The sequence below is a fragment of the Pseudomonas sp. BN515 genome (genome assembly GCF_029873155.1).
GTDB lineage: Bacteria > Pseudomonadota > Gammaproteobacteria > Pseudomonadales > Pseudomonadaceae > Metapseudomonas.
In genome coordinates this window covers 1-43742 of sequence record NZ_SSOH01000040.1, presented here as the reverse complement: position 1 = coordinate 43742, position 43742 = coordinate 1, and the positions used below count along the sequence as shown (strand labels likewise).

The 43742-nt window shown below is 63.1% G+C and carries 37 protein-coding genes; 21 read left to right on the top strand and 16 right to left on the bottom strand.

Annotated elements, in window-relative coordinates:
* The 10 genes from E8E91_RS10515 to E8E91_RS10470 form a co-directional block, all read right to left on the bottom strand.
* The coding region (locus tag E8E91_RS10515; RefSeq protein WP_280375704.1) for a YbdD/YjiX family protein at positions 1–176 on the bottom strand (176 nt) is incomplete at its 3' end.
* A 10-nt stretch (positions 177–186) separates the two neighbouring features.
* A complete protein-coding gene (locus tag E8E91_RS10510) occupies positions 187–2244 on the bottom strand; it encodes a carbon starvation CstA family protein (RefSeq protein WP_280375702.1) in 2058 nt (685 codons plus the stop codon).
* A 428-nt stretch (positions 2245–2672) separates the two neighbouring features.
* Positions 2673–3290 carry a LysE family transporter gene (locus E8E91_RS10505; RefSeq protein ID WP_280375701.1) on the bottom strand — a complete coding sequence of 206 codons (618 nt, stop codon included), beginning with the start codon at positions 3288–3290 and terminating at the stop codon, positions 2673–2675.
* 173 nt (positions 3291–3463) lie between these two features.
* The gene (locus tag E8E91_RS10500) at positions 3464–4135 is read right to left on the bottom strand and encodes a hypothetical protein (RefSeq protein WP_280375700.1); all 672 of its coding nucleotides are present in this window, start codon (positions 4133–4135) and stop codon (positions 3464–3466) included.
* A gap of 447 nt (positions 4136–4582) precedes the next feature.
* A complete protein-coding gene (locus tag E8E91_RS10495; protein ID WP_280375699.1) occupies positions 4583–6709 on the bottom strand; it encodes a TonB-dependent copper receptor in 2127 nt (708 codons plus the stop codon).
* A gap of 54 nt (positions 6710–6763) precedes the next feature.
* The gene (locus E8E91_RS10490; protein WP_280375698.1) at positions 6764–7183 is read right to left on the bottom strand and encodes a DUF2946 domain-containing protein; all 420 of its coding nucleotides are present in this window, start codon (positions 7181–7183) and stop codon (positions 6764–6766) included.
* Positions 7184–7283: 100 nt separating this feature from the next.
* Positions 7284–7667, bottom strand: a complete 384-nt coding sequence (locus E8E91_RS10485; protein WP_280375697.1) for a DUF2946 family protein — start codon at positions 7665–7667, stop codon at positions 7284–7286.
* A gap of 143 nt (positions 7668–7810) precedes the next feature.
* Positions 7811–8674, bottom strand: coding sequence for an MBL fold metallo-hydrolase (locus E8E91_RS10480; protein WP_280375696.1), 864 nt, complete (start codon positions 8672–8674; stop codon positions 7811–7813).
* Positions 8675–8822: 148 nt separating this feature from the next.
* Positions 8823–10892 carry an EAL domain-containing protein gene (locus E8E91_RS10475; protein ID WP_280375695.1) on the bottom strand — a complete coding sequence of 690 codons (2070 nt, stop codon included), beginning with the start codon at positions 10890–10892 and terminating at the stop codon, positions 8823–8825.
* Positions 10893–11274: 382 nt separating this feature from the next.
* On the bottom strand, positions 11275–11721 hold the full coding sequence (locus tag E8E91_RS10470) for an Lrp/AsnC family transcriptional regulator (protein ID WP_179059408.1): 447 nt from the start codon (positions 11719–11721) through the stop codon (positions 11275–11277).
* Between the two features lie 133 nt (positions 11722–11854).
* Between E8E91_RS10470 and E8E91_RS10465 the strand changes: the two genes are divergently transcribed.
* From E8E91_RS10465 to E8E91_RS10435, 7 genes are all read left to right on the top strand, one after another.
* Positions 11855–12475, top strand: a complete 621-nt coding sequence (locus E8E91_RS10465; protein WP_280375694.1) for a LysE family translocator — start codon at positions 11855–11857, stop codon at positions 12473–12475.
* Positions 12476–12767: 292 nt separating this feature from the next.
* The gene (locus tag E8E91_RS10460; RefSeq protein WP_280375703.1) at positions 12768–13841 is read left to right on the top strand and encodes a polyamine ABC transporter substrate-binding protein; all 1074 of its coding nucleotides are present in this window, start codon (positions 12768–12770) and stop codon (positions 13839–13841) included.
* Positions 13842–14207: 366 nt separating this feature from the next.
* Positions 14208–15362, top strand: a complete 1155-nt coding sequence (locus tag E8E91_RS10455) for an amine dehydrogenase large subunit (protein WP_280371956.1) — start codon at positions 14208–14210, stop codon at positions 15360–15362.
* A 12-nt stretch (positions 15363–15374) separates the two neighbouring features.
* On the top strand, positions 15375–15914 hold the full coding sequence (locus E8E91_RS10450; RefSeq protein ID WP_280375693.1) for a MauE/DoxX family redox-associated membrane protein: 540 nt from the start codon (positions 15375–15377) through the stop codon (positions 15912–15914).
* 3 nt (positions 15915–15917) lie between these two features.
* Positions 15918–16529 (top strand): methylamine dehydrogenase accessory protein MauD, encoded by a 612-nt coding sequence (gene mauD, locus E8E91_RS10445; RefSeq protein WP_077524622.1) that lies wholly within the window; start codon positions 15918–15920, stop codon positions 16527–16529.
* A 15-nt stretch (positions 16530–16544) separates the two neighbouring features.
* On the top strand, positions 16545–17066 hold the full coding sequence (locus tag E8E91_RS10440; protein ID WP_190832086.1) for a methylamine dehydrogenase light chain: 522 nt from the start codon (positions 16545–16547) through the stop codon (positions 17064–17066).
* A 17-nt stretch (positions 17067–17083) separates the two neighbouring features.
* Positions 17084–17611, top strand: a complete 528-nt coding sequence (locus E8E91_RS10435) for a cytochrome C (protein WP_280375692.1) — start codon at positions 17084–17086, stop codon at positions 17609–17611.
* 164 nt (positions 17612–17775) lie between these two features.
* Here the strand turns inward: E8E91_RS10435 and E8E91_RS10430 are convergent, their stop codons facing one another.
* Positions 17776–18669 carry a serine hydrolase domain-containing protein gene (locus E8E91_RS10430; protein WP_280375691.1) on the bottom strand — a complete coding sequence of 298 codons (894 nt, stop codon included), beginning with the start codon at positions 18667–18669 and terminating at the stop codon, positions 17776–17778.
* A 918-nt stretch (positions 18670–19587) separates the two neighbouring features.
* On the opposite strand from E8E91_RS10430, the gene E8E91_RS10425 reads away from it, so the two are divergent.
* Positions 19588–25110, top strand: coding sequence for a peroxidase family protein (locus E8E91_RS10425; RefSeq protein ID WP_280375690.1), 5523 nt, complete (start codon positions 19588–19590; stop codon positions 25108–25110).
* A gap of 279 nt (positions 25111–25389) precedes the next feature.
* Here the strand turns inward: E8E91_RS10425 and E8E91_RS10420 are convergent, their stop codons facing one another.
* Complete coding sequence (locus E8E91_RS10420) at positions 25390–26298, bottom strand: LysR family transcriptional regulator (protein WP_280375688.1); 909 nt, start codon at positions 26296–26298, stop codon at positions 25390–25392.
* Between the two features lie 324 nt (positions 26299–26622).
* On the opposite strand from E8E91_RS10420, the gene E8E91_RS10415 reads away from it, so the two are divergent.
* From E8E91_RS10415 to E8E91_RS10405, 3 genes are all read left to right on the top strand, one after another.
* A complete protein-coding gene (locus tag E8E91_RS10415) occupies positions 26623–28068 on the top strand; it encodes a cytosine permease (protein ID WP_280375687.1) in 1446 nt (481 codons plus the stop codon).
* A gap of 70 nt (positions 28069–28138) precedes the next feature.
* Positions 28139–29116: a carbon-nitrogen hydrolase family protein gene (locus tag E8E91_RS10410; protein ID WP_280375686.1), complete on the top strand. Its 978-nt coding sequence runs from the start codon at positions 28139–28141 to the stop codon at positions 29114–29116.
* A gap of 67 nt (positions 29117–29183) precedes the next feature.
* Positions 29184–29567 (top strand): hypothetical protein, encoded by a 384-nt coding sequence (locus E8E91_RS10405; protein WP_280375685.1) that lies wholly within the window; start codon positions 29184–29186, stop codon positions 29565–29567.
* Positions 29568–29636: 69 nt separating this feature from the next.
* Here E8E91_RS10405 and E8E91_RS10400 read toward each other — a convergent pair whose 3' ends face one another.
* Genes E8E91_RS10400 through E8E91_RS10390 form a run of 3 tightly spaced genes read right to left on the bottom strand, consistent with a single transcriptional unit; the run spans position 29637 to position 32680 of the window.
* Positions 29637–29984: a RidA family protein gene (locus E8E91_RS10400; protein WP_280375684.1), complete on the bottom strand. Its 348-nt coding sequence runs from the start codon at positions 29982–29984 to the stop codon at positions 29637–29639.
* A gap of 28 nt (positions 29985–30012) precedes the next feature.
* Positions 30013–31257 carry an FAD-binding oxidoreductase gene (locus E8E91_RS10395; protein WP_280375683.1) on the bottom strand — a complete coding sequence of 415 codons (1245 nt, stop codon included), beginning with the start codon at positions 31255–31257 and terminating at the stop codon, positions 30013–30015.
* A gap of 4 nt (positions 31258–31261) precedes the next feature.
* Positions 31262–32680, bottom strand: a complete 1419-nt coding sequence (locus tag E8E91_RS10390; RefSeq protein WP_280375682.1) for a PLP-dependent aminotransferase family protein — start codon at positions 32678–32680, stop codon at positions 31262–31264.
* A gap of 337 nt (positions 32681–33017) precedes the next feature.
* On the opposite strand from E8E91_RS10390, the gene E8E91_RS10385 reads away from it, so the two are divergent.
* The 8 genes from E8E91_RS10385 to E8E91_RS10350 all read left to right on the top strand — a co-directional run bounded on the left by E8E91_RS10385 (position 33018) and on the right by E8E91_RS10350 (position 41970).
* Positions 33018–34451: an amino acid permease gene (locus tag E8E91_RS10385; protein ID WP_280375680.1), complete on the top strand. Its 1434-nt coding sequence runs from the start codon at positions 33018–33020 to the stop codon at positions 34449–34451.
* A gap of 82 nt (positions 34452–34533) precedes the next feature.
* Positions 34534–35499 carry a transporter substrate-binding domain-containing protein gene (locus E8E91_RS10380; protein WP_280375679.1) on the top strand — a complete coding sequence of 322 codons (966 nt, stop codon included), beginning with the start codon at positions 34534–34536 and terminating at the stop codon, positions 35497–35499.
* Between the two features lie 47 nt (positions 35500–35546).
* Entirely contained in the window at positions 35547–36323 is a 777-nt protein-coding gene (locus E8E91_RS10375) for an amino acid ABC transporter ATP-binding protein (protein WP_280375678.1), read from the top strand.
* 3 nt (positions 36324–36326) lie between these two features.
* Positions 36327–37007 (top strand): amino acid ABC transporter permease, encoded by a 681-nt coding sequence (locus E8E91_RS10370; protein ID WP_280375677.1) that lies wholly within the window; start codon positions 36327–36329, stop codon positions 37005–37007.
* 1 nt (position 37008) lies between these two features.
* Positions 37009–37656: an amino acid ABC transporter permease gene (locus tag E8E91_RS10365; RefSeq protein WP_280375676.1), complete on the top strand. Its 648-nt coding sequence runs from the start codon at positions 37009–37011 to the stop codon at positions 37654–37656.
* 519 nt (positions 37657–38175) lie between these two features.
* Positions 38176–39534 carry a glutamine synthetase family protein gene (locus E8E91_RS10360; RefSeq protein ID WP_280375675.1) on the top strand — a complete coding sequence of 453 codons (1359 nt, stop codon included), beginning with the start codon at positions 38176–38178 and terminating at the stop codon, positions 39532–39534.
* A gap of 40 nt (positions 39535–39574) precedes the next feature.
* Positions 39575–40660 carry a polyamine ABC transporter substrate-binding protein gene (locus E8E91_RS10355; RefSeq protein WP_280375674.1) on the top strand — a complete coding sequence of 362 codons (1086 nt, stop codon included), beginning with the start codon at positions 39575–39577 and terminating at the stop codon, positions 40658–40660.
* A gap of 14 nt (positions 40661–40674) precedes the next feature.
* Positions 40675–41970 (top strand): FAD-binding oxidoreductase, encoded by a 1296-nt coding sequence (locus E8E91_RS10350; protein ID WP_280375673.1) that lies wholly within the window; start codon positions 40675–40677, stop codon positions 41968–41970.
* Between the two features lie 109 nt (positions 41971–42079).
* Here E8E91_RS10350 and E8E91_RS10345 read toward each other — a convergent pair whose 3' ends face one another.
* Positions 42080–42808 (bottom strand): helix-turn-helix domain-containing protein, encoded by a 729-nt coding sequence (locus tag E8E91_RS10345; RefSeq protein WP_280375672.1) that lies wholly within the window; start codon positions 42806–42808, stop codon positions 42080–42082.
* Here E8E91_RS10345 and E8E91_RS10340 point away from each other — a divergent pair.
* Together E8E91_RS10340 and E8E91_RS10335 are read left to right on the top strand one after the other, a co-directional pair.
* Positions 42779–43246, top strand: coding sequence for a hypothetical protein (locus E8E91_RS10340; RefSeq protein ID WP_280375671.1), 468 nt, complete (start codon positions 42779–42781; stop codon positions 43244–43246). The genes E8E91_RS10345 and E8E91_RS10340 overlap by 30 nt on opposite strands.
* A gap of 274 nt (positions 43247–43520) precedes the next feature.
* On the top strand, positions 43521–43742 hold a 222-nt coding region (locus tag E8E91_RS10335), incomplete at its 3' end, for a leucine zipper domain-containing protein (RefSeq protein WP_280375670.1).

Genomic DNA, 43742 nt, shown 5'->3' with positions numbered 1-43742 from the left:
CCGCCGCCATAACGCGCCTCCTGGCGCTCGCGGAAGAATTCCTCGTAACTCATCACCGGCTTGTCCGGATGCTTGCGCTGCATGTGCTCGACGTAATTGTCGTAGTCGGGCATGCCCACGAGCATGCGTGCGGCCTGCCCGAGGTACTTACCCATGCGGCTGAGGTCATTGAACATGGTGCCCTCCTCAGGCTTCCGGGATCGGCTGGAACGGCGATTCCTTGTCGGTGCGCTCCGGTTTCATCCAGGCATTGCGGCCCACCTTGATGGCGTAGAACAGCACACTCAGCACCACGAAGAGGAACAGCGCGGTCAGGGTCGCATTGGTGTAGGCGTTGAAGATCACGTTCTGCATCTGGCCGATGTCCTTGGCCGGCGCCAGCACCTGCCCCGCAGCCAGGGCGTCGCTGTATTTCTTGGCCAGGGCCAGGAAGCCGACGGCGGGGTTCGGATCGATGAGTTTGATCACTCCGGCGGTGGTGGTGCAGATCAGCAGCCAGGTGGCCGGGATCAGGGTCACCCACACATAGCGTTGGCGCTTCATCTTGATCAGCACCACGCAACCCAGCATCAGGGCGATACCGGCCAGCATCTGGTTGGAGATGCCGAACAGCGGCCACAGCGTGTTGATGCCACCCAGCGGGTCGATCACGCCCTGGTACAGCAGCCAGCCCCACAGGGCCACGCAACCGGCGGTGGCGATGACGTTGGCGGTCCAGGACTCGGTCTTCTTCAGGGCCGGGACGAAGTTGCCCAAGAGGTCCTGCAGCATGAAGCGACCGGCGCGGGTACCGGCATCCACGGCAGTGAGGATGAACAGCGCCTCGAAAAGGATCGCGAAGTGGTACCAGAAGGCCATGGTGTTCTCACCCGGCAGCACCTGGTGGAGGATCTGCGCGATACCCACGGCCAGGGTCGGCGCACCGCCGGCACGGGCCAGGATGGTGTGTTCGCCAATGTCCCTGGCGGTCGCCTCCAGTTGCTCGGGGGTGATGGCGAAGCCCCAGTTGCTCACCGCTGCCGCCACACTGGCGACATCCGCGCCGACCACGGCCGGCGGGCTGTTCATGGCGAAGTACACGCCCGGCTCGATCACCGAGGCGGCGACCATGGCCATGATGGCGACGAAGGATTCCATCAGCATGCCGCCGTAGCCGATGTAGCGGGCATGGGTTTCGTTGGCCAGCAGTTTCGGCGTGGTGCCGGAGCTGATCAGCGCGTGGAAGCCGGAGACCGCGCCACAGGCGATGGTGATGAACAGGAACGGGAACAGGGTGCCCTTCCACACCGGGCCAGTGCCGTCGACGAACTGGGTCAGCGCCGGCATTTTCAGCTCGGGGGCGATGATCAGGATGCCAATGGCGAGGCCAACGATGGTGCCGATCTTGAGGAATGTGGACAGGTAGTCACGGGGAGCGAGGATCAGCCACACCGGCAGCACGGCAGCGACGAAGCCATAGCCGATCAGCATCCAGGTGATCTGCACGCCGGTGAAGGTGAAGGCCGGGCCCCAGACGGGGTCGGCCGCCACGATGCCGCCGAGCCAGATGGAGGCCAGCAGCAGGATCACGCCGATAAGGGAAATCTCACCGATGCGGCCCGGGCGGATGTAGCGCATGTACACGCCCATGAACACCGCAATCGGGATGGTCGCCATCACGGTGAACATGCCCCACGGGCTTTCGGCCAGGGCTTTCACCACGATCAGCGCCAGCACCGCGAGGATGATGATCATGATCAGGAAGCAGCCGAACAGGGCGATGGTGCCCGGAATCCGGCCCATCTCTTCACGGACCATGTCGCCCAGCGAGCGGCCGTTACGACGGGTGGAGAGGAACAGCACCATGAAGTCCTGCACCGCACCGGCCAGTACCACGCCGGCGATCAGCCAGAGCGTGCCGGGCAGGTAGCCCATCTGTGCAGCGAGTACCGGGCCCACCAGCGGGCCGGCGCCGGCGATGGCGGCGAAGTGGTGACCGAAGAGGATGTGCTTGTTGGTCGGAACGTAGTCCAGACCGTCGTTGTTCAACACCGCAGGCGTTGCACGGGAGGGGTCCAGCTGCATCACCTTGTTGGCGATGAACAGGCTGTAGTAACGGTAGGCAATCAGGTAGATCGCGGTTGCAGCAGTAACGATCCAGAGGGCGTTGATCGCTTCGCCCCGACGCAGTGCCACGGTGCCCAGCGCAAATGCGCCCAGCAGGGCAACGGCGAACCAGGCAATTCGGGAAGCCAGTTGGGTCATGGAATGGTCTCCTGCCGCGTGGGGTCACCTGCGGCGGCTTTTGTTGTTGTTTATGCCCGGATAGGGGCAGCCGACACTATCGGCGCGTGGCGGCTACGGAGAAATTCGCACAACTACGAAGCACGGCTACGTAGTAATACGTAGCCAGCATGCCTCGTTCCAGGGCAAGCACATGCCTTAGGGGGAAGCTTCGCCGCCCATAGCGAATGAATTCGCCCCCACAAAAAGAAAGCTGCCCAACCGCCAAAGGTCGGCCTTGGGATTCACCTGTAGGGGCGATTTCAATCGCCAAGCGGGCCGCAGGTCCGCCCTTCGATCGATGATGGGTATCGCTCCGCTCCACCGCATCCTACGGAACCGTTCGATGCAGCGATGCAGGTGTGGGAGCGATTTCAATCGCGAAAGGATTTGCCCCCGCAGCATGAATTTCAGCGGCTGAGCAGCAGCCTGCCGCCCATGCCCAGCAGAAACACCCCCATCAGGGTCTCGAACACCGCCTTGAAGCGCATGAAGCCACCGCGCACGGCGGGGCTGGAGAAGAGCACCGCCATCCCGCAATACCAGAGGCAGGAGACGCTGGCGCCGATACTGACGATGGCCGCGTAGAACCAGGCGGGCGCATGGGCCGGGACCATCACGGCGAAGATGCTGCCGTAGAAGGCCAGCGCCTTGGGGTTGGTCATGCTCACCAGGTAGCCCTTGCGGGCCGCGGCGAAGACGCCCGATTCAAGCGTGTCGGGCGCGGTGGCCAGCGGCTTGCGTGCGCCGAGAATCATCCGCACGCCGATCCAGATGAGATACAGGGCACCGACCAGTTTGATGCCGAGGTAGAGCCATTCCACCTGCGTGACGATCAGGCCAAGCCCTGCCACGGCCAGCAGCGCCCAGGTGGCGGAAGCGGCGGCCAGGCCCAATCCGGTTGCCACACCAGCACGTCGGGAGCGCAGGGTCGCGGTGGAGGTGACGATGGCGAAGTTGGGGCCGGGGCTGACGACGCTCAGCATCAGGACACCGGAAATGGCCAGCAATGCACCGAGGTAATCCACGGCACCCTCCAGTCGTATGGGTCAGGGGAGATGCCGGCGAGTATATCCGGGAGCCGGGCCAGCCGGGATAGGCCGGTGACCAGGATTCAGACTGCGGTGACGGATTGGCGAAATCGGCGCCCCTCCCTCCGGAGAGAGAGGGAGCCATCAGTGGAAAGAGAAAGACCAGGACTTCAAGGCATGGCCGGAGGTTCGGCTGGCGGCGGGTTGTCCACTGGCGGTGGGTTATCAATCGGAGGTTCTTCGTCCGGCTGGACGATCCTGGCCCGCGGGATACCCGCTGCGAACCAGCTCTGATTGGCCGCATTGCGAATCAGCAGCACGGGGCTGTCGCATGGGGTTGGTGGTGCGGGGGTGAACACGTCACGGATCACGAAGTCACCTTCGTCGGTCAGCGGCACGCCGGCCAGGTTGGTGCTGTGCTCCGTGAACGGTGCCACTGCGCCACAGAACAGCGTGGCGAACACCGACTGCCCAGTAGCCCTGCCGATGCTGTTGCCCCCACCCAGGACCAGGCCACGGCCGAGTGCCACAAGGTCACCGGTCGCGCTCACCTGCGCATTTAAATTGCGGATCACCCAGATCTGCCCGGCTGGCTGCACACCGCGCACCAGGTTTCGGTTGACCACAGTGGCGATAGCCTCCAAACCCTGTCCGCTGGAAACCGGAATCACGCCAATGCCGCCCCTGAAGCGCAGCACTGCGTTGACGGCGGCCGGGTCAGCGGCCAACGGATCATCGGCAGCCAAGCCACTGGCCGCCGGGTCAGTGGCAGCCAGAACACTGGCCGCCAGCGCTCCGGCGAGCAGCAGGACAGGAATGGTGAGGGCTGTGGGTCTTTTCATGTCGATACCTCCTCGCAGGCGCCCACTGGGGTGTCCGGCGGGCCGCCGCAATACAAAAAGAGAGGGGGTACTCCATGAACCCTTGTGGCAAGGGCAAGCTGGCCTCGTAACCCGAGGGCCTCCGAAAAGGAAAAAGTCGCTGCAGGGTCGCTGGCCGTGATGGGTGGACCGGGCGAACCGCCTCTCTCTTCCGGTTGGTGCATGGGCCTTGCGCCGCGTCAGAAAAACGCTGGGCCCCACCTTCCGTCAGAGTCGGCACGAACACGATCAACAAGATGGCGAGGGTGCATAACTCTGGTAGTACTGCGTTGCCATTATATGCCCGTGCTGCCAGCCCCCCGGTCCGCCTGTCCCGTGATGGCGTCCTGGCACTACCCTTCGTCGGGAAAAGCGCCCTGCCCGTCCCGCCAATGACTGCCGACCGCAAGGGCCGGCAGCTGCACTTCATTAGAAGCTGAAATCCACCTTGGTCCAGAGCGTACGCCCCGGCTCGTTGATGGCCACCGGATCGGCCGGGAAGCCGAACCCGGCGTCCCCCGCACGGTTCAGGTGTTCCGCGTAGGCCTTGTCGAAGAGGTTGTCGACGCCCGTGCTGACCTTGAGCTCTGGGCTCAGACGGTAAGCGGCGTTGAGGGAGAACACGCCGAAACCGGCGCTCTTGCCGAAGTCCTGCCCCACCACGTTGCCCTTGCCTTCGGCCACACGGTTCTGCGCCGCCACCACGCGCCACAGGCCGCCGGCGCTCCAGTTGTCCTGCTCATAGGTGAGGCCGAGGCGCGCTTCCAGCGGTGGCATCTGCGGCAGGGCCTCGTCGTCCGAGCTGTTCTTGCCCCAGGCGTAGGCCAGGGTGGCGTCGCTCTTCCAGTGGCGATCCAGGCGCCAAGCCGCTCCCAGCTCACCGCCCATGATGCGGGCGTCGATGTTCTCGGCGCGGGAGGTGGGGCCCATCATCCCCGGCGTGTAGGTGAACAGGATGTAGTCGCGCACCTGGCCCACGTAGCCGGACGCCCAGGCTTCCAGGTCGCCGCTCTGGTACTGCACGCCGAAGTCGAGTTGGGTGGTCTTCTCCGGCTTCACCCCGTCGAAGGCATTGGCCGAACCGGCCGGGCCGCGTCCCGGCGAGAACAGCTCCCAGTAATCGGGGAAGCGCTGCACGTGTCCCAGCCCGGCGTAGAGGGTGGTGGGCGAATCGGCCAGGTCGTGCTCGTAGCGCGCGAAACCGCTGGGCAAGGTATCGGCACGGGTTTCGCCGAAGGTAGGGTTGGCCCGGCCCATCATGCCGCTGGTGGCACGAAAGTCTTCGGCGGAGGCGCGGTCCAGGCGGCCGCCCGCCACCAGGCGATTGCGCGGCGCGACGTTCCAGGTGGCCTCGGAGAACAGGCCGTAGTTGTGGAACAGCGCGTCCTTGCTCCAGGGGAACTGATCGGCGTCGGTGAAGCGGCCACTCATCATGTCGAAACGCGAACTGCGCTTGCGGTGTTCGCTGCGCATCAGGTCCAGACCGGCTACCCATTCCACGTCGGTCCACCTGAAGGTCGCGGCGAAACGCCCGCCCACCGTGCGGCGGTCGACGTTCGAAGCCATCGGCATGGGCATCGAGCTGGCGGGATCGGGGCTGCGCAGGCGGAAGTTGTCCATCACGTGGTCGGCGTAGTTGTAGTAGAGCTGCGCTTCCAACTTGTCCAACACACCGCCGAGGTTGCTGCGCTCGAATCGCAGGCCGAGGCTTTCCCGCAGGAACTGGCTGCCGTCCATGCCGCGTCCAGCGTAGCGTGCTTCGCCGTCGCCCTTGCCTGCCGTGAGTTCCACCAGGGTGTCGGCGTCCGGCGTCCAGCCCAGTGCTACGTCACCGTTCCACTTGCTCCAGCGCGACGGCACGGTATCGCCGCTGCCATCTTCGTAGTCGTCCGCCTGGGCCTGGTTGCCCACCACGCGCAGGTAACCAAGTTCACTGCCCAGGGCGCCGTCCAGCACCTTGTCGAAGCGTCCGTTGGAACCGGCCAGTACGCTGCCACGCAGGCGGCTTCCGAGTTCGCCGAAGCGCTCCGGTTCACGGTCGAAGCGCACGGTGCCGGCAGAAGCGCCGGGGCCCCAGAGCACTGTCTGCGGCCCCTTGATCACGGTGAGCCGGTCGAAGGTTTCCGGGGAGATATAGGAGCTCGGTGCGTCCATACGGCCCGGGCAGGCGCCGATCATCAGGCCGCCGTTGGTGAGCAGGTTGAGCCGCGAGCCGAACATGCCGCGCAGCACCGGGTCGCCATTGGTGCCGCCGTTGCGGATGACGGAGAAGCCGGGAATGGTCTTCAGGTAGTCGGCCGCGTCGCTGGCGGGAACGGGCTGGCGGGGGTCCCTCGGGTCCGTCACGACGGTCAGGGGCGAACTCTGCTGCACGGCGGTGACGACCGTGGGCTCGATCTCCTCCGGCAGTCGCTCCTCCGCCACGCCGACTCCGCACAGGGAGAATCCGAGGAACAGGGCGAAACCCTGCTGCCAGCGCAGGCGGGCAGTGGTCGGGATGAAAGGACGGGTGCAGTGGCGCGCTGCAGCGCGGCCTGATTGGTTGGGCTGTTTCATGAGTCTTCCAGAATCGATGGTCAGGCTGCCCCTCCGGGGCAGTGCGTCGGCGAATCAGGAAGAACGGGGTGGCGCGCGCGGCCGGGCGCCGGGGAACAACGGCGCCTGCGCGGGCGGGCCAATGAACCGGGGCCGTCTCGGAGCACCTTCGACGGGCACCGCCAGGGCGGCAGCCGGCAGCGTGTTGCCCAGGGCCGGGCTCGCCGCCAGCAGGTTGCAATAGCCGCAGGCATCCAGAGGTGATGCCGACCCATGGTGGCTGGGCATCGGAGACGGCTGTTCGCCGTGGTCGCAGGCCAGCTCCGTGAGCCAGCCGGGCAGCTCCGCTTGCGCCACGCGAACCTGGGATGCCAGGGCACCGAAGTAGATCGCCAGCATCGCGAACAGCCCCAGCCACAGGCCCACGCGCATCCGCACGGGCAAGGCCGTGGAATGGGCGTGACGATGGCGGATGCGTGGAGCAGCCATGGGCATCGGCGAATCCGGTTACGTGGACGACGGGGCAGCGGCGGCATCCCGAAAAAGGGATGCCGGCAGCAGGGTTCAGACGGAAGAATCCGGGGCTGGAGCGATGTCAGGCGAGCGGGGAAGCCCGAGGATTGGCCGAAGGCCAGGCATGGCGCGGCGGATGTTGGTCACCCCCGGAGCGGGGAAGCAAAGGCGCCCTGCCCACACCGAGCAGCCAGGACAGCAGCACCACGGCAACGGCGCCGAGAATGACGCCAGCGCAGAGCGGACATTTGAAGAGGCTGGACAAACTACTGGCGGCGCTGCCGCCGAAGTCACCGTCCAGGGCCGGACCGCTGGCGGAATCTCCAGAGCAGAACTGCCCGCCGATGCCGCTCAGTTCCAGCCCCATCGCCTGGCCGTGGTGCAGGCCGCACGCGAACAGATTGAACAGGACGCAGGCGTACAGCATCCAGGCAATCAGCGAGCGGTCTTGGCGGGCGAATTTCATGGGCGGGGACTCTAGCACCGGCGTTCCAGGGCCGGAAGCGGCAATGCCGTGTGGTGGATTGCCGCATGGAGATCGACACGATCCGCTGCTCCGACCGGCGCCAGACTGGGAACATTGCCGAAAGGCCGGGTGGCGTCCGGATATCAAAAGGTGTCGATGGGAATCTTCAGGTAGCGGATACCGTTGGCTTCGGCGGGCGGCAGCTGGCCGGCACGCATGTTCACCTGCACCGCCGGCAGGATCAGGGCGGGCATGTTCAGGGTGGCGTCCCGCGCGGTGCGCATGGCGACGAAGGTCTCTTCATCGATCCCCTCGCGGGCGTGGACATTGTTCGCGCGCTGCTCGGCCACCGTGGTCTCGAAGCAGAACTCATCGCGCCCCGGCGCCTTGTAGTCGTGGCAGAGAAACAGGCGGGTTTCGCCCGGCATGCCGAACAGGCGCCGGATGGAACGGTACAGGGCACGAGCGTCACCACCGGGGAAATCGCAGCGAGCGGTGCCGTAGTCGGGCATGAACAGGGTGTCGCCGATAAAGGCGGCATCCCCGACCAGGTAGGTCATGCACGCCGGCGTGTGGCCCGGCGTATGGATGGCGAACAACTCCAGGTTACCGATGGCAAGGCGATCGCCGTCCTGCAGCAGAATGTCGAACTGGCGGCCGTCGATGGGGAACTCCTCTCCGGCATTGAACAGCGCACCGAAGCGCTGCTGCACCTGGGTGATATGTCCGCCGATGGCCAGCGCTCCGCCCAGTTCGTGCTTGAGCCAGGCGGCGGCGGACAGGTGATCGGCGTGCACGTGGGTTTCCAGCAGCCAGTCAACCGTCAGCCCCTGCTCGCGCACGTAGGCGGCAATCCGCTCGGCCCCCACATGGGAGATGCGCCCGCTGGCGGCGCAGTAGTCCAGCACCGGGTCGACGATAGCGCAGCGGCCACTGGCCGGGTCGCTGACCACATAGCTGTAGGAACAGGTGGCCTCATCGAAGAAGGCCCGCACCCGTGGACTCATGGAGGTCGTTCCCTGTAATTGGATTCGACCTGAAGTATGGACCGCGATTGACGGTGGGGCAGCGGCGCTGCCCTTGGCGATTGAAATCGCCCCTACTGGGTTTGCATGCGCCCTGGGATTGAGGCGTGCCATTGGGAATCGCTCCCGGTCAGGCCATCGCCTCGACACCGACCATGAACTGATCCGCCGGCACCGGCTTGCCGAACAGGAAGCCCTGAAGCGAGTCGCAACCCAGCCCCGTCAGGAAGGCCTGCTGGGATTCGGTCTCCACCCCTTCGGCGACAATCCGCAGGTCCAGTGCCTGGCCGAGGGCGACGATGGCGGAAATGATGGCCGCGTCATCGCTGTCGCGCTCCAGGTCACGAACGAAGCCACGGTCGATCTTCAGTTCGTTGGCGGGCAGGCGCTTGAGGTACAGCAGGCTGGAGTAGCCGGTGCCGAAGTCATCGATGGACAGGTCGACACCCATCTCGGCCAGCTTGCGGAGGATCGCCAGGCTGGCGTCGGCGTCCTGCATGGCAGTGGTTTCGGTGATTTCCAGGGTCAGGCAGTTGGCCGGCAGCGCGTGGCGCTCCAGGGCGTTGCGCACGCTGTCGATCAGTCCGGCATGGCAGAACTGAAGGGCCGAGAGGTTCACCGCCACACGCCAGTCGTGGCGGCCTTCGGCGTACCACCGGCTCATCTGCCGGCAGGCTTCGTTCAGCACCCAGTTGCCAATGGGGATGATCAGGCCGGTCTTCTCTGCCAGCGCAATGAACTGGTCAGGCATCAGCAGGCCACGGCGCGGGTGCTGCCAGCGCAGCAACGCCTCGGCGCCGATCACCCGCTGGGCGTCAGCGGCGGCGAACTTGGGCTGGTAATGCAGCTCCAGCTCCCGGGCGTCCAGCGCCTGGCGCAGGTCGTGGAGCAACTGCAGCTGATTGCGCGCGTTGGTGTTCATCGATTGTTCGAAGAAGCTGTAGCCGTTCTTGCCTGCACCCTTGGCGTGGTACATGGCAGCGTCGGCATTCATCAGCAGCTCTTCACGGGTAGCGCCATCGCCGGGGTACAGGGCAATGCCGACACTGGTAGAAACCCGCAGCTCCTGACCGCCCACCATGAAGGCATTGCCCACCAGGGCGACCAACTGGCTGGCAAGGGTCACGGCATCGTCGGGCTCGCCAAGGTTGGCCAGCAGGACGAACTCGTCGCCACCGATGCGCGCCAAGGTGTCTTCGGTGCGCAGATGGCTGCTCAGCCGCTGGGCCACCGCCCGCAGCAGAAGGTCGCCCACGTGGTGGCCGAAGGCGTCGTTCACCGGCTTGAAGCCGTCCAGGTCCATGAACAGCAGGCCGAAGCAGCCGCCGTTGCGGTCCACCCTGTGGATCGCCTGGTCGATGCGGTCTTCCAGCAAGGTGCGGTTGGGCAGCTTGGTGAGGTTGTCGTGCAGGGCCAGGTGAGTCAGCTCCTGGTTGGCCCGCTCCAGCGAGGTGGTGAGCTGGGCGGTACGCGCTTCCAGGCGGGCATCCAGCACAGAAGTGAGCAGCGCGATGGCGAGGATCGCCAGGGTGACTGCGATTACCAGACTGGCCAGCCAGCGGCTATCGAGCCCGGCGATGGCGGCGCCGCAGACGCTGCCCAAGGGGAAATTGGCCGCTGCCATGCCGGTGTAATGCATGCCGACGATGGCCACACCCATCACCAGGGCCGCGCCGATCCGCGCCAGGCGCACATAGGGGGTGTCCCGGCGCAGGCGGAAGGCAATCCACAGCGCCGCGCCGGAGGCGGCCACCGCAATGGCCAGGGAGAGTGAGAACAGGCCGGGGTCATAGTCGATGCCAGGCAGCATGCGCATGGCGTGCATGCCCATGTAGTGCATGGAGCTGATGCCGGCGCCCATGGTCAGTGCGCCGCAGAGGAGCTGCAACCAGGGCTGCTCAGGCTGGCTCACCAGCCACAGGGCGAAGCCGGATACCAGCACCGCGATCAGCAGCGACAGCAAGGTCAGCGGCAGGTCGTAGCCCAACGGAATGGGCAGGCTGAAGGCGAGCATGCCGATGAAGTGCATGGACCAGATGCCGATGCCCATCGCAACGGCACCGCCGCCGATCCAAAGCACCGCGCCACGTCCCTGGCTGCTGGTCACCCGCCCGGCCAGGTCCAGCGCCGTATAGGACGCGAGGATGGCCACCAGCAGGGAAATGAGAACAAGGGAATAGTCGTAGCTGCCCGTGAGCATGAAAAACCTATCAAGCGGAAAGCCAACCCGGAACGGGCGGCTGAAAACGGGTCGCATTCTAAACAAAGTCAACCGGGGCCGTGACACCGTATGGCAGATTGCCGCCATATGACAGAAACGAGCAGCGCAGCTCGCTAATTACCTGTAGGGGCGATTTCAATCGCCAAGGGCGGCGCAGCTGCCCCCTGCAGATTCAAAGGCCGAACCCTGCGGTCCGGTAAGCGAATGAATTCGCCCCCACAAGTATCCACCGGCAATACCGTGACCTGTGGGAGCGATTTCAATCGCGAATGAATTCGCTCCCACAAAAGAACTTCCAGGACACACCCTGTGGGGGCGATTTCAATCGCCATGGGCGGCGCAGCTGCCCTATATCGAGCGGTCAATCGCGCGGCGGCTCCACGCCACGCAGGGGAATGGGCGCGGACATGACGATGGACGTCCGCGTCTCGCCAAAGTGGTTGATGCTGCCGACAAAGCGTTCCAGGTGGCGGATGTCGCGGGTCACCACCCGCAGGATGAAGGAGTCCTGCCCGGTGACATGCAGGCACTCCAGCACCTCGGGCATCTGCTGCAACTGGGCGATCAGTCGCGCCTTGTCCGGCTGCGGGGTGGTCATGCCGATCAGCGCCATCACCCCGTAACCGGCCTTCTCCGGCGAGACGGTGGCGCAATAGGCCTCGATCACCCCAGCCTCCTCCAGGCGCTTGAGCCGCTCGGAGGTGGCCGGCAAGGACAGCGCCACTCGTGAGGCGAGATCCGTCAGGGAAATGCGCCCTTCCCGCTGCACCACTTGCAGGATTTTCCAGGACTTGGCATCGAGCTCCATTTTTCTCAGGCCTCCCAGGCCAATTTCGTAAATTATTCAGGCGATCAGCAAAAACTTCCGTAATCCCTGCATTCAGACTCAATGCAGTGCAACGCAAAATATTGCCCACGTCCACTGTCTCCGGAGCCTGATCATGGCGGCCCTGCTGTTTCTCAAATCCGTCCTGATCGGCCTGTCCATCGCCGCGCCGGTGGGCCCCATCGGCCTACTGTGCATCCAGCGCACCCTGGGCCATGGCGCACGCATCGGTTTCATCAGCGGTCTGGGCGCCGCGGCGGCGGATGCCTGCTACGGGGCCCTGGGAGCCTTCGGTATCGGCGCCATCACCCGCGCTTTCGTGGCGCTGGCCACCCCGCTCGCCATAGTCGGCGCCCTGTTCCTGGCCTGGATGGGCCTGAAGATGCTGCGTGCCACCCCGCCCGAGCACGCGGCCAGTGCCAACGACCCGGTGCATGTGCTGCCGGCATTCGTCTCGGTGTTCCTGCTGACCCTGAGCAACCCGCTGACCATCCTGTCCTTCATCGCCATCTTCGCCACCCTGTCCGGCGGCGAGGCCCTGGGCGGGGTGGACGGCCTGGTGATGGTGCTGGGCGTGTTTTGCGGCTCAGCCCTCTGGTGGCTGGCACTGAGCCTGGGCGTGTCCACCGTTCGCCACCGTCTGGGTGTGGGCGCCATGCAGTGGATCGACCGTACTGCCGGCGTGTTCCTGCTGGGTTTCGCTGCCTGGCAACTGGTGCGGGTGATTGCTATCTGAATCCAGCCGGCAGACCGGGTTCTTGTAGGGGCGAATGAATTCGCCCCTACAACGGATTCGTAGCCCCTGAGAACTGGGTAGCCCGGTGCCACTGCTCGTTACGCCCGGTAATCCCCACGCGCCACAATCCTCGCTCCCTCGACCAATTAACCGATCTATATCGGCCTTTCCATTTATATGGCGCGGCATTTGCTTTCATATTTGCGACCTAAACAGATAGATATCGATTTAGGCCCCACTCAAGCCCACCCAAAGGTTGCCGCAATTGATCAAGCACAGACTCCCCCGCCTCCTGGGCGCCGCTTTGTGCGGCCTGCTCGCCACCCAGGCCCTGGCCGAAGAACGCACCCTGCGCGTCTACAACTGGTTCGACTACATCACCCCGCAGACGCTGGACAACTTCAAGAAGGAGAACGGCGCCAAGCTGATCTACGACATCTTCGACACCAACGAAGCGCTGGAAGCCAAGCTGCTCACCGGCAACTCCGGCTATGACGTGGTGGTGCCGTCCAACGTCTTCCTCGCCAAGCAGATCCAGGCCGACGTGTTCCAGCCGCTCGACCGCAGCAAGCTGCCCAACTGGAACCACCTGGACCCGCAGCTGATGAAGCTGATCGAGGCCAACGATCCGGGCAACCGCTTCGCCGTGCCCTACATGTACGGAACGGTGCTGATCGGCTTCAACCCGGCCAAGGTCAAGGCGGCCCTGGGCGAGAACGCCCCGGTGGACAGCTGGGACCTGATCTTCAAGGAAGAGAACATCGCCAAGCTCAAGCAATGCGGCGTGGCGCTGCTGGATTCGCCGTCGGAAATCCTGCCCATTGCGCTGCATTACCTGGGTCTTCCGCCCAACAGCAACCAGCCCAGGGACTACGACAAGGCCGCCGAGCTGCTGCAAAAAATCCGTCCCAACATCGCCTACTTCCACTCTTCCAAGTACATGGCCGACATCGCCAACGGTGACATCTGCGTGGCCGTCGGCTACTCGGGCAGCTTCTCCCAGGCGGCCAACCGTGCCAAGGAAGCGGGCAACGGCGTGGTGGTGGACATGCGCCTGCCCAAGGAAGGTGCACCGGTGTGGTTCGACATGCTCGCCATCCCCAAAGGCGCGAAGAACCCAGAGGACGCCCATGCCTTCATCAACTACCTGCTGCAGCCCCAGGTGATCGCCCCGGTCAGTGACTTCGTCGGCTACCCGAACCCGAACAAGGACGCCACCGCCCTGGTCAACCCGCAAATCCGCAACAACCCCAACCTCTATCCCACCGCCGAGGCCCAGGCCACCCTCTTCACCCTGCTGCCGCTGGAGCGCAATGCCGAGCGTGCCCGCACCCGTGCCTGGACGAAGCTGAAGTCGGGGACCTGACAGCCTGGCAGGGTTTCCCCTGCGACACCGAAACCTGTGGGAGCGATTTCAATCGCGAATGAATTCGCTCCCACAAGAGAGAACCCCAAGCCACATACCTTGTAGGGGCGATTTCAATCGCCAAGGGCAGCGCCGCTGCCCCCGATTCACTCCCGCAATCAGCCCCTCCCCCATCACATCCCGCACCGGGTCTATGCTTTCTGGCGCGTTCTCCAAAGCGTTGGCAGCCTGCCAAAAGAAGTGGCACAGGCACACAAGGGGTTGGCACGGACAACAAGCTCCACGCCGACCGCCAGGGGCAGACTAGGACTGCAGATTTCTGCCCTGCACCCGCAACAAAGTCCAATAATTCAGGGAGCCGCCCCAATGCGAATAACCAGGATCCTCGCCCAATCAACGCTGGCCCTGGGCGTCTCGCTCATCGGCCTCGGCAATGCCAGTGCCGAGCTGCCGGCCGATACAGGCATCGGCCAGACCACCTTGCCCTTCCCGCCGGAACCGCACCGCGCGTACATCGTCGACGTCGAGTTCGAGAGCTTCGTCGCCGGTCGCGTGACTGTGGTCGACCCCGAGAAGAAGAAAATGCTCGGCATGGTGCCCACCGGCTTCGCCGCGCCCTCTACCCTGAGCCGCGACGGCAAGACGCTGTTCACCGCCGACCTGTTCTACTCCCGTGGAACCCGTGGCACCCGCACCGACGTGCTGACCGCGTGGGACACCAGCACCCTGTCCCCCTCCTATGAAGTGCTGATCCCCACCAAGCGCGCCGAGGCCCTGACCCAGCGCTACTCCCTGGGCACCAGCTCGGATGACCGCTTCGTCTACGTCTACAACTTCACCCCGTCCACTTCGGTGACCGTGGTCGACGTCAAGGCCAAGGCCGTAGCCGGCGAAATCGCCATCCCCGGTTGCGTGCTGAACTACCCGGTGGGCAAGCGTTCCTTCGCCTCCCTGTGCGGTGACGGCAGTCTGCAACTGCTGACGCTGAACGACGAAGGCAAGGAAGTCTCCCGCACTCACACCGCCTTCTTCGACCCCAACGCCGAGAAGCTGGTTGAGCGCGCCTACGCCGTGGGCGACATCTACTACTTCGTCACCACCACCGGCACCGTGCGCGGCGTGGACTTCTCCGGCAAGCAGCCGAAGGTCCTGGAAGCCTGGGAGCTGGTGACTGACGCCGCCGAGAAGAAGGCTGGCTGGGCGCCTGGCGGCTGGCAGCTGATCACCGTCGCACCCAAGCTGAATCGTCTATATGTGCTGATGCATGACGCCCATGAGGCGATGAAGTGGGAAGACCCGAGCCCAATCGTCTGGGTTTACGACCTCAAGACGCACAAGCGCATCGGCACCCTGGAAGCACCGAACCCGATCTGGAGCCTGCAAGCCACCAGCGACGAGAACCCCCTGCTGCTGGGCACCAACATCGCCGGCGGTCTGGAAGTATTCGACCTGAAGAGCGGCAAGCACACCGGCACCATGGAACGGATCCAGAAGACCGCGACCCAGATCCTCAGCCACTGACGAGGTGCAGCCATGCAACTTGATCCCATATTCATCATCGCCGCCGCCCTCGCGGTCGCGGTGATCCTGGCCAGCGCGGCGACCCACAAGCTGCGTGCGCCAGCGCGCTTCGCCAACCAGGTGGAGGATTACCAGTTGCTGCCGCGCGGTCTGGTACGCCCGGTGTCGCGTCTCGTGCCCTTCGTCGAAGTGGCCGTGGCCTTCGCCCTGCTGGTGCCCGCCAGCCGTCACGCTGCAGCACTGGCCGCCGCCGCGCTGTTGGCCGGCTACGCAGGGGCCATCGCCATCAACCTGTGGCGCGGCCGCCGCGACATTGACTGCGGTTGCGCGGGCCCTGAACAGGCCCAGCCGATCCGCCCGGTGCTGCTGGCGCGTAACGCCGTACTGGTAGGCCTGGCGCTGGTCGCCAGCGTCGCCCCCCACAGCCGCGAGCTGGGTGCATTCGACATCTTCGTCGTGATCGCCTCCAGCGCCGCGTCCCTGCTCCTGTATGCCGCTGCGGATGGCCTGATGGCCAACGCTCCCCGTCTGCTCAAACTCATTGGAAGGTGAAATATGGAAGCCCTTATCGTTTCCAACGTCCTGCTCTGGTGCCTCTTGATCGCTCTGGCCTTCGCCGTCATGGGCCTGGTGCGTCAAATTGGTGTACTCCACGGCCGTCTGGCCCCGGCCGGCGCGCTGATGGTCGACAAAGGCGTGGCCGTCAACGAACCCGCCCCGAAAGTCACCGCTGCCGACCGTAACGGCCGTCCGGTGAACTTCGGCTACGCCGGCGAGAAAGCCCAACTGCTGTTCTTCCTCTCGCCCACCTGCCCGATCTGCAAATCCCTGCTGCCGGCCATCAAGTCCATCGCCAAGGACCAGGCCGACCGCCTCGAAGTGATCTACGTCAGCGACGGCGACATGGACGCCCAGCAAGCACTGATCGCCGAGCACAAGCTCGAAGACGCCACCTACGTGGTCGGCCCGGAAGTGGGCATGACCTACCAGATCGGCAAGCTCCCCTACGCCGCCCTGGTCGACAAGGCCGGTGTGCTGCGCTCCAAAGGCCTGGTGAACTCCCGCGAGCACCTGGACAGCCTGTTCGAGGCTGAACACCTGGGCAGCGCCACCCTGCAGCATTACCTGCACAACCACGCGCACGACCACGGCGCGCACAACCACTAAGGAAGGGAGCCCTCCATGAAACTGCTAGACCGCCTTTTCGAGCGCTCCACGCGCCATGTCGCCGACACCACCTCCCGGCGCAAACTCCTCGGCCGCATCGGTTCCCTGATGGTTGCCGGCGCCGCCCTGCCGGTGCTGCTGCCCATCGACCGCACCGGCAAGGCCCTGGCCGCCGACAAGCCGATGGCCGGCGACCCGGGTGATCCCAACAGCTGCGACTACTGGCGCTACTGCTCCGTCGACGGTTTCCTGTGCAGCTGCTGCGGCGGCTCGGTGACCTCCTGCCCGCCCGGCACCGAGGCCTCCCAGGTGACCTGGATCGGCACTTGCCGCAACCCGGCCGACAACAAGGACTACATCATTTCCTACAACGACTGCTGCGGTAAGCACAGTTGCGCCCAGTGCGCCTGTACCCGCAACGACAGCGAGGAACCGGCGTACCGTCCGTTCAACAACAACGACGTCAACTGGTGCCTGGCGGCCAAGTCGCACATTTACCACTGCACCGTTTCCATCATCCGCGGCGTCGCGATCTGACCCGCCGGAGGGCTGCCATGCGTTACCTGTTGATTGCCGGACTGATGTGCGCAATGGCGGCCCCGCTGGCCATGGCCCGCGCCATTCCGGACCCGAACCAGAAGCACGCGCCGGGCAACGAAGCACCGCAAAAGCCGATCTCCCAGGCCGGCTACAGCACCCCGGTGAATTACCAGCTGCAATGCGCTGGCTGCCACCTGGGCGACGGTACCGGCTCCAAGGCCAACGACACGCCGAAGATGAAAGGCTTCGTCGGCAACTTCCTCAAAGTGGAAGGCGGTCGTGAGTTCCTGGTGCGTGTGCCGGGCATGTCCCAGTCGGCGCTGAACAACGCCCAGCTGGCCGAACTGATCAACTGGATGATGCGCAAGGACGGCATTGCCGGCAGCAGCGTGCCTGACGACTACAAGCCCTACACCGAGGCTGAAGTCGCCAAGATTCGCAGCGTCACCCTGCTCAACCTGCCGGACACCCGCGCAGGCCTGATCAAGCAGATGCGCGAAAAAGGCATCGCCATCGACGATGGCATGGACAACGCCTACTGAGTTTTAAGCTGGACGGCTTGTAGCCCGCCTCTATGGCGGGCTTTTTTTGCCTGCGGGAAAAGCCGAGCGGACGTTGTAGGTTGGTGCGGGCGGCGTTCCGCTAGAGCGAAGCGAAACCCGACGATCGAGGCCCGAAGCCGCGATCAATCCTTCGACCTCGTGGCTCAGCTACCTGGCCTAATGACTAGGACATCCAAAAGATGACTCAAGACGGCCGCTTCCACGGCCCCCTGGTCATCGCCCTCGCTGAAAACAGCGCAGCTTGCAGAGTTGCCTGCGTGAGCACAGCGATAGACCGCGACTGTGCTGCCCGGTCCGCTACCCGTGTGTCCGCAAAGTGTCAGACCGTCGCTCACTGCGCCGATCATCAAGCCGAGGCCATATCCGGGAGCGGTCCAGGGTCTACCAGGCATTGGTCCCCCAAGGACGAGCGCCGTCTGCATCTCCTGAAGCAACGAACGAGGGAGCAGTTGCCCACTCAACAGCCCTTCCAGCAGTAAGGCCGCGTCCGAAAGCGTGCCGAGCAGCAAGCCGTGATAAACCCAGCCCGGATCGTAGCCGGGCATTACTCCCCGACAGATACCACCCAGTTGCTCGCCTGGCCTTGCGAGCGACACATGCGGCACGGCGAGAGGCGCCAAGACTCGTTGCTTCAATGCCTCCTCCAGCGAAAGGCCGGTCAGGCGCTCAAGCAGTTGCGCCACGTATAGGTAGCCCACATTGGAATATCGCCATTGGGTTCCGGGCGGATAACGCAACCTGGAGGCCTCAAGCCGATTCAACATCTCCTCAGTCGTCCAGGCCGTATCACCACGAGCAACGGCTGCATGGTATTCAGCCAGCTCACCGTAGTCCGCCAACCCCGCCTGATGGCGCAGCAACTGACGCAAAGTGAACGAGCTTTCCGGGAGAACTTCATCAAGCTCAATCAGGCCGTCACGCACTAATGACAAGGCAGCAGCAGACAACACGGTCTTGGTAAAGCTCCACCAGGGCACCACTGCATCAGGCTGCGTGGGCGCTAGCAGATCACCGTTCGATACAACGGAAAAAAGCATTGGATAAATGTCCTTATCTGGTAGGCAAAGCCGAGCTTCCAGATGCCTACGGCAAGTCGTTTCACCAGGCAGCGGGAGATTACGCGGGATTGATCAGCGATCAAGGGGGGCCGCTTGCTTTAGCGCGCCGCTGAATTGAGGAGGATTGTTCGTGCCTGTGAGCAGCCTTTTGCGAGCGGCTGCTTTCGGCTGGTGATTGCGGAGAATCGCCACCAGCGTCTCCGGACTTTTTTAGCCTTTGTCGTGCCCGGCTTGAAGCCATTTCCCAAGCAGCTCAATCTCACATTTCCCTGCCGAACTACATAGCTTGATACAAACCTCCGCGCTTCTGGATGAACGGTCTGCCAGACATACTTTCAGTCGATCAGATGCCCAACTTCGGGGCCGCGTTGGGGAACAAGAAGTGACATGCCATCTCCGCTACCGAGATGAGTGGGGATTTTTTCACCCAGCTTTGGGGATTGTCCGGACGCACTTATCGAAAAACCAGGATGCTCATGGTTTTCTTTTGTTTTCATGGAGATAGATGAACAGCTTAAGTTTCGCACCACTTGCGACAGTCTCTTGACCACGTCCCCCATCAATATTTAATTGAGCACGACGCCAAGTCCCAGTCCTTAAAACAGCCGTCGTTCAAATTCTTTCAGGGAAAAAGGCGTCCGGGAGGCGTCTTGGATTGGCCTTATTCGGGTGCTCTGCGAATAGCGATGCGCTATCGACGGCACCGTCACAAATTGATTCATGGGCCACCTGCTGGCGCAGATTGAATCGGCCCACTCAAAACCTCGTAGACAACGCGCAGTCCGCTTTGCTGTGTGCGGACGTCGTCTGCCAGAAAAACGTTGAAGCCTGAGAAGCAGGCCCTTCGCCTCTTCAAGCGAATGGCCAATGGGGGCGCTTTGCCCCAAGGAAAGCAAAATGGTCACTCTGATCAAGCAAGACCTGGCCTTCATCCTCGACCAGATCGTCATCGCCGAACGTCACGCTGCCGGCGAGTCGCTCTATGACCTGGTGGGTAATCCCCTGCTGCCCATCGGCCTGCGCACTGTTAACGGCACCTGGAACAACCTGATTCCCGGTCGTGAGAACTACGGCTCGGCGGACCAGACCATGCCCCGCATGCTTGCGCCCGAGTTTCGCGACGCGGAGTTCGGTATCGATGGTCCCGGCGCCCCGCCCGGATTCCCCGGCAGTTCCACCCAGACTTCCTACGAACAAACCACTGGCTACGTGGTGGACTCCACGCCGCGTACCATCAGCAACCTGATCTCGGATCAGTCCGCCGCCAACCCGGCCGCAGTGGCTGCCGCCAATGCCACCGAGGGCAGTTTCGCCTTCGACCACGATGGCAACCCGGATACCCCCGACCTGTTGTTCATTCCCAACGTTGCACCGGATGAAGGCATCTCCGCCCCCTACAACGCCTGGATGGCTATCTTCGGCCAGTTCTTCGACCATGGCCTGGACCTGGTGAACAAGGGCGGCAGCGGCACCGTGTACATTCCGCTGCAACCCGACGACCCGCTCTACGCCCCCACCTCGCACACCAACTTCATGGTGCTTACCCGTGCCACCAACCAGCCCGGAGCGGACGGCGTACTGGGCACCGCGGACGACATTCGCGAGCACATCAACCAGACCACACCCTTCGTCGATCAGAACCAGACCTACACCTCGCATCCGTCCCACCAGGTGTTCCTGCGCGAGTACGAGATGGTGCCGAAGCTGGATGCCAATGGTCAGCCAATCCTGGATGGCAATGGTCAACCGCTGCTGATTCCCGTTGCCACAGGACGCATGCTGGATGGCGCAGGCGGCGGCCTGGCCACCTGGGCGGACATCAAGCAACAGGCTCGGGAAAAGCTGGGAATCGACCTCGGCGATGCCGACGTCACGAACCTTCCGCTGCTGGCGACCGACGAGTACGGCCAGTTCGAACGGGGTGCCAACGGCTTTGCCCAGATCGTCACCGCCGGTGGGTTGGTGGAAGGTAATTCCGTTGCCCCCATCAGCACCGCGAATGCGATTCGCACCGGTCACGCATTCCTTGACGACATCGCCCACGACGCGGCGCCACGCAACAGCGACGGCAGTATGAAGGTCGCCGACAGCGATGACGCGCTCGGCCTCGGTGGTGCCCCCATCCCCAACCCGAACTTCAACCCTGCTTTGCCGATTGGCCCCGGCAACCTGCCGACCCTGACCAGCTACGACAACGAGCTGCTCGATGCCCACTACATCACCGGCGATGGGCGAGGTAACGAGAACATCGGCCTGACCGCCGTGCATCACGTCTTCCACTCGGAACACAATCGCCTGATCGAACAGATCAAGTCGACCCTGCTGGAGGACGGCGACCTCGCATTCCTCAATCAGTGGCTACGGGTAGACGTCGCCGCTTGGCCCGCCAACCAGACCGAAATCGATGCCTTGGCCTGGGACGGTGAGCGGCTGTTCCAGGCAGCGCGTTTCACCAACGAAATGCAGTACCAGCACCTGGTGTTCGAGGAATTCGTGCGCAAGATCCAGCCCTTCACCGACGTGTTCATGGTGCAGCCGAACGTGGAACTGGACCCGGCGATAGTGGCCGAGTTCGCCCATGTGGTTTACCGCTTCGGCCACTCCATGCTGAACGAGACGGTGGATCGCCTCGACATCAACATGCAGAACAGCGAACTCGGTCTGATACAGGCGTTCCTCAACCCGATGGAGTTCGGTAACGCCGGAGATGCTGATGCCGCAGCCGGAGCCATCATCCGTGGCATGACGCGGCAGGTGGGCAATGAGATCGACGAGTTCATCACCGGTGCCCTGCGCAATAACCTCGTGGGGCTGCCGTTGGACCTCGCCGCCATCAACATCGCTCGCGGTCGCGACACTGGCGTGCCCTCGCTGAACCACGCGCGGGAGCAGTTCTTCGAGATGACCAACGATGCCAACCTCAAGCCCTATGTGAGCTGGGTGGACTTCGCGCTGAACATGAAGAACCCCGCGTCGATCATCAATTTCATCGCCGCTTACGGCACCCACGCCAGCATCACCGCGTCCACCACCGCGGCCGACAAGCGCGCAGCAGCCGAAATTCTGGTGCTCGGAGGTGCCAACGCCCCGGCGGACCGGGTGGACTTCCTCAACAGCAGCGGCACCTGGGCGGCCCAGGAATCAGGCCTGAACCTGGTGGACTTCTGGATTGGCGGTTTGGCCGAACGCAAGATGCTGTTCGGCGGCATGCTTGGCTCGACCTTCAACTTCGTCTTCGAAACCCAGATGGAGACGTTGCAGAACGCCGACCGCTTCTACTACCTCTCGCGCCTACAGGGGCAGCACTTGCTGGGCGAACTGGAAGCCAACTCTTTCGCCTCCCTGGTGATGGCCAACACCGACCTCGGGGCACCCGGTTCTTCGCACTTGCCGGGCGATCTGTTCGCCGCGGTGGATTACATCCTGGAAATCAATCAGGCCCTGCAGATTGGTGCAGACCCGATCTGGAGCAACCCGATCCTTCAGGCACTCACTCCCATGGTCGAGCGTGCACCGGGCGTACTGAAGTACCACGGAGACGATCACGTGGTGCTGGGTGGCAGCGAAGGCAATGAATGGCTGCTGGCCGGCACCGGCGATGACACCCTGTGGGGCGATGGCGGCGACGATACCCTGGAAGGCGGCTACGGCAACGACATCCTCCATGGCGGCTCCGGAGATGATGTGATCACCGACATCGGTGGCGACGACAACCTCAAGGGTGAAGACGGCAACGACGTCATCAGCGGCGGCAATGGCATCGACCTCCTGTTTGGTGGCGCCGGCAAGGACTTCATCATCGGCGGTACCGACGGCAAGCAGGTGCTAGGTGGAGCCGGCGATGACTTCATCTACGGCGGCGATGGCATCGATGCGCTGTTCGGCAATGAGGGTGACGACTGGGTCGAAGGCGGAGCCGGCTTCGACTACATCGCCGGCGACAACGGCGACATCTTCTTCGAGAGCAAGGTCATCGGCCACGACGTGATCAATGGCGGTGGTGGCGATACCGACTACGACGCCGAGTCGGGCGACGACATCATGTTCCAGAGTGCGGGCATCCAGAAGAACATCGGCATGTGGGGTTTCGATTGGGCGATTCATCTCAATAGCCCGGTGGTGGCCGACTCGGACCTGAACCAGACGATCTTCCCGAACATGCCCATCGAGGTACTGCGCGATCGCTTCAGCCAAGTGGAGGCGCTGTCGGGCTGGAACCTCAACGACACTCTGCGCGGTGACGATCGCGGCAACGACCCCACCGCCGAACCCGAGTTCATCCTCGACAACAACAACTTCCTGTCCCAGGCCGGGGTGGACCGCATCGACGGCCTGCGCGACCTGCTGGGCGACCTGATCCCGGACTATACGCCCGTGCCCGGCGTCGACCCGGAAAGCCTGATCGCCTTCAACAGCGGCAACATCCTGCTGGGCGGCGGCGGTAGCGACCTGATCGAAGGCCGCGGCGGCGACGACTTCATCGACGGCGACGCCTGGCTCAATGCTCAGTTGCGCCTGCTGGACGCCAACGGTGTGCCGATGGTGGACGCCAGCGGCGCCGAACTGCGCTTCAACAACCTGGTGGAACTGCAGACACGGATGTTCAACCGCGAGCTCAACCCGGGACAACTGAAGATCGTCCGCGAGATCCGCTTCACCAACAACACCGGCGACCGCGACGTGGCACTGTTCTCGGACCTGGCCACGAACTACGACTGGTCCCGCAACGACGATGGTTCCTGGACCGTGGTCCATGCGCGCGGGACCCAACTGGACGGCACCGATCGCCTGCGCAATATCGAGGTGTTGCGCTTCCTCGATCAGGAGGTGTTCATCGGTAACCAGGCACCCGTGGGTACGGTCAGCATCAGCGACACCTCGCCCACAGAGGGCCAGATGCTTACGGCAACCCGCGCATTCACCGACGTCAACGGCACCAGCAACGCCACCTTTGCCTACCAGTGGCAGGTGTTCAACGGGCTCGTGTTCGTCAACATACTTGGCGCAATTGCAGCGACCTTCACGCCCACCCAGGATGAAGTCGGCAAGGAGCTGCGGGTGATGGTCAGCTACACCGATGACCAGGGCACCGCAGAGGTGATCTATTCCGCCTCGACACAGGTGGTCGGCGACCTGTGGAACGGGGTGGGTGCAACCGCCGACATCCTGAGTTTCACGACGGGAGACGATATCGCCCACGGCAACAACGGCAACGACCAGTTGTTTGGCCTGGCTGGAAACGACCTGCTCACGGGCGGCAACGGCAATGACACGCTTCACGGCGAGCTCGGTGACGACAGGCTTCAGGGGGGCGTGGGCAATGACACGCTGTTGGGTGGTGAAGGCAATGACACCCTCCAGGGGGATGCCGGAAACGACACACTGGATGGCGGTATGGGTGCCGATCTGATGCAAGGCGGTGCCGGCAACGATGTCTATCTGGTTGATGACCTGGGTGACCAGGTGATGGAAGAGCTTGCTGGCAACGCTGGCGGCACGGACCGGGTCGATACCACGCTGGCAACCTACACCCTAGGCGCCAATGTAGAGAACCTGACCTACGTAGGCAGCGGCAACTTCACGGGTATCGGCAATGGACTGGCGAACACCATCACGGGTGGCTCTGGTGACGATGTGCTCGATGGAGGCGCGGGCGCGGATCGACTGATAGGAGGCGCCGGCAATGACACCTATTACCTGGACACAGTGGGGGACGTGATAGTCGAGGCCGCGGGCGGTGGCGAGGATCTCGCTTACTCCCAACTGCTCAGCTATGTCATGGCCGCCAATCTGGAGAATCTGGTCTTCGTTGGCAGCAACGCGACCAACGTAGTCGGCAACACGGTGGGTAACCAGATCACCGGGGGCAATGGCGGCGATGTGCTGCTGGGCAACGGTGGTGACGACTCGCTGATCGGCCTGGATGGCGATGACTCACTCGATGGAGGCACGGGCAACGATGTATTGCTCGGAGGCCTGGGCAATGACTCGCTGATAGGGGGTGTCGGCAACGACCTGCTCGAAGGCCAGGAAGGCAATGATGCACTGGCCGGCGGCACAGGTGACGATAGGCTTCTTGGAGGCGACGGCGCCGACGTGCTGCGGGGCGAAACGGGCAATGACGTACTCGTGGGGGGCGCGGGCAACGACATCCTCGACGGCGGATCCGGAAGCGACATATTCCAGTTCGCCGCCGGTTTCGGTCATGACCAGATCATCGGCTTCGACGGTAATCCGGCGGGAGGTCAGGATCTGCTGGATGTCGCCGCGCTCGGCATTAGCGCAGCAAATTTTGCCGCGCTGGTGTCCATCAGCGGCACCGCTGCACAGACCGTAGTGACCATCGGTAGCGACAGCATCACGCTGGTAGGGGTCAATGTCGCGTCAATCAACCAGAGCGACTTCGTAATGGGCGCCTGATATCCCACGCGACACGATATCCGCCACGGCGAGCAAGTAGTGTCGCCGTGGCGTTGCAATCGGCGAGATTGGTACAAAGTCCTCTGTGGCAGGTTCTTTTGCTGCGGTCATCCCACGCTCATCTCAACTTGTGGCGCGTCCACCCAGCCAAACTGCTCGATGAAGTGCTGATGGATAACTCGGCGTTGTGCGACGGCGATCCGGGCCTTGTCTCGATCACTACCGGGAAAGCGCCTTGCTGCATGCGGTGATTCATCTCTACCTATGTGGAGTGTGGTGTCAGCTCAACGAGCTCTGCGCGGTGTCCAGGGCTTGAAGCAGTCTCGCCAACGCGTTTGTTGGCGTTTGCCCTTGTCGGGTTATGCAATGGAACGCCGCCCTGTACGCCAGCCTCTGCGGTGCGATCGGACGGAGCATGGCGCGGGCGACCCAGATGTCGGCGTAGTGCGTCGGTAGATAGCCGATGCAGGTGCCGGAAGCGATCAAGGTGGCGATCGCTTCCATTGAAAATGCGCTCACGCAATGGCCAAAACGCAGGTCGTAAGGCCTGCGGCTTTCGAGCATGTAACCACGATCCACATAGTCTGCGGTTTCGATTTCCTCATTGCTGAGCTGTTCATCAGGGCGTTCAAAGAACGCATGCCCGCGCCCGCAGTACAGGTTCTGTTCCTCTTCGAACAACGGCTGATAGTGCAGGCCCGATAGCTGGTGGTTGAAACAGCCGATTGCCAGGTGCAGACGCCCTTCGAGCACCGCTTGTTCAAGTTCATCGGCGCGCATGATCTGCAGGTCTATCCGGGTGCGGTGCGACTCCTTGCGGAACATATTGAGCGCCAGCGGTAGCGGTGCCTGTGGATGTGAAAGCAGGTTGTCGGCGCTGCCGACTTGCAGGAACTCCGGATGCTGCTCATTGAGCATCACCACCCGCTGGTGAAAACGATCGATATCGGCATACAGCTCCTGCGCGGCAGCGTAGGTCTGCGCGCCTTGCTCGGTTAGTTGGAAACCACCCTTGCCGCGTCGGCACAGGGAGTAGCCGAGGCGAACTTCCAGTTCTCGAACCAGCGTACTCAGCCGTGGCAGGCTGGTATTCAAGCGCACCTGCGCGGCGGTAAAACCGCCGGCTTCGACGACCGAACAGAAGATGCGCAGCCTGCGCAGATCCACGTCTGAAAGGTTGGTCAGCATGAAGACCTCCGATGCACATTCACGACCGCCATGAAGGTGGGTCTTATACCAGCTATTTTGCCGGCCGTTTTATCCGCCCGGTTGTTCTCCAACTGTCCCCCTCCTCCCCCTGAAGTACCTGAACTCAGCACAGAACAACGGCTCGCTTTAGTTGCGTTTTCGAGCAAGTCAGCTTCTGCGTTTGAGGATTTACCGGCCATGTCCCCGTTTCGATACTCGCGGCACTCCTGAGCAGCGATCGTCGTAGGCGCTGAAAACCACAGCAGCGGCCCACGCGAGCGCTACACCACCAACAAAAAGAATCAATCTTCAACGGAGTGCAGCATGACATCTCAACGCAATGGCGAGTCAGGCAGACCCACAATCGAAGCCCGCTCAATCGACTATGTGCCGCGGGCAGAAAGGCACGGGAAGGTCTGGCACCAGGGCCCCTTCTGGTTCAGCGGCAACTTCGTGTTTCTCACCCTGATGGTCGGCTTCGTTGGCCCGGGCATGGGGCTGAGCATTCTCTGGAGCGTCCTGGCCATTGTTGCTGGCGCTGGTTTCGGCACGTTGTTCATGGCCCTCCACGCCAATCAGGGGCCGAAGATGGGCTTGCCACAAATGATTCAGTCGCGGGCACAGTTCGGCAGCCGCGGCGCCATTGTTCCCTTTGCCGCAACACTCTTCGTTTACGTGGGCTTCATCGTGTTCGGCGTCATTCTGGTGACCCAGGCGCTGCAATTGGTGCTGCCCGGTTCGAAGTGGTTCTGGTACCCGACGCTGATCGCCGTGAGCATCGTCATCGCGGTGTTCGGCTATGACCTGCTGCACTTCGTGCAACGCTGGCTGACCTATCTGCTGATCGGCGTATTCAGCATTGTCACTGCCATGGCCGTCACTGTGCTTCCTGCAGCCACCCCAGCACCGGTAGAGGCCGGGTGGAATACCACCGCGTTCCTGGTGCAGCTGTCGCTGGCTGCCGGCTACAACATCAGCTACTCGGTGTATGTCTCCGACTACTCGCGCTACCTCCCCGAGCACTCATCCAGCTCCAAGCTGATCTGCTGGACCTATCTGGGCGCTGCGGCTTCCGCTGCCTGGCTGATGTCGCTGGGCGCGGTGCTTGCCAGCTACATCCCCGGCGCCGATGGCATTGTTTCGCTGGTACAGACCGGTGACTACTTCTTCAAAGGCTTCGGCACCATTGCCGTGCTGGTAGGCGCCGTTGCTCAGTTGTCGGTGACGGGCATCAACAGTTATGGCGCGATGCTGACAGGCATCAGCGCGGTTGATGGCTTCCGCCCTGTGCGCCCGACTATCCGGCTGCGGGTGACAGGCCTGACCGTTGTCGGCGTGGTGTCGTTGTGCGTTGCCCTCGCATTACCCGAAGCCTACATGGCCAGCTTCAACGGCTTTGTACTGCTGATGCTGTACTTCCTGATCCCCTGGACGGCAGTCAACCTCGTCGACTTCTACGCGATCCGCAAGGGCGAATATGCCATCGCCGAAATCTTCAACCCGCACGGCGTGTACGGACGTTGGGCCTGGCGCGGGGTAGTCGCTTATGCGGTCGGCTTCGTGGCGATGATTCCGTTCTTCTCCATCCCGTTCTTCGTCGGGCCTGCGGCCGAGGCGCTGGGGGGCGCAGATATCGCCTTCATTCCCGGGCTGCTGATTGCGGGCGGTTTGTACTACCTGCTGGCACGCAATCTCGAGCGTTCGGCGGAAGTTACCGCGCAACGGCAAAGCCAGATGCTGCTTGAACGAGTTTCCGGTCAGACGTTTTGACCTCCACATTCCGGCTGCTGCACAGGCGAGCAGGCGAACAACGCAACGAAAATTGAATGGGGTATTTGGAATGACCAGCAATAAAGAAAAAACTGTCGCCATCGTGCAGATGCCCGCAGCGGTGCTGGATTGCGCCGAATCACTGCGCAGGGCAGCCGAGCATATTCGTTACGCCGCGGGTATGGGCGCAGAGCTCGTGGTGTTCCCTGAAACCTGGCTCAGCTGCTATCCGGCCTGGGTGTTTGGCATGGCCGGCTGGGACGATGCGCAAGCGAAGTCCTGGTATGCAAAGCTGCTGGCCGACAGCCCGGCTATCGGAGCGCCTGACGCCATGGACGATGACCTGTCGGTACTTCGCGAGGCCGCGCGTTCCAACGAAGTCACCGTGGTGATGGGCATGAACGAGCGCTCCCGTCAGCACGGGGGCTCGCTCTACAACTCGCTGGTCACCGTTGGTCCTGATGGCGTGATCCTGAATGTGCACCGCAAGCTGACCCCCACGCATACCGAGCGCACGGTATGGGCCAGCGGTGATGCTGCGGGACTGCGAGTGGTTGAAACCGAAGTTGGCCGCCTCGGGGGACTGGTGTGCTGGGAGCACTGGCACCCGCTGGCACGCCAAGCGTTGCACGCGCAAGACGAACAGATTCACGTGGCGGCCTGGCCAGACATTCCGGAGATGCACCATATCGCCGCCCGGTCATATGCCTTCGAGGGCCGCTGCTTCGTGCTCTGCGCAGGACAGTACCTGTCCACCGATGATGTCCCGGCTGAATTGCTGGCGGCCTATCGCCGCGGAGTCGGGAGCGAGGCGCCAGAAGCGGGCCTGCTGTTCAACGGTGGTTCTGGTGTGATCGGGCCTGACGGCTCCTGGGTAACGAGCCCACTGTTCGGTGAGCCAGGCATTGTGCTGGGCAAGATCGACCTCTCGCAGATCGACGCCCAGCGCCATGACCTGGACGTGGTCGGGCACTACTTGCGTCCGGATGTCTTCGAGCTATCGATCGATCGGCGCCCGCGCACCGGTGTGAACCTCTGCGACGTCTGATTCCACTCCCCCACCCTTCTCCGGGTGGCGCCGCACGGCTCCACCCGACCTCACAAAGGTTTGCGTCATGGTTCAAGTACTGTTGGCTACCGCATTGCTATCCATCGCCCTGGGTGCGCTTTCCGGCTTTGCGGTGCTCGCCGCTGTCGACTACCCGGCGATGCTGCGCGCCGTAGGCGTTATCAACCCGATGCGGCTACGCCAGGCGCACCTGGACTGGATCATCATGGGGACGGTAATGGCCGTCACCGCACTGGCCGTTCCCGAGCTTCCCGGCTGGTCCGCCGCGCTGGTGATATTCGGTGGGGTGATTAACCCGCTGACATTCGTCCCAATGGCGTTTTCCAAGAAAGTGGACAGCACCAAGGCGTTTCGCCTGGTTTCATTCATCTCCTTTGTGTCGCTCACCACGGGGTTGGTTGCTGCAGCGGTGTCGTTCATCCGCGCCTGATCGACCGCGCCAGCAAGGCCCAGACGCCACTGTTCCATCAACGGCGTGCTGTGCAGCTGCTGCAGCGGTTCAGCGCGATGCGCAAGCGATCACTTCAACGAGCAATGCAGGATCGGCCAGCTTCGCCTCGCCGCATGCCCGAGCCGGGGCGTGGCCTGCTGGCACCCAGGCGTCCCAGACGGCATTCATCGCCGCGAAGTCGCTCATGTCGGCAAGCCAGATGGTCACTTGAAGCAGTTTTTCCCGTGATGAGCCGGCTTCCTCAAGCAACGTGTCGAGCCGTGCCAGGGCATCGCGGGTCTGCTCGGCGACATCATGGTGCGGTTCACCGACCTGCCCGGCCAGGTACACGGTGTTGCCGTGAATGACGATCTGGCTCATGCGCGAATTGGTGCGGGCGCGTTCGATTCTTTCCATAGCGGGGTCTCCCGTGAAAGGGTGCGATTCAGAAACGTTGCACTGAAAAACTGTCCAGCCAGCGCGGGGGCTTGCCTGCGATGCAATCCGCCACCAACTGGCCGGTCGCCCCTGCCAGCGTGAGGCCCAGGTGCTGATGACCGAAGGCGTAGATCAGTCGAGGCTCATTGGGCGAAGGGCCGATAACCGGCAAGGAGTCCGGAAGGGACGGACGAAAGCCCAGCCATCTGCGCGCGACCGGCACCGTCAGCCCCAGTACTCGCCGTACATGGTGTTCCAGGTAGTCAAAGCGTGCGGGGTTGGCCGGGTCCTTGATCGAGCCCAGCTCCACTGTGCCCGCTACCCGCAGACGACCTGCCATAGGGGTCATGTAGAACGCGCTTTCCACCGGGCAGCAGGGGCGATTGAGCAAGGCTTCCGGCAGGTCGAACTCGATGTGGTAACCGCGCTCCGTATCCAGCGGGATGCGGTCGCCGACCTGTTGCGCCAGCGCGGCGGACCAGGCACCGCCACAGACCACAACACGGTCAGCACGATAGGCCGCGCCTTCGGCACAGGTCAGGTAAAGCCCGGCTGCCTGGCGTTGGATGTCAATGACGGTCGCCGCCTGCAGCACACCCTCGGCCACCAGGGGCGCCGCCAATGCTTCGATGAAGGCTCGCGGGTCATCCATGTGCGATGAGTCTGGGAACAGGAGACCAGCCACTGCCCTGCCGGCGAGATGCGGCTCCAGTTGGTCCACCTCGGCGGCACTCAGCTCTTGCTGGGCGATGCCGAGGGAACGCCGCAGCTCGATAGCCGCTTGGGCACCGGCGAAGCTTGCCTCGGAGCCATAGAGGTAGAGGCAGCCGTTGTGACGCAGGTGTTGGTTCGCTTGGGGACTGTCCTCCAGCAGCGGCGCGTAACCGCTGTAAGTCCGCTGGAGAATCCGGGCCAACGCCTGAGTGTTGGACTCACAGCGCGACGCACGGCATTCATTGAGAAATCGCAACAGCCAGGGCATCAACTGGGGCAGTCGCTTCCAGTTGATGACGAAGGGAGAACCCGGCGAAAACAACAGCGACGGGATGGCCTTCAGCAATGAGGGCTGGGCGATCGGCATCACACCATAGGGCGCCAGGGTGCCGGCATTACCGTAGGAGGCCCCGGATGCCACGCCCTCACGCTCGAGCAACAGCACCTGATAGCCCTGGCGGCGCAACCACAGTGCGGTGGCAACGCCGACAACGCCTGCGCCGATAACTGCGATTTCACAATGAATCGGTTGTGTCATGTCCTCAGATCCGGTTGTGCATGTAGAGATGCCCCTGGCGCGCCAGCTGGCTGATTTCCTTCAGTGCCTTGACCAACTGATCCCGCGACAGCGCAGCCGAGATATTGATGCGCACCGCCTGCGGGGAGAGCTCAGGGCGAAGGGTGAAGGCGCCGCCTGCGAGCAGGACCACGCCGCGGTCCTGGCAAAGACGGGCGAAGCGCGAACCGGTCCAGGGCTCTGGAAGAATCAGCCAGGCATGGGTGCCGGTGGCGCTGTGTTGGAACTCCAGCCCGTCGAGGTGAGCGGCCAAGAGTGCTTGCCTGCTGCGCAGCTCTTCGCGCTGTTCCGCGACCAACTCCTCGGCGTGACCGTCTTCGATCAGGCGAGTAGCAATGAGCGCGGTGAAGGGTGACGTGCTCCAGCAATCGATGCGCTGCATGGCGGCGATGTCCTGCACCAACGCCTGCGGCGCCATGACGAAGCCCATGCGCAACCCCGGCGCAATGCATTTGGACAGGGCGGACACGTAGATGGTCCGTTCCGGCAGCATTGAAGCAATGGGCGGTGGCGACTGGTCCAGCAAGGGCCGATAGACGTCGTCCTCGATGACCAGCAGGTTGGTCTCGCGGATCACCGCTGCCAGTTCCTCGCGACGCTCGGTGTCCAGGGTGATGGCGGTCGGGTTATGGATCGACGGCACCAGGAACAACAGTCGCGGCTGATGTTCGGTACAGGCCTCGCGCAACGCATCCGGACACATACCCCGCGCATCGGAGTCGACCCCGACCAGGATCAGCCCCAGGGAACGGCAGAGCGCATTGATGCCCTGGTAGGTAACACTGTCGGCCAGGATGACGTCGCCGCTGTTGGTCAGGCTCCGCAACGTGCTGGCAATGCCGTGCTGCGCCCCTTCGACAATCAGTACCTGGCCTGCTTCAGCCTGCACGCCGGTGTGGCGCAGCCATTGCGCCGCGGCTTCCCGCGCCCAGAGCGGGCCTTCAGAAGGGTGGTAGTCCTTCATGTCGACGAAGCGCGAATCGCTGGATAAGCGCGGCAGCAATTGCGCGAGCACCCGGTTGAAGCCATCGGTGGCGGGACGGTTGACACTCAGGTCGACCGTTCCCGGGTCATTGCTGGGTGCCGACTGGAACTGCGCCGCCGGGTGACGCGGTTGGGCGACCTGCGTACCCCGCCCGGGCCGGCTTTCCACCAAGCCTTTCTGCTGCAGCACAGCCATCGCCTTGGTAATGGTGGTTATGTTGAGCTCCAGCGCGCTGGCGAACTCACGGTGCGGTGGCAGTCGGTCGCCCGGCTTGAGCTTTCCGCTACGAATCGCTTCAGACAGCGCGTCTGCCAGTTGGGCGTAAAGGGTTTCCGCCGAGTCCCGGTGCAATCCCGCATTGGCCTTCAGCTCGCCCAGCAATTGTTCGAATTGGCTCATGGTGCTTCCTTGATTGTCATGCCATCGGCGAGACAAATAGCAAACTTGTATTGCTTTTTTATCCGATACAAAGGCGATTGACAAGCTAAAATGTGGTGGTTAGTGTGGAGTTGTAATGCTTGTCATGCATCACAATAAAAATAGCTTCAGCCTCAACGGACACGCACATGACTCTCGTATACCTAAAGCCAGGCATGCCCTCGGCAACCCCGTCGCACCGCAGCCCCAGCGCCTTGGCGGGCGCCACAGGATACCCGGTGTGCAGCTTCCCCCGCGTTAAATCCTTCTCGGCTTCACCCTGCCCTTCCCTACTGAATGTCATGGCGGAGGCCATCCAATGAACGACACCGGACAAACCCCTGGCAAGGCTGGCGAGCAACGCCTCAGCGGTGCCCTGCGTCAGCGTCACATCACGATGATCTCCCTCGGCGGCATTATCGGCGCGGGTCTTTTCGTCGGCAGCAGCGCCACCATCCAGGCCATCGGCCCGGCGGCGTTCCTCAGTTATCTTGCCGCTGGCATCGTCGTGATGCTGGTGATGCGCATGCTCGGCGAGATGGCGGTGGCCCTGCCAGGCGTCGGCTCGTTCACCGAGTACGCTCGCATCGGCCTGGGCAACTGGGTGGGATTCACCAGCGGATGGTTGTACTGGTACTTCTGGGTGATTGTCGTCGCGGTGGAGGCCGTGGTCGGTGCCAACATCCTCGGGCAGTGGATTCCGCTGCCGCCGTGGATGATCGGCTTGGCGCTGCTGGCGATCATGACCGCCATCAACTGCCTGTCGGTGAAGTCATACGGCGAGTTCGAGTACTGGTTCGCGTCACTGAAAGTCTTCGCGATCATCGTCTTCATCGGTGTGGCAGCGGCCTACCTCTTCGGTTTTGCACTCAGCACCAGTGCGCTGCTCGACAACCTGGTGAACGACCGCGGTTTCATGCCCTTTGGCGTGAGCGCGATCCTGGCAGGGGTACCGACGGTGATCTTCGCCGTGGGCGGGGCGGAGATCGCCACCATCGCCGCTGCCGAGTCGGATGATCCCTCCAAGAACGTCGCGAACATGACCCGCTCGGTGATCTTCCGCGTGATCACCTTCTATGTCGGCTCGATCTTCCTGATCGTCTGCGTGGTGCCCTGGGGCCAGATCGTGGCCGGGCATTCACCATTCGTGGCGGCGCTGGATGTCATGCGCATCCCCGGCGCGTCGATGATCATGGAAGCCGTGGTCCTGGTGGCCGTGCTCTCGGCACTGAACTCCGGGCTGTACGTGTCGTCGCGGATTCTCTTCGGCCTCAGCCAGCGCGGTGACGCACCGGCCAGGCTGTCCACCCTGACCGGGCGCAAAGTGCCGCGGGCGGCCGTGCTGCTGAGCAGTGTGATCGGCTACATCGCCATCATGGCGGCGATCATTTCGCCCCAGGGCGTGTTCCTCTTCCTGGTGAACGCATCCGGCGCCGTGATGCTCTTCGTGTACCTGGCGGTCGCCCTGGCGCAAATCCGCGTGCGCCGCCGCATCGAGGCCACGGAGCCAGCGCGGCTGACCCTCCGCATGTGGCTGTTCCCCTGGCTTTCCTATGCTGTGGTAGCGGTGATTGCCGGTGTCCTTGCCGCCATGGCCTTCCAGGAATCCCTGCGGACGCAATTCCTGGCCAGCCTGGTGAGTCTTGCCGTGGTGTCTGGCTGCTATCTGTTGCTCAAACGTCGGCGCGTGGAGGGCGACAAGCCTCTCGCCCGTGCCAACGCCAACCTGGCTGGCGTGACCCCACGATCCTGACGCCCCGGGAAGGTTGGGCCAAGGATGGCCTCGTGTTGTTCGGCTGTATCAGTCTCCACAACCATTCGCACACAGGTGATCTATGTCCGACTTCAAATTCGACGCACGCGGTATTTCGCGGCGCAACCTGCTCAAGGTCACGGGTTACGGCTCGATGGCTGTCCTGCTCGGCAGCGCCATGGGACGCCTTCCCGCTGTTCAGGCGGCCGACAAACCGATCAAGACCATTCGCCCCGGCTACCTGACGGCGGCCTGCCTGGGTGACATGCCCCTTGGCGCAGTGCGCGACGGGCAGCCGATCGGCACCGACCTGGAACTCCTGAAACTCATCGCCGATCGCCTTGAACTCAAGCTCGATGTCCTGACCATGGGCTTCCCCGCCGTGATCGAAGCCGTCCGGTCCGGGCGTGCCGACTGGTTCGGCGGCAACTTCGCCTGGAATCCCATGCGCTCGAAAATCCTGCTGCTGACCGATGCCGTGTTTTACACCGGCGCCTACGTGATCATGCGCGAGGACGAACCCTTCAAGGACTCTCTCACCATCGCGGATCTGCGGGGCCGGACCCTGGGCAGCAATACCGGCTACTTCATCATCCCGGACATGAAAAGGGTGGAAGGCGTGAAGGAAGTGAAGCTCTATGACAGCACCGACGCCTGCCTGCGCGACGTACGCGCCGGGCGCCTGGACTTCGCCGTCCTGGATGCGCCGACCATCGACTACATGATCCTCCAGGACCCCAGCCTCAAGCTGAAGCAGGTGCCCATCCAGTTCGACGAGAAGTTCCCCAGCCTGACCGCCAAGTTCGAGGCGATATGGGGCATCCATCCAGAAAACCAGGACCTGTTCGATGCCGTGAACCAGGGGCTGCGCTGGCTGAAGAGCACCGACCAGGTCCGCCCGGTCCTCGCCAAGTACGGCATCAAGAACCCCGATTACCTCGTGCCCCTGCCCAAAGACCAGCGCATCGGCGTGGACCGGGATGAGAAAGGCAATCTGATCGGGCCCTTCGAGCACCCCATGCGCGATTTCAGCCAGGCCTTCTCTTGAGATCCGGTTGCTGACCGCACTCGTCACTTCAACCACGGGAAATGCTCATGGCTGAATCCACTCCGCTGGTACGAATCGAAGGGCTGCACAAGTCCTATGGCCACCTGGACGTCCTCAAAGGCATCGACCTCAATGTGCAACAGGGCCAGAAAATCTCCCTTATCGGGCCCAGCGGGTCCGGTAAGACCACCCTACTCCGCTGCATCAATTACCTGGAGGAGCCAACCCGGGGCAGCATCTACATCGACAATGAACTGATCGGCCAGCGCCAGGTGGGCACCCGCAAGGTGCCCATGGGTGACAAGGACCTGGCACGGATGCGCGCCGAAATCGGCATGGTGTTCCAGCGCTTCAACCTGTTCCCCCACCTCAGCGTGCTGGAAAACATCATCCTGGGGCCGCTCAAGGTCCAGCAACGGGATCGCGCCGAGGCCATCGAACAGGCCGAGGACCTGCTGAAGAAGGTGGGCATGCTGGCCAAGCGGGACGCCTATCCGGACCAGCTCTCCGGTGGGCAGCAGCAACGCATCGCCATCGCCCGCGCGCTGGCGATGCGGCCCAAGCTGATGCTCTTCGACGAGGCCACCTCGGCGCTCGATCCGGAGCTGGTGGGTGAAGTCCTCGCGGTGATGCGCAAGCTCGCCGAAGAAGGCATGACCATGATCATCGTGACCCACGAAATGAGCTTCGCCGAAAGCGTCTCCGACCAGGTGATTTTCATGGCCGACGGCAACATCGTCGAACAGGGACCACCCCAGCAGATATTCCGCGACAGCCAGGTCGAGCGGACCCGCGCGTTCATCTGCGCCGTGAAGGAGCACTGATCGATGCTGGAAATCGCTGGTCTCGAAAGAACGCTCGAACTGTTGCCCTACTTCCTCAAGGTACTTGGCATCGGCGCCCTGACGACCATAGGTCTGACGGGGGCCGCATTCGTGGTCGCCGCGGTCCTCGGTTTCTGCCTGGCCCTGATGCGACTGTCCCGCAATCCTGCCCTCGGCCTGATTGCCAGCCTGTACCTGGAGGTGTTCCGCAACATCCCCATCCTGACGCAGCTGTTCATCCTCTACTTTGGCCTGACCTATATCGGCATAACGCTGCCCGCCATCGGTGCCGCAATCATCGGCTTCGGCCTGAACGGTGCGGCGATCCTCTCGGAGGTGTTTCGCTCCAGCATTCTCACCATCGACCGGGGTCAGAGCGAAGCCGCATTCTCCATCGGCATGACGCGCCGTATGGCGCTGCGCATCATCGTGCTGCCCCAGGCATTCAAGGTGGCGATTCCAGGGATGGCCAACTTCGCCATCGGCTTGCTCAAGGACACGTCGCTGGCATCAGCGGCAGCTGTCCCGGAGCTCACCTTCAAGGCGCGGATGCTGGTCAGCGAGACCTACCAGACCAACACCATCTACTTCCTGCTGGCCATCATCTATCTGGTGCTGAGCCTGGCGCTCTCCCACTGGGCGGCTCGTACCGAACGACGCCTCAGCATCGCCAAGGAGAACTGATATGAGCTACGCAGAACTCTGGAGCGCGGCACAGGCGGAACTGCTGGTGGCGGCCTGGGCCACGTTGCAACTGGCGTTCGGTGCGCTGGTGATCGGCCTGCTGGTCGGTCTGCTGGTGGCACTGGCACGGCTCTCGGGCAGCGCCGTGCTGCGCCGCGCCGCGCTGATCTACATCGAAGTCTTCCGTGGCACCCCTGCCCTGGTTCAGCTGTTCATCGTCTACTTCACCTTGACCGAAGTGGGCATTCACTTCAGCTCGTTCCAGGCAGCCATGATCGGCCTGGGCCTGAACGCCGCGGCCTACCTCTCGGAGATCTACCGAGCGGGCCTGCAAGCCGTTCCCAAGGGGCAGGTGGAAGCGGCAAAGGCCATCGGCATGACCCGCATGAAGATCCTGCGCTGGGTGGTACTACCGCAAGCGATTCGCATCGTCCTGGCGCCTATTGGCAACGTAGCGATCTCGCTACTCAAGGACACCTCGGTGGCCTCGTTGATCGCCGCGCCGGACCTGATGCTCAGGGCACAGGATCTGAGCTCGGTGTACTTCATGCCGCTGGAGATCTATGTCCTGGTGGGGGCGATGTACTTCGTGCTCTGTTACCCGCTTTCGCTCGGCGTGCGCCTGCTTGAGCGCAAGACAAGGCATTGAGCCCAGAACGGCCGTCAACCTGGCGTTACGCGGCCAGGCGCAATGCCGCCCAAACGAAGAAGCCCGCATAAGCGGGCTTCTTTGTCTTGGTGGGACTGACTTCAGTGGAGGTCAGTACTCAAGCTTGGTGTACCGAAGCCTTCCAGGGATCCCTGCATGATGGCTCCTTGCCGATCCACTTATTGACGATGGCAAATTGACACTTGCCAGCGCGTGGAATTTACAACGAGATGTGTCATATGGCCACTACGAAGCTGTCGCCGATCGTTCGCTTGGCGGTTGCAAGGTTATGGGGGCGCAATCGTCTGCCCAGATAGAAAGCCCCCCATAACGGCGCCGCCCCAAGCGAACGATTTCGCCCCCACAGGAAATAAGGAAGCGTTGCGACACGGCTCTGTCATGTGTGCGGAAAGTGGATAGAACGGGTTCGCCCCTGCGAACGAAACTATCCCCGCGGCCTGGTAGCAACCTGCTGCTGGCGCGCGCTCATTCCGAAACCATGAACCTTCCGAGGCTTGTATGAACACCCCCGCCGAGCAACTGGAGCAACGGCTAAAACAACAAAAAATCACCGAAGTCGAGTGCCTGGTCAGCGACCTGACCGGCATCGCCCGCGGGAAGATCTCCCCTACCAACAAGTTCCTCGGCGAAGGCGGCATGCGGCTCCCGGAAAGCGTCCTGCTGCAAACGGTCACCGGTGATTTCGTTGACGACGACGTCTACTACGACCTGCTGGACGAAGCCGACATCGACATGTTCTGCCGTCCCGACCCCGACGCGATTTTCCTCGTGCCCTGGGCGTTGGAGCCGACCGCCATGGTCTTCCACGACACCTTCGACCGGTACGGCAATCCGATCGAGCTGTCGCCGCGCAACGTACTCAAGCGCGTCCTGAAGCTGTATGCGGACAAGGGTTGGAGGCCGGTCGTGGCGCCGGAGATGGAGTTCTATCTGACCAAGCGCAGCAGCGACCCGGACTTCCCCCTTGAAGCGCCCGTGGGCCGTTCCGGGCGCCCGGAAAGCGGTCGCCAGAGCTTCTCCATCGATGCCACCAACGAGTTCGACCCGCTGTTCGAGGACGTCTACGACTGGTGCGAAGCGCAGGGGCTGGACCTGGACACGCTGATCCATGAAGACGGCCCGGCGCAGATGGAGATCAACTTCCGTCACGGCGACGCACTGAGCCTGGCCGACCAGATCACCGTGTTCAAACGCACCATGCGCGAAGCCGCGCTCAAGCACGATGTGAGCGCGACCTTCATGGCCAAGCCCATCACCGATGAACCGGGCAGCGCGATGCACATCCACCAGAGCGTTCTGGATGTCGCCACCGGCAAGAACATCTTCGCCAACGCCGATGGCTCCAAGAGCGAACTGTTCCTCCACTTCATCGGCGGCCTGCAGAAGTACATTCCGAAGGTGCTGCCGATGTTCGCGCCGAACGTGAACTCCTTCCGTCGCTTCCTGCCGGACACCTCGGCCCCGGTGAACGTCGAGTGGGGCGAGGAAAACCGCACCGTAGGGCTGCGTGTTCCGCCCTCCTCGCCCGAGGCGATGCGGGTCGAGAACCGCCTGCCCGGCGCAGACGCCAACCCCTACCTCGCGCTGGCCGCCAGCCTGCTCTGCGGCTACCTGGGCATGGTCGAGAAAGTTGCCCCCAGCACCCCGGTGCAAGGGCGTGGCTATGAGCGCCGCAACCTGCGTCTGCCGATCACCATCGAGGACGCGCTGGCCCAGATGGAAGACTGCGAAGTGCTCGGTGAGTACCTGGGCCGCAAGTTCGTGCAGGGCTACGTGGCCGTGAAACGCACCGAACACGAGAACTACAAGCGGGTGATCAGTTCCTGGGAGCGCGAGTTCCTGCTGCTGAGCGTCTAACCCGCCCCTCCGCCATCACAACAAAAATTCGGGAGTCGATATGAGACTGCTGCGCTACCTTGCGCCCTTTGCCCTGGCCACGATGGCCCAGGTCGCCCACGCTGAACCGACGATCAGCGTCTACAACTGGACCGATTACATAGCGCCCGACACCCTGGGCGAATTCCAGAAGACCACCGGTATCAAGCCGATCTACGACGTCTTCGATTCCAACGAAACCCTGGAGGGCAAGCTGCTCGCGGGCCGTTCGGGTTACGACGTGGTGGTGCCGTCCAACCACTTCCTCACCCGCCAGGTGCAGGCCGGGGTTTTCCTCGAACTCGACCGCAGCAAGCTGCCGAACTGGAAGCACCTGGACCCGAAGCTGCTCAAGCTGCTGGAACAGAACGACCCGGGTAATCGCCATTCGGTGCCCTACCTGTGGGGCACCAACGGCATCGGCTACAACGTCGAGAAGGTCAAGCAGGTGCTGGGCGTCGACCACATCGACTCCTGGTCGGTGATGTTCGAGCCGGAGAACCTGAAGAAACTGCATGCGTGCGGCGTCGCCTTCATGGACTCCCCCGACGAGATGATCCCCTCGGTGCTCAACTACATGGGCCTGGACCCCAACAGCACCAACCCGGCCGATTACCCGAAAGCCGAGGCCAAGCTCGCGGCGGTGCGCCCCTACGTCACCTACTTCCACTCGTCCAAGTACATCTCGGATCTGGCCAACGGCGACATCTGCGTGGCCTTCGGCTACTCCGGAGACGTATTCCAGGCGGCGGCGCGGGCGAAGGAAGCCAAGAATGGTATCGAGATCGCCTACAGCATTCCCAAGGAAGGCGCGAACCTGTGGTTCGACCTGATGGCCATCCCGTCCGATTCGAAAAACCCGGACCAGGCGCTGGCGTTCATCAACTACATCCTGGAGCCCAAGGTGATCGCCGGCATCAGCGAGTACGTCGGCTACCCCAGCGCCAACGTCGACGCCAAGACGCTGCTCGCCCCGGAGATGCAGAACAACCCCGAGGTCTATCCGAGCCAGGCTGTGCTCGACAAGCTGTACATCGCCAAGGCGCCGCCGCCCAGGATCATGCGCCTGATGACCCGCAGCTGGAGCAAGATCAAGTTCAACCAATGAATCGAGAACGAGCCATGACTCACACCGAGGAGCATGCTGCGTCCTATTACGCCGCAACCGCCCGAGACAAACAGCTGTATCCCTCGCTCGCGGGGGACATTCGTGCGGACGTTTGCGTCGTCGGCGGTGGGCTCACAGGCGTCAACACGGCACTGGAGCTGGCCCAGCGCGGCCACTCCGTCGTGCTGCTGGAAGCCCGGCGCATCGGTTGGGGCGCCAGCGGACGCAACGGCGGCCAACTGATACGCGGCATCGGCCACGACGTCAGTGGCTTCGCCAAGTACGTGGGCGAGGAAGGAGTCCGCTACCTGGAACGCGCGGGCCTCGACTCGGTGACCCTGGTGGCGAAGCGCATCCGTGACCTGAACATCGACTGCGACCTGCGCTGGGGCTTCTGCGAGCTGGCCAATACCCCCGCCCAGTTCGCCGCCATGGCCGAGGAGCAAGCGGAGCTGAATGCGCTGGGCTATCCCCATCAGACCCGGCTTGTGGGCGCCAGCCAGATGCGTGAGGTGGTGGCAAGCCATTGCTACGCCGGCGGCCTGATCGACATGGGCTCAGGCCATCTGCATCCGCTGGACCTGGTAAAGGGCGAAGCGCGCGCGGCCAAGGCCTTCGGCGCACAGATCTTCGAGCAGAGCCCGGTGCTGCGCATCGAGCACGGCAAGACCGCGATCGTCCACTGCGCGCAGGGACGCGTGCTGGCGGACAACCTGGTGCTTGGCTGCAATGCGCACCTGGACGAGCTGGAACCCAGGCTGACCGGCAAGGTGCTGCCCGCCGGCAGCTACGTGATCGCCACTGAGCCGTTGTCCGAGGAGCTGGCGGCACAGCTGATCCCGCAGAACATGGCGTTGTGCGACCAGAAGGTGGGGTTGGACTACTACCGCCTGACGGCTGATCGGCGCCTGCTCTTCGGAGGCGCGTGCCATTACTCCGGCCGGGACCCGAAGGACATCGGCGCCTACATGCGGCCGAAGGTGCTCAAGGTATTTCCCCAGCTTGCGCAGGTGCGGATCGACTACCAGTGGGGCGGCATGATCGGGATCACCGCCAATCGCTTCCCTCAGGTAGGACGGCTCAAGGCGCATCCGAACGTGTTCTTCGCCCAAGGGTATTCCGGTCACGGACTGAACGTGACGCACTGGTCGGCCAAGCTGCTGGCAGAAGCCATCCATAGCGGTCAAAGCAAGGGGCTGGACCTGTTCAGCGCGGTGCCGCATCTCACCTTCCCGGGTGGCAAGCTGCTGCGCTCCCCGCTGCTGGCGCTGGGCATGGCGTGGTATCGGGTGCGGGAGTTGCTGGGCTGATAAATCGGCCCTTGTAGGATGGGTGGAGCCTGGGCGATATCCAGGCTGCGGCGAAGGCGAATGATGGGTATCGCTTCGCTCCACGCCATCCTGCGGTCTATGCCAACGATCAGGCCCGGCCGCCCTGCTTGACGGTGGTCTTGGGGTATTCGCCGAAGAGTGCGTGGTAGGACTGGGAGAAACGGCCCAGGTGCCAGAACGACCACTTCATGGCCACTTCGGCCACCGTCATGCCCGACTCGGCGGCGCCCAGCAAGTCGCGGCGAGCCGCATTCAGGCGACGGTTTCTGAGCCACACGATGGGCGGGATGCCGGCATAACGCAGGAAGGATTGCTGCAGGCTGCGCGGCGAGACGCCCGCTTTCGCGGCCAGCTCGGTCATCCCGAAGTTCTCTTCGGGGCAATCGTTCACCACTTCCTTGACCCGCTGCACGACCCGTTTGGCCTGGACGATGGAGCGCGAGCGATGCCCGTCGCCCAACGGAGCCTCGCAGAGCAGGGAGAAGCAGTCAGACACGATGGTTTGCGCGACGCCGGGAGCATCCATGTGGTGCTGGCCGCCGGACGCGCCAGTGAGCATGTTGCTGAGCGAGGCCGCAACCGACCTGCAGTTGTCGGATCGAAGCGGCGTCAGCACCAGGTCAGCGAACCCATCCAGCGGTTGACCCCACTGCCCCGCCTGCTTGATCACCACCGCCACCTCGCGGTAGTTCTCCGGCGTGACCCAGGCATTGCGGGTCTCGCCATCGAGCAGATAGAGCGTGTTTTCCGACATGTCGAAGCTGAAGACCAGGGCGCCGGGGGGAGCATGGAATTCCTGCTCCACACGAAGGTTCATCTGCTCTTCATAGAGCTCGATCCCCTCGACTTCGGCATGCAGGATTCGCCCCGCGAATCGCCCGGCAGACATCTGCGTGTACTGCTGCTCCCAACCGGGAATGGCTATCCGCTGCTGATCTACTTCTTGTGCTTCGACAACCCTGATTACCATACCCAGGCCTGCTGGTTTCTTAGGCCCGGAAGGCTATCAACCGCCATGAGCCACGTGCAAGTCGGGAAGTGCGTGGCCGTTATCGATGAGAAGCGCCTAGGGTTGTGCTCCGACTCCAGCAAGCCAGGTGCAGCGTCGATCAATTCCTGCATGAGCGGAGCCAGGGCCGCCACGCATTCGCAAGGCTCCGACTTCATGCGGCTGAGTTCCATCGCGCGGTCGATGAATCTGCTCAATATCAGGTTCGGCACGTGCCCTGCCCTCCGAAAGCTCCGGTCGGTCTGATCACGGGCAAGGGGATTTCCGGCTTTCCCGCAACGAAACTCAATGTAGTAGGTTTTCGTGCCGATACCGGACGTACGCAGGGAGCAAGGCCGACCTCTCTGGCTCGATCTGGATCGTAGGGTGCGCTGCGCGCACCAACTCCGGGATCGCTTCCGGCACCAGGTCAAACCGCCGGTACGCACGGTGTTCAGCCGGGGGACATAGGTAACGGGTGTCGGGAGACATAGGTAACGCATTTAGGCTTACGGGATCCGTCGAATGAGGAGTTCGAGCGATGCCGTGGCAGGAGTGCACCACCATGTCGATTCGGCGTGAATTTGTGTGGTTGGCTGAACAGCCGCAGAGCAATGTCCGCGAGCTGTGCCGACGCTATGGCATCAGTGCGAAGACGGCCTACAAGTGGCTGAACCGGCACCGCGCGCAAGGCGAGGCGGGGCTTGAAGACCGCTCCCGTCGGCCCTTGAACAGTCCGGCGCGCAGTTCCCCCGCGCTGGAG

What these genes read in the sequence shown, in the direction of transcription:
- E8E91_RS10510 (WP_280375702.1), bottom strand. Translation starts at nt 2,244, where the DNA reads ATGACCCAACTGGCTTCCCGAATTGCCTGGTTCGCCGTTGCCCTGCTG.
- E8E91_RS10500 (WP_280375700.1), bottom strand. Translation starts at nt 4,135, where the DNA reads ATGAAAAGACCCACAGCCCTCACCATTCCTGTCCTGCTGCTCGCCGGA.
- E8E91_RS10495 (WP_280375699.1), bottom strand. Translation starts at nt 6,709, where the DNA reads ATGAAACAGCCCAACCAATCAGGCCGCGCTGCAGCGCGCCACTGCACC.
- E8E91_RS10490 (WP_280375698.1), bottom strand. Translation starts at nt 7,183, where the DNA reads ATGCCCATGGCTGCTCCACGCATCCGCCATCGTCACGCCCATTCCACG.
- E8E91_RS10485 (WP_280375697.1), bottom strand. Translation starts at nt 7,667, where the DNA reads ATGAAATTCGCCCGCCAAGACCGCTCGCTGATTGCCTGGATGCTGTAC.
- E8E91_RS10480 (WP_280375696.1), bottom strand. Translation starts at nt 8,674, where the DNA reads ATGAGTCCACGGGTGCGGGCCTTCTTCGATGAGGCCACCTGTTCCTAC.
- E8E91_RS10475 (WP_280375695.1), bottom strand. Translation starts at nt 10,892, where the DNA reads ATGCTCACGGGCAGCTACGACTATTCCCTTGTTCTCATTTCCCTGCTG.
- E8E91_RS10470 (WP_179059408.1), bottom strand. Translation starts at nt 11,721, where the DNA reads ATGGAGCTCGATGCCAAGTCCTGGAAAATCCTGCAAGTGGTGCAGCGG.
- E8E91_RS10465 (WP_280375694.1), top strand. Translation starts at nt 11,855, where the DNA reads ATGGCGGCCCTGCTGTTTCTCAAATCCGTCCTGATCGGCCTGTCCATC.
- E8E91_RS10455 (WP_280371956.1), top strand. Translation starts at nt 14,208, where the DNA reads ATGCGAATAACCAGGATCCTCGCCCAATCAACGCTGGCCCTGGGCGTC.
- E8E91_RS10450 (WP_280375693.1), top strand. Translation starts at nt 15,375, where the DNA reads ATGCAACTTGATCCCATATTCATCATCGCCGCCGCCCTCGCGGTCGCG.
- mauD (WP_077524622.1), top strand. Translation starts at nt 15,918, where the DNA reads ATGGAAGCCCTTATCGTTTCCAACGTCCTGCTCTGGTGCCTCTTGATC.
- E8E91_RS10440 (WP_190832086.1), top strand. Translation starts at nt 16,545, where the DNA reads ATGAAACTGCTAGACCGCCTTTTCGAGCGCTCCACGCGCCATGTCGCC.
- E8E91_RS10435 (WP_280375692.1), top strand. Translation starts at nt 17,084, where the DNA reads ATGCGTTACCTGTTGATTGCCGGACTGATGTGCGCAATGGCGGCCCCG.
- E8E91_RS10430 (WP_280375691.1), bottom strand. Translation starts at nt 18,669, where the DNA reads ATGCTTTTTTCCGTTGTATCGAACGGTGATCTGCTAGCGCCCACGCAG.
- E8E91_RS10425 (WP_280375690.1), top strand. Translation starts at nt 19,588, where the DNA reads ATGGTCACTCTGATCAAGCAAGACCTGGCCTTCATCCTCGACCAGATC.
- E8E91_RS10420 (WP_280375688.1), bottom strand. Translation starts at nt 26,298, where the DNA reads ATGCTGACCAACCTTTCAGACGTGGATCTGCGCAGGCTGCGCATCTTC.
- E8E91_RS10415 (WP_280375687.1), top strand. Translation starts at nt 26,623, where the DNA reads ATGACATCTCAACGCAATGGCGAGTCAGGCAGACCCACAATCGAAGCC.
- E8E91_RS10410 (WP_280375686.1), top strand. Translation starts at nt 28,139, where the DNA reads ATGACCAGCAATAAAGAAAAAACTGTCGCCATCGTGCAGATGCCCGCA.
- E8E91_RS10405 (WP_280375685.1), top strand. Translation starts at nt 29,184, where the DNA reads ATGGTTCAAGTACTGTTGGCTACCGCATTGCTATCCATCGCCCTGGGT.
- E8E91_RS10400 (WP_280375684.1), bottom strand. Translation starts at nt 29,984, where the DNA reads ATGGAAAGAATCGAACGCGCCCGCACCAATTCGCGCATGAGCCAGATC.
- E8E91_RS10395 (WP_280375683.1), bottom strand. Translation starts at nt 31,257, where the DNA reads ATGACACAACCGATTCATTGTGAAATCGCAGTTATCGGCGCAGGCGTT.
- E8E91_RS10390 (WP_280375682.1), bottom strand. Translation starts at nt 32,680, where the DNA reads ATGAGCCAATTCGAACAATTGCTGGGCGAGCTGAAGGCCAATGCGGGA.
- E8E91_RS10385 (WP_280375680.1), top strand. Translation starts at nt 33,018, where the DNA reads ATGAACGACACCGGACAAACCCCTGGCAAGGCTGGCGAGCAACGCCTC.
- E8E91_RS10380 (WP_280375679.1), top strand. Translation starts at nt 34,534, where the DNA reads ATGTCCGACTTCAAATTCGACGCACGCGGTATTTCGCGGCGCAACCTG.
- E8E91_RS10375 (WP_280375678.1), top strand. Translation starts at nt 35,547, where the DNA reads ATGGCTGAATCCACTCCGCTGGTACGAATCGAAGGGCTGCACAAGTCC.
- E8E91_RS10370 (WP_280375677.1), top strand. Translation starts at nt 36,327, where the DNA reads ATGCTGGAAATCGCTGGTCTCGAAAGAACGCTCGAACTGTTGCCCTAC.
- E8E91_RS10365 (WP_280375676.1), top strand. Translation starts at nt 37,009, where the DNA reads ATGAGCTACGCAGAACTCTGGAGCGCGGCACAGGCGGAACTGCTGGTG.
- E8E91_RS10360 (WP_280375675.1), top strand. Translation starts at nt 38,176, where the DNA reads ATGAACACCCCCGCCGAGCAACTGGAGCAACGGCTAAAACAACAAAAA.
- E8E91_RS10355 (WP_280375674.1), top strand. Translation starts at nt 39,575, where the DNA reads ATGAGACTGCTGCGCTACCTTGCGCCCTTTGCCCTGGCCACGATGGCC.
- E8E91_RS10350 (WP_280375673.1), top strand. Translation starts at nt 40,675, where the DNA reads ATGACTCACACCGAGGAGCATGCTGCGTCCTATTACGCCGCAACCGCC.
- E8E91_RS10340 (WP_280375671.1), top strand. Translation starts at nt 42,779, where the DNA reads ATGGAATTCCTGCTCCACACGAAGGTTCATCTGCTCTTCATAGAGCTC.
- E8E91_RS10345 (WP_280375672.1), bottom strand. Translation starts at nt 42,808, where the DNA reads ATGAACCTTCGTGTGGAGCAGGAATTCCATGCTCCCCCCGGCGCCCTG.